The sequence below is a fragment of the Micromonospora echinaurantiaca genome, from assembly GCF_900090235.1.
Lineage (GTDB): Bacteria > Actinomycetota > Actinomycetes > Mycobacteriales > Micromonosporaceae > Micromonospora > Micromonospora echinaurantiaca.
Map to the genome: position 1 here is coordinate 281069 of NZ_LT607750.1, position 56171 is coordinate 337239.

Here is a 56171-nt window from a genome sequence, read left to right on the forward strand (position 1 = left end):
GCGGACGGCGCAGCATCCGGACGATCGTCTGGGCGACCACCTCCGGCGGGTAGACCGGCGGCGGTGGCACCAGTTCCCGCCCGCTGTGGTTGGCCGCGTGCCGGTAGAACGGGGTGTCGATGGTCGCCGGGAGCACGGTGCAGATCGAGATGTTGTCCCGGCCGGTGACCCGCAGTTCCTGGCGGACCGTGTCGGCCAGCCCGCGGATGCCGTGTTTGGTGGCGTTGTACGCCGACTGGTACGGCATCGCCACCTCGGCCAGCACCGAGGCGTTGTTGACCAGCACCCCGCCGCCGGCCGCCGTCAGGTGGGGCAGCGCGGCCCGGGTGCCGTACACGGCGCCGAGCAGGTTCACCTCCAGCACCCGGCGGAACTCCTGCACCGGGATCTCGTCGAACAGGCCCACCACGCTGACTGCGGCGTTGTTGACCCAGCCGTCGATCCGGCCGAACTCCTCCACCGCCCGGGCGGCCAACCGCTCCATCGCGGCCGGGTCGGTGACGTCGGTCGGCACGACCAGCGCCCGGCCACCCAGGTCTCGACAGTTGCGGGCCACCTCGCGCAGGGCGGTCTCGCTGCGGGCGGCCAGCACCACGGCGGTGCCTCGGCGGGCGAGGGCGTACGCGGTGGCGGTCCCGATCCCGCTGGAGGCTCCGGTGATCACCACGGTGGCGTCGGTGAGGCTGCGGGTGAGCGGCATTCCTGGCCGGTACCCCGGCTGGCCGGGGGTCATGCGGGCGACACCGGTCGGATCCTCGATGCAGGTCGGGCCGCCGGCCGCCGTACGCCCCGTGGCGCTCGCGGGTTGCCGAACCGGGCCTCGCCGGCACGCCGGTCGGGGCCTCGCCGGCACGCCGGCCGGGTTGCCCGCCGACCCGCGCGACGGCGGCTGGCCGGGCGGGCGCGAGGGCGTGCCGCCGGGCCGCAGGGGTGCCGGTGCGGGTGACGGGTGGCCCGCTGAGGCCGGGACAACACTTGCCGCCGCGCAACTACCCGCCGGCCTCTTCCCGATCTGCCAGGTTTCGGCTCCCGAGCGCTGGGTTAATGGGACCCTCTGACCGGAGGACCACCGCTGGAGAAGATCGCATGGAGGTGACCCATGCGCGTCGGCCTCGTCTGCGCGCACGCCGGCCCGTCCAGCCACCCCGACGGCCCGGCCGTCGGCACCCACCAGCACATCGCTCGGGTCGCCGCGGAACTGGCCGCACGAGGTCATGACGTCCGGGTGTACGAACGCCGGGACGACGCCGGGCTGCCGGAGACCGCCGACGTGCACGGCTACCGGGTGGAGCGGGTCCCGGTCGGGCCGGCCGCCGTGCTGCCCACCGCCGAACTGGTCCCGTACGTGGCCGAGTTCGGCCGCTGGCTGGCCGACCGCTGGTCGGGCGAGTGGACCCCGGACGTGGTGCACGGGCACTACTGGATCGGCGGGCTGGCCGCCGCGCACGCGGTACGCGAAACGGACATCCCGGTGGTGCAGACCTTCCACTCGCTCGGCGTGGAGCAGCTACGCCACCTCGGCCAGCAGTACGGCGGTCCCGGCGAGCGGATCCCGCTGGAGCGCGCGCTGACCCGGGCGGTGGACATCGCGGTCGCCCAGTGCAACGACGAGGTCGACGAGCTGACCCGGATGGGCCTGCAACGCACAGCGGTGGCGATGGTGCCGGCGGGGGTCGACACCGAGCAGTTCCACCCCGACGGGGAGGCCGCTCCGCGTGACCAGCGGGCCCGGATCCTCTCCGTCGGCGGCCTCTCGCCCGGTCACGGCCAGGACGACCTGATCCGCGCCATGCGGCTGGTCGGCGACGCCGAACTGGTGATCGCCGGCGGACCGCCGGCAGAGCAGCTGGCCAACCACGCCGAGGCCCGCCGGCTGCGCGAGCTGGCCGAACAGAACGGGGTGGCCGAGCAGGTGAAGCTGGTCGGCGCGGTGCCGCACGACCAGATGGCCACCTGGTACCGCTCGGCCGACGTGGTGGCCTGCACCCCGCACTACTCCTCCGCGGGCCGGGTGTCGCTGGAGGCGATGGCCTGCGGCGTGCCGGTGGTCGGGTACGCGATGGGCGGCATCGCCGACGCGGTGGTCGACGAGGTCACCGGCCGGCTGGTCCCGCCCGGCGACGTGCGGACGCTGGGCGTGACGCTGCGCCGGCTGCTCGCCGACAACGCCGGCCGGTTCGCGTACGGGCACGCCGCGGTGGACCGGGTGCGGTGCAGCTACACCTGGGAGCGGACGGCCGGCGCCTTGGAGCGGCTCTACGAGCGGGTGGTCCGCCGCCGCAAGCCGGTCGAAGCGGCCTGACCCGTCCAGGCGCGGCGGTTCCTAGCCCCGGTGGCGCTGCGGCTCAGCCGGCCCGGGTGGCGCCGACCAGGGTCCGCTTCCGCTCCCCGGCGACCGCGTGGTGGTGCTGCGGCTCGGCGTACCGGGTCAGCCCGATCACCGCGGCCAGGGTGACCAGGAAACCGACAGCGGCCAGCCACTCCCGGCCGGGCCAGATCTTGTCGTTGAGCAGCAGCAGGCCGATGATCGCCGCGGGCACTGCCCCGGCCGCGTCCATCGCCGCCACCGCCGCCGTGGTGGAGCCGCGCTGCATGGCCAGGCCGAGCAGCAGCTGGCCGACCACGGAGTGCGCGATCAGCAGGTAGAGCAGCGGGTTACCGAGGAACGCCTCGGCGGTCGGCGCGGACGCCAGCGGCCGGGCCGCGACCGCGGCGGCGGAGAACGCGAGCCCGGCGAGCGAGCCGAGCGCCACCGAACCGGGCGCGCCGTGCAGCCGCACCGCGAAGAAGCCGAGCACCGCGATCCCGAGGAGCGCCACCAGCAGGGCCACCGTGCCGGCCGTGCCGAGCTGCCGGGACGGCGCCGGCCGGGCGGCCAGCACCAGCGCCGTGATCCCGCCGAAGAGCAGCACCAGCAGCACCACCTCGGCTGCCGGTAGTCGCCACTTCAGCAGCAGCACGCCGAGCAGCGCGGTCACCCCGAGCCCGGCCGCCACGCTGGCCTGGACCAGGAACAGCGGCAGGTCCCGCCGGGCCAGGAAGGCGAGCACGAACCCGACCACCTGGCAGAGCAGCCCGACCAGGTAGGTGCGGTGGCCGGCCAGCCGCAGCAGCAGGCCGGGATCGAAGGTGTGGTGCACCGTGGTGCGGGCGGCGGCGACCGACTGGAGCAGGTTGGCGATGCCGTAGGCGACGATCATCGACGCGAGGAAGCACCAGCCGGAGGTGGACACCTGGCGAGGATAGAGGCTGGCCGGGGTCAGCGCGCGGTGGGCCGACCCAGCCGGGCGAGGATGTCGGCGTGCAGCGCGCCGTTGCTGGCCACCGCGCTCTGGTCGGCGTCGGTGCCGACCGTGGGGGACGGCGTGCCGTGCAGGTCGGTGACGGTGCCGCCGGCCTCGGTGACGATCGGCACCAGCGCGGCGACGTCCCACAGCGACAGCTCCGGCTCCACCATCACGTCCAGCGCGCCCTCGGCGAGCAGCATGTACCCGTAGAAGTCGCCGTACGCCCGGCTGCGCCAGCTGTCCCGCATGATCCCGAGCATCCCGTCCAGCCGCCCGTTGGCCGTCCAGCCGTCCAGGGACGAGTAGCAGAAGCTCGCGTCGGCGAGCGCGGTCACCCCGGAGACCCGGATCGGGACACCGCCGGCGGCGTCCGGTCCGGCGTACGCGCCCGCCCCGCGCGCGGCCCACCAGCGGCGGCCCAGCGCCGGGGCGGAGACCAGCCCGACCACCGGCCGGCCCCCCTCCAGCAGGGCGATCAGGGTGGCCCAGATCGGCACCCCGCGGATGTAGTTCTTGGTGCCGTCGATCGGGTCGACCACCCACTGCCGGTCGTCCGGGCCGGTGGCCGGCGCCGCGCCGTACTCCTCGCCGAGCAGCCCGTCGGTTGGGCGGTGCTCGGCGAGCAGCGTCCGGATCGCCCGCTCCGTGGCGGTGTCCGCGTCGGAGACCGGGGTCAGGTCGGGCTTCGCCTCGACCCGCAGGTCGAGCGCGCGGAACCGGGCCGTCGACACCGCGTCGGCGGCGTCCGCGAGCAGGTGGGCGAGGGCGAGGTCGTCGGCGTACCCGGTCATGTGGGCAACCTAGCCGATCCGGCGTCAGCCCCCGGCCGACGGCTCGCCGCGCGGCTCGTGCTCGCCGCGCGGGTCGCCCTCACCGGCCCGCGAGGCCAGCAGCCGGCGGTACGACGCCAGCCGGCGCGGGTCGGCCTTGCCGGCGGCCACCCAGGCGTCGAGGCCGCAGTCCGGCGCCTCGGCGGTGTGCGGGCAGTTGGCCGGGCAGTCGACGGTGCCCTCCACCAGGTCGGGGAAGCCGTGCAGCAGGCTGTCGGCGGAGACGTGCGCCAGCCCGAAGCTGCGCACCCCGGGAGTGTCGATGATCCAGCCCGGATCGCCGTCGGCGTCGCCGCCCGGCGCCGGTGGCAGCCGCAGCGCCACCGCGCTGGTCGAGGTATGCCGCCCCCGGCCGATCGCGCTGACCTCGCCGACCGCCCGGGCGGCCTCCGGCACCAGCCGGTTGACCAGCGTCGACTTGCCCACCCCGGAGTGCCCGACCATGACCGAGACCCGCCCGGCGAGCAGGCTGCGCAGGGCGTCCAGCTCGGCGTCCGGCTGGATCAGCACGTACGGCAGCTCCAGCTCGGTGTAGTAGCCGAGCACCGCCTCCGGGCCGGCCAGGTCGGCCTTGGTCAGGCAGAGCAGCGGCTCGATGTCGGCGTCGTACGCGGCCACCAGGCAACGGTCGATGAACCCGGTGCGCGGTGGCGGGTCGGCCAGCGCGCTGACGATCACCAACTGGTCGGCGTTGGCCACCACCACCCGCTCCAGCCGCCCCTCGGCGGTGGTCGCGTCGTCCTCGGCGGTGCGGCGCAGCACCGAGCGCCGCTCGGCGATCCGGACGATCCGGGCCAGCGCGCCGGCCGCCCCGGAGGTGTCCCCGACCAGGCCGACCCGGTCGCCGACCACCACCGACTTGCGGCCCAGCTCGCGGGCCCGCATCGCGGTGACCGTCGGCGCGTCCGGCCCGGCGTCGGGCAGCACGCAGGTGTAGCGGCCCCGGTCGACGGCGATGACGAAGCCGTCCACCGCGTCGGCGTGCCGGGGTCGGGTGCGGGTACGCGGGCGCGAGGACTTCCCGGGCCGGACCCGTACGTCGTCCTCGTCGTACTCCCGCCGCCTGGTCGCCAGGACCCGTCCCCTCTACCGTCAGCTCTTGCCGGTCACCATTGCTGACCATAGTGCCGGGAACTCGGGCATGGTCTTCGAGGTACACGCCACGTCGTCGAGTTCGATGCCGGGCACGGCGAGCCCGGCCACCGCGGCGGCGTGCGCCATCCGGTGGTCGGCGTAGGTGCGGAACACCCCGCCGCGCAGCGGGCGGGGGCGGATCTCCAGCCCGTCGTGGGACTCGGTGAGGTCGGCGCCGAGCGCGCTGAACTCCCGCGCCAGCGCGGCGATCCGGTCGGTCTCGTGGCCCCGGATGTGCGCCACCCCGGTGAACCGGGACGGCGAGTCGGCCAGCATGGCCAGCGCGGCCAGCGCCGGGGTCAGCTCGCTGACGTCGGAGAGGTCGGCGTCCAGGCCGTGCACGACTCCGGTGCCCCGCACGGTCAGCCCGGCGGTGGAGAGGGTCACCTCGCCCCCCATCAGCTGGAGCAGCTCGCGCAGCCGCTCCACCGGCTGGGCGCTGCTGCGCGGCCAGCCCTGCAACGTCACCTCACCGCCGGTGACCAGGGCGGCGGCGAAGAACGGCACCGCGCCGGAGAGGTCGGGCTCGATCGTCCAGCCGCGCCCGGTGAGCGGGCCCGGCTCGACCGTCCAGACGTCGGGGGTGGTGTCGTCCACCGCCGCGCCGGCGGCGCGCAGCATCTGCACGGTCATCCGCAGGTGCGGCGCGGAGGGGACCGGCGGGCCGACGTGCCGGACCACCACCCCCCGGTCGAAGCGCGGGGCGGCCAGCAGCAGCCCGGAGACCAGCTGGCTGGAGGCGGAGGCGTCGATGACCACCTCACCCCCGGCGACCCGCCCGGAGCCGAGCACGGTCAGCGGCAGGCTGCCGGTGGGCGGGGTGTCGATCCGTACGCCGAGCGAGCGCAGCGCGCCGATCAGCGGCCCGAGCGGGCGGATCCGGGCCTGCGGGTCGCCGTCGAAGGTGATCCGTCCGTCGGCCAGCCCGGCGACCGGCGGGACGAAGCGCATCACCGTGCCGGCCAGACCGACGTCGACGTGGGCCGGGCCGACCAGCCGGTGCGGCCGGACCAACCAGCGGTCGTCGTCGCTGATCGACATGTGCGCGCCCATCGCCCGCAGGCCGGCGGCCATCAGCTCGGTGTCCCGGGCGCGCAGCGGCCCGGCCAGCGTCGACGGCCCGCTGGCCAGCGCGCTGAGCACCAGGGCACGGGCGGTCATCGACTTGGAGCCGGGCAGGCGCACGCTGGCCGCGACCGGATCGGAGGCGGTCGGTGCGGTCCACGGCTGCGGCGGCCGGGTCGCGGTCAGGTTCCCCACGGTTACATTCTGCCGTGTCGGCCGGCCGGTGGCGCCGGCCGATCCGTGAGCTCCCGGTTGGCGGGACAGCCGAGCGGCCGGCGGGACAGCCGAGCGGCGGCCGGCGGGATAGCGTGTGCGACATGTGCGGGAGGTACGCGACGACCCGGAGCGCGGGCGACCTGAGCGCGCTGTTCGAGTCGTACGACGACACCGACGGCCGATTCGCTCCCGACCACAACGTGGCGCCGACCGATCCGGTCCCGCTGGTCCGGGTCACCTCCGAAGGGCACCGCGCGCTGTCCGTCGGCCGGTGGGGGTTGGTGCCGGCGTGGTCCCGGTCGCCGGCCGGCGCGGCCCGCATGATCAACGCACGGTCCGAGACCGTCGCCACCAGCCGGGCGTACGCGGGCGCGTTCGCCCGCCGCCGCTGCCTCGTCCCGGCCGACGGCTGGTACGAGTGGGTCCGCCTGGCCGGCGGTGGCAAGCAGGCCTACTACATGACCCCGCTGGACGGCTCGGTGCTCGCCTTCGCCGGCATCTGGTCGGTCTGGGAGGGCTCGGCCGGGCCGTTGCTGACCTGCAGCGTGCTGACCACCGCCGCGCTCGGCGAGCTGGCCGAGGTGCACGACCGGATGCCGCTGCTGCTGCCGCGCGAGCGGTGGGCGGGGTGGCTGATCTCGGGCGGCGAGCCGGACGCGCTGCTCAGCCCGCCGCCGCTGGACTGGCTCGGCGGGTTGGAGATCCGCCCGGTGGGCCCGGCGGTCGGCGACGTCCGCAACGACGGCCCGGAGCTGACCGCCCGGGTGCCGGTGGCGCGATCCGCCGAGCCGGAGGAATTGACGCTGTTCTGACGCCGTCGGCACATTGTCGCCGACTGATTTGCCAGTGTTGCGGGTGAATCGTCGCCCGAAAATTCCGCCAACTTTACGGCAGAGTCTTGTCCCGGCCTCTGGAAGTGCGATACAACACAGCGCCGGTGGTGGCTGTCGATCCGCACGGGGTGGACGACGGCCATCGATCTTGCCGGTCCCACGGGGGAGGTGGGTGGATGACACGGGCACGTATGCCCCGCCCGCACGAGGTGGCCGCCGCACGACGAGATCCGCGACTGCTGCGCGCGTTGCGGGAGCGGCGCCAGGACGAGGCATGGCGGACCAGAGGGACCTGCCAGAGTGTCGACCCGGAAACGTTCTTTCCGGCGCCGAACGAGCCGGCGGACGCCGCGATCGCGCTCTGCCGCAGCTGTGACGTGCAGGGCTCCTGCCTGGCCTGGGCGCTGGAGGTGGGTGACTGCCACGGGGTGTGGGGCGGCACCACCCCGCGCGAACGGCGGGCGATGCTGGTCGCGTGGCGCTCCGAGGTGCAGCCCGATCCGGACGCCGCCGACGAGGCCGGGCCGCCGGTGCGCGACCGCCTGCTCACCCTGGTGCCGCTGAGCTGATCGCCGACTGAGTCGACCGCGACCGGCCCGTGGATCACGGGCCGGTCGTTCGTCGTGGGTCGGTCCGGTGTCGGGTCCCCCCGGCCGGGCGGCGGGCGCGCCGGGACTCCACGGCCGGACCGGCGGCGCGGAGCGCAGAATGAGCCGGTGCCGACCAGCGACGACATCGCCACGCCACGGGGCCCCGCCCGGGTGGACACCGACCTGCCCACCGGGCCACCGGCCGCCCTGCTGGTGCTCGGGCACGGCGCGGGCGGCGCGGTCGACGCGCCGGACCTGCTGGCGGTCCGCGACGCCGCGGTCGGCGCCGGGCTGGTGGTGTGCCGGGTGACCCAGCCCTACCGGGTCGCCGGTCGCCGCGCGCCCGCCCCGGCCGGGCACCTCGACGAGGCGTGGACCGCGGTGCTGGCCGTGCTGCGGGACCGGCATCCCGGCGTACCGCTGCTGGTGGGTGGCCGGTCCAGCGGCGCGCGGGTGGCCTGCCGCACCGCGCGGGCGGCGGACGCCGCCGGCGTGCTGGCGCTGGCGTTCCCGCTGCACCCGCCCGGGCGGCCGGAGCGGTCCCGGGCGGCGGAGTTGGCGACCGGCCTGCCGACGCTGGTGGTCAACGGCGACCGTGACCCGTTCGGGGTGCCCGAGCCGGGGCCGGCGGTGCGCGTGGTGACCCGGCCGGGGGAGCGGCACGACCTGCGCGGCGATCCGGCCGGTACGGCCGCGGTGGTGCTCGGCTGGCTGCGCGAGCGGGGCTGGGCGGCGACCTGACCGGGCGACCCGGCGCGCCGGGCGGGCCGTTTCCGTCGGCGGAGCCGGGTCGTTGCACCGGTTGGTGCCGTTCGCCCGGTTCGGGCGGCGGCACCGGTCCTCCCAGGCCCTTCCTGGTCCCAGCGCCGGTCCCGACCGGGGCCGGGACCAGGAACGGGGGCCGGAGCCGGAATGATCGGGCCGGCGGTTCGCGTTGCACCCCCCGGACGACATTTCTGGCGAGGGGGGTGACCGGTGCCGACCGAGACACGGGCCCGGGAACGGGACGAGCGGGAAGCACGGCGGCTGCGTCAACTGCTGGACGGTCCGGACTGGCCCGCGGCGGTGCTGCCGGCCGGTTCGGCGGTGAGCACCGGCACACCCGACGGAAGTGGATCTGCCACCCCGTCGGGGCGCGTATCCTCGGCGGGAAAGCATCCGACGCGAGGGGATGTGCGGTTGACCACCGAGAAGACGGACGAGCGCAGGGCCCGCTTCGAGCGGGACGCGATGCCCTTCGTCGATCAGCTCTACGCTGCCGGGCTGCGGATGACCCGCAACCCGGCGGATGCCGAGGACCTGGTCCAGGAGACCTACCTGAAGGCGTACGCCGCCTTCCACCAGTTCGAGCAGGGCACCAACCTGAAGGCCTGGCTCTACCGGATCCTGACCAACACCTACATCAACTCCTACCGCAAGCGGCAGCGCCAGCCGATCCAGGCGCCGACCGAGGAGATCACCGACTGGCAGCTCGCCGAGGCCGAGTCGCACACCTCCAGCGGGCTGCGCTCGGCCGAGACCGAGGCGCTGGACCGGCTGCCGGACAGCGACGTCAAGGAGGCCCTCCAGCAGTTGCCGGAGGAGTTCCGCCTGGCGGTCTACCTCACCGACGTCGAGGGCTTCTCCTACAAGGAGGTCGCCGACATCATGGGCACGCCGATCGGCACGGTGATGTCGCGCCTGCACCGCGGCCGTCGTAATCTGCGCAAGCTGCTCGAGCAGTACGCGGCCGAGCGGGGCTTCAGTGCCGCGTCGTCGTCGAAGGGCTCGACCGCTGCCGCCGGCCGGGAGGTGTGACGTGAGCTGTGGGAAGCCGCACGAGACGGACTGCCGTGAGGTGCTCGAGGAGGTCTACCTCTACCTCGACCTCGAGTGCGCCGAGGAGCGGCGCACGCTGATCCGCTACCACCTCGACGAGTGTGGCCCCTGCCTGCGCGAGTACGGCATCGAGCAGGAGGTCCGGGCGCTGGTCGCCCGGTGCTGCGGCAACGAGACCGCGCCCGAGCAGTTGCGCGAGCGGCTCCGGGTCCGGATCTCCGAGCTGGTGGTCTTCGAGAGCAGCGAGTCGCGGGAACTGACCGACTGAGCGCGGCGCGACGACGAAAAACCGGTGGCCCGGGTCGAGACCGACCCGGGCCACCGGTGTCTCCGGCATCGGGCCGGTGCGGTTCGCCGCCCCGACCTTGCCGGCACGCCGCTCAGGAGTTGGGGCGCTTGCCGTGGTTGGCGTTGCTCTTCTTGCGGGCCTTCTTCTTCCGGGCCTTCTTCGCCATGGTGACCTCCTCGTGATGGTCGGATCCGCCTGCGCACGACCTCGGCGCCGGTGCACGCACCGGTCCGCCCGGCGCCAGGTCCGACCTGCTGATGCTAGTGCGGCGGGCACCCACCGCCGTCGCCCGGGGCAGCAGCGGTACGCCCCGCCGCCCGCCGCCCGCTCCGCGCCCGCCGGCGCCGCGCTCATGATTGGATACGTCGGCAGGTAACCCGCGAGAGGGAGGGCCGGAGATGGCCGAGGAGATCCGCGCCGAGATGGTGGCGAACGTCTGGAAGGTCGTCGCGTCGGCCGGGGACACCGTGTCCGAGGGGGACACCCTGGTGATCCTGGAGTCGATGAAGATGGAGATCCCGGTCGTGGCGGAGTCCGACGGCGTGGTGCGGCAGCTCGCCGTGAACGAGGGGGACGTGGTGCAGGACGGCGACCTGATCGCGGTGATCGATTGAGCGGCCTGCTGGTCCGCCGGGCCGCCCCGGCCGACTTCCCGGCGGTGGCCCGGCTGACGGTGGCCGCGTACGAGGCGGACGGGCAGCTCAAGGGCGAGCACGGCTACGCCGCGACGCTGGCCGACGTGGCGACCCGGGCGGAGCACGGCGAGGTGCTGGTCGCCGCCGACGAGGCCACCGGCGAGACGCTCGGCTCGGTGACCTTCGTGCTGCCCGGCACCCGGTACGCCGAGCTGTCCGCCCCGGGCGAGGCGGAGTTCCGGATGCTCGCCGTGGACCCGGCCGCCCAGGGGCGCGGCGTGGGGCTCGCCCTGGTCGACGCCTGCGTGGCGCGGGCGACCGAGCTGGGCTGCTCGGCCGTGGTGATCTGCGTACGCAGCGGCTTCGCCACCGCGGCTCACCGCCTCTACCAGCGGCGCGGCTTCGTCCGAACGCCCCAGCTTGACTGGTCGCCGGTGCCCGGGGTGGAACTGCTCGGCCTGCGTCTCGACCTCACCCCGGCCGACTGACCGCGCTCCCGGCGGCTTCGCTTCGAAACTGGACCGCGCCGGCGGCTGTTCCGCCGGCCGGCGGCGGCCCGGCCCAGGGCTACCGGGCGGGCCCGGCCGGCTGGCCGATGGGGGCGAGTAGCTCGTCGGCCACCTCCAGGGCGATCCGCCGCCGCTCCTCGTCGCTGATGTGCGGGGTCCGGACGGCGAACCAGCTGGTGTGCACGGCGAAGAGCGACAGCGTCGCGCGCAGCTGCGCCGACGGTGAGTCGTCGCCCCGGAAGAGCGCCTCGGCCAGCTTCATCAACCGGCCGCGCATCTGCTGCCCGGCGGAGAGGCTCTTGAGCACCGTCTGGTTCTGCTCGAAGAACCGCATCACCGAGGGTTGCTCGCTGGTGAACATGGCGTCGGCGTAGCGGGCGATCAGGGCGCGGCGGGTCTCCAGCGTGGGCGGCTGGGCCTCGGCCCAGGCGATGAGCTCGTCGATCAGCTCCAGCCGGTCCTCGACGAAGCTGGTGACGATCTCGTCCTTGCTCTTGAAGTGGTAGTAGAGCGCCGCCTTGGTCACGTCGAGCCGCTCGGCGATCTCCCGTAGCGAGGTCTTCTCGTACCCCTGCTCGGTGAAGAGCTCCAGCGCGACGGCCTTGATCCGCTCCCGCGTGCCGCCTGTGCTCTCCCTCACCCAGACACCCCAATCCGCTTGACCTGCTGCCGTACCCAACTTACCGTCCGGCTAGTAAGGTAGCTAGCCGGTCGGCAAGTAAGTGCGTCACTTCTCGGGGGGAGCTTACCCATGACTCAGGCCACCCAGGCCGTGGCACGACCCAACGTACGGGTCGTGCTCTCCGGCCTGATGATCGCCATGATGCTGGCGATGCTCGACAACATGATCGTCAGCACCGCGTTGCCGCGGATCGTGGGCGAGTTCGGCGGGCTGGACCACTTCACCTGGGTGGTTACCGCGTACGTGCTGGGCACCACCGTCTCCACCCCGATCTGGGGCAAGCTCGGTGACCTCTACGGCCGCAAGTCGGTCTTCCTCACCTCCGTGGTGATCTTCCTGGTCGGTTCGGCGCTCTGCGGCATGGCCGGCTCCGACGTGTTCGGCGGTCCGGCCGACGGCATGGTCGAGCTGATCGCCTTCCGGGCCGTCCAGGGCCTCGGTGCCGGCGGCCTGATGGTCGGCGTGATGGCGATCATCGGCGACCTGGTGCCGCCCCGGGAGCGGGGCCGCTACCAGGGCATGATCGCCGGCATCATGGCGATCGCCATGGTGGCCGGCCCGCTGGTCGGCGGCTTCATCACCGACCACCTCTCCTGGCGCTGGGCGTTCTACGTCAACCTGCCGCTGGGCGGCGTCGCGCTGCTGGTCCTCGCCACCACCATGCACCTGCCGAAGTACCGCACCGAGCACCGGATCGACTGGCTCGGCGCCGGGCTGCTGTCGGCCGGCATCACCGCGATCGTGCTCATCACCACCTGGGGCGGCAACGAGTACCAATGGACCTCGCCGCAGATCCTCGGCCTGGCCGCGCTCGCCGTGCTGGCGCTGGTGGTCTTCGGCCTGGTCGAACGGCGGGCCGCCGAGCCGATCCTGCCGCTCGGACTCTTCGCCAACCGCAACTTCGCGCTGATCTCGGTGATCGGCTTCCTGCTCGGCTTCGCGATGTTCGGGGCGATGAACTTCCTGCCGCTCTACCAGCAGACCGTGCAGGGCGCCTCGGCGACCAACTCCGGGTTGCTGCTGCTCCCGCTGATGTTCGGCATGCTGGTGGTCTCGCTGCTGGTCGGCCGGGCGATCACCCGGACCGGGCGGTACCGCAGCTACCCGATCATCGGCGGCGCGGTGATGGTCGCGGGCATGGCCCTGCTGACCCGGCTCGACGTGCACACCGGCAAGCTGGAGTCCTCGCTCTACATGGTCGTGCTCGGCGTCGGCATGGGCTTCCTCATGCAGACCTCGATGCTCATCGCGCAGAACAGCGTGGAGCAGAAGGACCTGGGCGCGGCGAGTGGCGCGGCCACCTTCTTCCGCTCGATCGGCGGCTCGTTCGGCATCTCGCTGTTCGGCGCGATCTTCGCCAACCGGCTGGCCGACTCCCCGGCCGGCGGCGCCTTCACCGGCGGCGGTGGCGAGGCCGGGGTCGGGATGGACCTGGCGCAGCTCAAGCAGCTGCCGGCGCAGGCCCGCGAACTGGTGCTCGGTGGCCTCGCCGACGCCATCTCGCACGTCTTCTGGTGGGCGGTGCTGTGCACCGTGGCGGTGCCGGTGCTGGCCTGGTTCATCAAGGAGATCCCGCTGCGCACCGCCAACGAACCCCCCGCCCCCCAGCCCACCGACGACGACCAAGCCGAAACCGCCCCAGCCAAAGCCCCCGCCGCCTAACCTGCACCTCCGTCGGGGGTCAGGGGTGGGGGCGGAGGGGGGCGGTTAGGCGGCGCCAGAGGCGGTAGAGGGGGTTGCGGGGGCGGGGGAGGCCGGTGCGGGCGGTGAGGAGGGTGGTGGCGAGGGCGGCGGTGTCCGGGGCCAGGGCCGGGGTGGCCAGGGCCAGGTGGGCCAGGGAGGTGGCGATCGGCACCGGGCGCACCCGGGCCACCGCCGCCACGTCGGCCAGCCGCTCGGCCACCACCGCGGCCACGTCCGGGCGTACCCGCGGGTCCACCCAGGCGGCGGTGACCAGGGCGAACAGCGCCGCCTCGGTGATCCAGTCCTCGACACCCCAGACCAGGTCGAGCAGCACCCGGCGCCGGGTGGACTCCGCCCACGGCTCGTCGGTGCGGTGGTGCAGCAGGCCCAGACAGGTCCACACCTGCGCGCAGCGCACCCAGAGCGAGGGGTCCTGCCCGCCCAGCACCCGGCCCAGCGCGGTGGCCGGCGGCTCGGGCGGGTGCACCAGCAGGCCGAGCAGGTCGGCCAGGTCCAGGGTGGCCAGGCCGACCGCCGCGTCGTACGCCGCCGGCGGGTGCAGCCAGGCCGGGTGGGCGAGCTGGCGGAGCCGGTCCGCCGCCGCCGCCGAGGGCGCCGGCACCGCGGGCGCGGCGGTCGTGCCGTCGTAGCGCCAGAGCTGCCGGGTGTCGGCCCGGCGCGGCTCGCGGGGGTCCGGCCCGGCCACGTCGGCCACCTCGACCCGCAGCCCGGGCGCGGCCGCCGCGACGGTACGCATGGCGCTCGGCGGCGCCGGCGTGTCCAGCCGTACGGCGGCGCCGTGGTCGCCGGCGAGGGCCAGTCGTAGCGCGTCCACCACCGCCCCGCCGGCCGGGGTGACCTGTCCCAGCCAGGGCCGGCTCCGGCAGCACTCGGCCAGGTCGGCGTGCTCGTGCGAGTCGTCCGGGTGCTCCCGCACGAAGTCGGCGAGCGCGACCAGGTGCGCCACGTCGCCGTCGCGCTGGAACCGCAGCCGGTGCGCGGTGTGCACCGCGCAGTCGAAGGTGGGATCCCGGGCCAGCGCCCGGTCGATCCAGTCCAGCGCCTCGTCGAGCCGGCCGTTGTCGGCCAGGGTGCCGGCGATGTCGGCGTACACGGCGAGGTCGTCGGGGTCGTGCTCGACCGCGCGGCCGAGCGCCGCCAGCGCCTCCCGGGTGCGCCCGGCGCTGCGGTACGCGTACCCGAGCCACACCTCGCCGATCTTCGACGGCTGTGCGCGTACCCCGCGGGCGGCCCAGCGGATCGCCAGCGCTACCTCGTCGAGGCGCCGGGCCAGCGCGGACGCCGCGCCCAGCAGCAGGGCGTGCTCGGGGTGCACGGTGACCGCGTTGCGGGCCAGGGCCAGGTACGGCGCCAGCGCCGGCCGCCCGGCGCGCGGCACCGGATCGGGTGCGACGGCGCAGACCTGCATCAGGATCCGGGCGATCCGCTCCGGGTCCAGCCGCTCAGCCAGCTCCGGCGCGGTCACCCAGGGCACCCCGGCCCAGTCCGTGCCCGGCACGTGCCCGCTGGCGGCGACCAGCAGGTCCAGCCCCTCGGCCGGCTGCCCGGCGGCGGCGAGCAGGTGGGCGCGGGCGACCACGGCGCCGACGAAGACGCGGTGACCGAGTGGGAAGAGCTCGACGCCGCCGTCCCCGCTGGCGGCGGCGAGCCGGGCCAGCAGCTCGTGCACCTCGGGCAGGGTCGGGGCCTGGGCGAGCGCGCCGGCGAGGTGGCCGGCGGCGTGTGGCAGGTCGCCGGCCTCCAGCGCCAGCCGGGCCAGGGCCAGCTCCTCCGCCACGGGCAGCGGGCGGTCGTCCTCGGACACGGCGTCCTCTCGGTCGTTTCTGCTCGGTGAGGTCGGGCAAGCCTAGGTGATGTTGGAACGAGGTGGTGATCATCTGCGCACTACTGCTCGTTAGATTGCTCAGGCCAGATCAAACGTGCAAGACTGAGCAGGAAACGCGCGGCAATCGCGCAGTGGGAGGAGTTTCCGTGACGGGTGCAGGGGCCGGGATGGCCGCCGACATCGACGAGCAGCCGGCCGGCTACGACCGGTTGCTCTCCGCCGAACACGCCGGGGCGATCGCCCGGGTCGCGGCCGTGATCGCCGAGCGCCGGCCCCGGCACGTGGTGTTCACCGCCCGGGGCACCTCCGATCACGCCGCGCTCTACGGCGCCTACCTGACCGAGATCCGGCTCGGCCTGCCGGCCGGGCTCGCCTCGCCCAGCGCGATCACTGTCTACGGCGCCCGACCCGACCTCTCCGACGCGCTGGTGGTCGGGGTCAGCCAGAGCGGCGGCTCGCCCGACCTCACCGAGGTGCTCCGCGCGGCCCGCGCCTCCGGCGCGCTCACCCTCGCCGTCACCAACGCGCCGGACTCCCCGCTGGCCGGCGCCGCCGAGCTCAGCGTGGACATCGCCGCCGGGCACGAGCGGGCGGTGGCCGCCACGAAGACCTACACCGCCGAGCTGCTCGCCCTGCTGATGCTGGTCGAGGGGATCCGCGCCGGCGACGGGGCGCTGCCCGCCGCCGAGCGGGAGGCGCTCGCCGCCCTGCCCGAGCTGGCCGCCCGCACCCTGGCCGACCCCACCCCGGCCCAGCTCGCCCCGCGCTACCGGTTCGCCGCCCAACTGGTCACCACCGGCCGGGGGTACGCCTACCCGACCGCCCGGGAGGCGGCGCTGAAGCTGATGGAGACCTCGTACCTGCCGGCGCTCGCCTTCTCCGGCGCCGACCTGCTGCACGGCCCGCTGGCGATGACCGACCCGGACGTGCCGGTGCTGGCCGTGGTCGGCTCCGGGCCGGGCGGGCGGTCGATGGGCGAGGTGCTGCCCCGGCTGGGTGAGCGCCGCGCCGACGTGGTGGTGGTCGGTTCGGCCGAGGTGGCCGGCGCGACCCGGATGGCGGTGCCCGAGGTCGACGAGCGGTACGCCCCGCTGCTGGACATCCTGCCGCTGCAACGGTTGGCGTTGGCGTTGGCGCTGGCCCGGGGCGAGGACCCGGACGCGCCCCGGGGGCTCAAGAAGGTCACCGCGACGATGTGAGTGGCGACGTGGCACGCTGGTCAGCGTGTCCACGCTGCGCGACCTCGCCGAGGAGCACACCCGCCTCCGCCCGGCCGACATCGACCACCTGCACCGGATCGCCGGGGACTGGCAGTTGCTGTCCGACCTGTCCTTCGCCGACCTGCTGCTCTGGGTGCCGGTGGACGGCGACGGGACGTACCTCTGCGTGGCCCAGGTCCGCCCGACGACCGCCCCCACCGCGTACCTGGACGACCAGGTGGGGCGGATCGTCGGCGGGCCGGAGGTGGCCCACCTGGAGGTGGCCTACCGGCAGGGCCGGATCTGGCGGGAGGGCGACCCGGTCTGGTACGGCGACGTGCCCGCCCGGCACGAGGCGATCCCGGTCCGGCTGCGTACCGCCGACGGCGAGGCCGGTGAGGTGGTGGCCGTGGTCGGCCGGGACACCAACCTCTCCACCGCGCGTACCCCCAGCCAGCTGGAGCTGAACTACCTCACCACCGCCGACGACCTGGCCCAGATGATCGCCGACGGCACCTTCCCGCCGCCCCGGCACCCGGGCGAGACCACGTCCGCGCCGCGGGTCGGCGACGGGCTGGTCCGGCTGGACGCCAACGGCAAGGTCACCTACGCCAGCCCGAACGCCCAGTCGGCGTACCGGCGCCTGGGCTACGCCTCGCACCTGGTGGGGGAGGATCTGGCGGCGCTGCACCGCCGGCTGGCCGGCGACCCGCTGGAGGGCACCGACGCGGCGAACGGCATCCTGGCCGCGCTGCGCGGCGAGGCGCCGCCCCGCCGGGAGATCGACGCCCGGGGCGCGACCATGCTCACCCGGGCGCTGCCGCTGATGCCCGCCGGGGTGCCGATCGGCGCCCTGGTGCTGGTCCGCGACATCACCGAGGTACGCCGCCGGGACCGCGCCCTGATGACCAAGGACGCCACCATCCGGGAGATCCACCACCGGGTGAAGAACAACCTCCAGACGGTCGCCGCGCTGCTGCGGTTGCAGGCCCGCCGGGTGGCGATGCCCGAGGCCCGGGTCGCCCTGGAGGAGTCGGTACGCCGGGTCGCCTCGATCGCCCTGGTGCACGAGACGCTCTCCATGTCCAGCGACGAGGCGGTCGAGTTCGACGGCATCGTGGACCGGGTGGCCAGCGCGGCGACCGAGGTGGCCGCGGCTGAGTCGACGGTCGGCATGCGGCGCCGGGGCAGCTTCGGGGTGCTGCCCGCGGAGATCGCCACCTCGCTGGTGATGGTCCTCAACGAGCTGCTGCTCAACGCCGTCGAGCACGGCTTCCCGCCGGCCGAGACGGCCGAGACGGCCGGGGCGACCGAGGTGGCCGGGGCGGCCGACGGCGCGGAGCCGCCGGGCCCGGTGGCCAGGCCGGAGGTGGTGGTCTCGGCGCACCGGTTCCGCAAGCAGTTGCACGTCTCGGTGACCGACAACGGACGCGGGCTGCCGCCCGGGTTCGACGCCGAGCAGAGCGGACGGCTGGGGCTGCAGATCGTCCGCGCGCTGGTCACCGGCGAGCTGCGCGGCTCCATCGAGTTGCGCGACGGTGCGGAGGGCGGCACCGAGGCGGTGCTGGTCGTCCCGCTGGCCCGCAGCGCCCCCCGCTCCCCGAACTGAGCCGAGTGCTGTTCCCCGGCCTGTGCCGGCTGCTGTCTCCCGGGCTGAGCCCGAGTGCTGGCCCGGGCCGGAGCCGGCCGCTGTCCGAGCTGAGCCGGCGCTGGCTCCGGGGTGGTGCGCCTTGGCCGAGAGCCGCCGCGTGCGGTCAGCGGGTGAGCAGGGCCACGGTCAGGCCGGGACGCGGCCAGACCTGCTCGACGGTGAAGCCGTCGCGCAGCGCCGCGCCCTTCGCGCCGGGCACGGCGGCCACCGGGTCCGCCCGGCGGCCGGCGACGACCAGCCAGACCCGCTCGGCACCGGCCAGGCACTGCGCCGGCCGGTCGCACTCGGCGGCCCACAGGTCGCCCCGGCGGGCCTGATCCCGGGTCACCAGCACGTCGTCGGGACGCCGGTCGCGCAGGTGGTACCGGAGGCCGAGGTCGAGGAAGAGCCAGCTCTCCCGGGGTGAGTAGACGACCGCGTCGCCGGGGCGCTGGTTCGCCGCGACCACCCCGGCCGCCGCCCGGTAGTCGACCGGGGCGCTGCGCGGCCATTCGTGGGTCCGTCGCAGCGCCGCCTGGTCGGGCAGGCCGAGCAGCCCGGCGAGCGCCACCACGGCCAGCGCCGCGGGCAGCCGCACCGGGGCCAGCGCCGCGCCGGCCAGCAGGGCGGCGAACGGCACCACGAAGACCAGGTACCGGGGCACCCACAGCGGCACCGCGAGACCGGCGGCGAAGACCAGCAGCACCGGCAGCAGCACCGCGCAGCCGGGCAGCAGGGCACGTCGGCCCCACCGAGCGGCCCCGAGCGCGGCGAGGCCGACCAGCAGGCCACCCACGACGCCGCTCTGCGCCACCCCGCCGGCCAGCGCCGGCAGGTCCTCCGGTCGGGCGGTGTCCACCCAGTCCAGCTGCCGGGACCGCTGCCCGGCGGCGACCAGCACCAGCGGGGTCAGCAGCAGCGCGGCCGGCAGCAGGGCGAGCAACCACCACAATGGACGACGCCACGTCCCGGCCGCGCCGGGACCGCCCGCGGCGCCGGGACCGCCCCTGGTGGCGGGACCGCTCGCGCTGGCGGGACCGACCGGGGCGTCAGGCCCGCCCGAGATACCGGGACCGCCCGAGATACCGGGACCGTTCGGGGCGCCGGGACCGCCCGGGGCGTCCGCCGCCGGCACACCGGCCCGGTCCGGCGTACGGCGGGCGGCGAGCACCGCCACCGCGTGCGCGGCGAGCAGGGTGAGGGCGATCAGGTGGGTGAGCCCGAGCGCGGCGACCGCGGCCGCGTACCCGGCCCAGCGCGCCCATCCGGGCCGGCGCAGCGCCTCGACCAGCAGCAGCGTGGCCAGCACCGCGAGGAACGTGGCCAGCGCGTACGGCCGGGCCTCCTGGCCGTACCGGGAGGTGCCGGGGAGCACCGCGAAGAGCAGCCCGCCGAGCAGCCCGGCTCGGGCGTCGCCGAGGCGCTGCCCGAGGAGCGCGGTGAGCCCGGCCGCCGCCGCCATGGCCAGCGCGGCGGGCAGCCGCAGCGCGGTCACCGAGTCGCCGACGACCGCCACCCAGCCGTGCATGACCAGGTAGTACGGCCCGGTCGCGGCGTCGATGGCGCCGGTCAGCCGGACCAGGTCGCCCACCGACCGGGTGGCCGCGCTCCAGGTGGCCAGCTCGTCCCGCCACAGTTGGGCGCGGCCGATCCCGGCGACGGTGACCAGCAGCGTCAGCAAGGCCGGCCACGGCCAGACCGGCAGGGATCGAGCGGTCCGCCCGCGGCCGCTGACGCCGGGCTCCGCATGGGCCACCCGGGGTCGCAACTTCTCGGACAATCTGCCCACCTGTCGAGCCTTCCACACGGCCGTCCGTCCGCGCGGGCGCGCAGGCGATCGCCCAACCTGAGGCGGTGGCGGGCACGACGGCGGGTGGACGGCACGTCGCGGCCCGCTCGCCCGTGATGTGGGATCCGGCACGCGGTCATTGGTCGGCCCGCTCGGGGTGTGGCAGCATGACCTCATGACCGCCGCTGTCGTCCGCCGCTTCGTGGCCCGCCGCCACGTCGACTACGGCCGCGTGCGCAGCGCGATCTGTCCGGCCCACTGACGACGCCCGACCCATCCGTCTCGGGCGCGCTTCCGCGCCGGCCTCCACGACAACGCCGTCCACGGCCCGTACGCCACGGGCCGGCCGTCGCGTATCGCGCTCTCCACCCGCGCAGACAACGGAGGACGCCGCGATGGCGGTCAGCAGCATCCCGGCCCGGCCCGGGGACCCGACGGCGCGACCCGCCCGGGCCCCCCGCCGGCAGCGGGGCGAGGGCCAGTGGGCGCTCGGTCACCGCGAACCGCTCAACGCCAACGAGCGGACCAAGAAGGACGACGACCCGCTGAACGTGCGGGCCCGGATCGAGAACATCTACGCCCACCAGGGCTTCGCCTCCATCGACCCGGCCGACCTGCGTGGCCGGTTCCGCTGGTGGGGCCTCTACACCCAGCGCAAGGCCGGCATCGACGGCGGGCGCACCGCCGTGCTGGAGCCGCACGAGCTGGAGGACGAGCACTTCATGCTCCGGGTCCGGGTCGACGGCGGCCAGCTCGACCTGGCCCAGCTGCGTACCGTCGCCGAGATCTCCCGGGAGTTCGCGCGGGACACCGCCGACATCACCGACCGGCAGAACATCCAGTTCCACTGGATCCGGGTCGAGGACATGCCGGAGATCTGGCGCCGGCTCGAGGCGGTCGGCCTGCAGACCACCGAGGCGTGCGGCGACTGCCCCCGGGTGGTGCTCGGCAGTCCGGTCGCCGGCGTGGCCGAGGCTGAGCTGCTCGACCCGGCCCCGGCGCTCGACGAGATCGTCCGCCGGTACGTCGGCAACCCGGACTTCTCCAACCTGCCGCGCAAGTTCAAGACCTCCATCTCCTGGCTGGTGGACACCCCGTACGAGGCGAACGACGTGGCCTTCCTCGGCGTCGAGCACCCCGACCACGGCCCCGGCTTCGACGTCTGGGTCGGCGGTGGCCTCTCCACCAACCCGATGCTGGCCAAGCGGCTCGGGGTGTGGGTCCCGCTGGCCGAGGTGCCGGACGTCTGGGCCGGCGTGGTGGGCATCTTCCGTGACTACGGCTACCGCCGGCTGCGCAACCGGGCCCGGCTGAAGTTCCTGGTCGCCGACTGGGGGGTGGAGCGGTTCCGCGAGGTGCTGGAGAAGGAGTACCTCGGCCGGGCCCTGCTCGACGGTCCCGCGCCGGAGCTGCCGGAGAAGCCGGTCGACCACATCGGGGTGCACCGGCAGCGCGACGGCCGGCACTACGTCGGGGCCGCCCCGGTGGTGGGGCGGGTCTCCGGCGGGCAACTGGCCCGGCTCGCCGACGTGATCGAGGCGCACGGCAGCGGTCGGATCCGGCTCACCCCGTACCAGAAGCTGCTGGTGCTGGACGTGCCGGCGGAGCGGACCGAGCCGCTGATCGACGCGCTGCGGGAGATCGGCCTGGAGGCCCGGCCGTCGGCCTGGCGGCGCGGCACCATGGCCTGCACCGGCCTCGAGTACTGCAAGCTCGCCATCGTCGAGACCAAGGCCCGTGGTGAGGAACTGGTGGCCCGGCTGGAGGAGCGGCTGCGCGACTTCGACGCGGACATCTCGATCCACCTCAACGGCTGCCCGAACGCCTGCGCCCGCACCCAGGTCGCCGACATCGGGCTGAAGGGCCAGCTGGTGGTCGGCCCGGACGGCCGGCAGGTGGAGGGCTTCCAGGTGCACCTCGGCGGCGGCCTCGGCATGGCCGAGGGGCAGACCGCCGGCTTCGGCCGCAAGCTGCGCGGCCTCAAGACCACCGCCGAGGAGCTTCCGCCGTACGTGGAACGGCTGGCCCGCCGCTACCTGGCCGGCCGGCGCGCGGGCGAGGCGTTCGCCCAGTGGGTGATCAGAGTCGACGAGGAGGAACTGCGATGAGCGAGCGGAGCGAGCGAATCATCAGGCTCAGCGCGAAGGTGCCTCATGACGACACGGAGCGAAGCGGGGTGCCGGCATGAGCAGCGAGTACCGAGCGGCACCCCTGTACTGCCCATACTGCGGCGAGGAGGACCTGCGGCCGAGCGAGGAGGGCCACGGCGCCTGGGAGTGCCACGGCTGCGCCCGGGTGTTCACCGTCCGGTTCAACGGCCTGCTGTCCCGGGCGGTGACCCGATGAGCCTGGTGTCCGCGGCGAACCTCGGACTGGTCGGCGTCGGCGGGCCCCGGCCGGCCGACCCGGCCCGGCGGAGCCCCGACGAGCTGCGCGCGCTGGCCGAGCGGGCCGGCCGGGAACTGGAGGGCGCGCCCGCCCAGGAGATCGCCCGGTGGGCGGCGGAGACCTTCGGCGACCGGTTCTGTGTGACCAGCTCGATGGCCGACGCCGTGCTGGCCCACCTGGTGTCCCGGGTCGCGCCCGGGGTGGACGTGGTCTTCCTCGACACCGGGCTGCACTTTCCCGAGACGCTGCGGGTCCGCGACGAGGTGGCCCGGACGCTGCCGGTGACCGTGCGGTCGATCCGCCCCCGGCTGACCGTCGGCCAGCAGGACGGCGAGTACGGCCCGCGGCTGTTCAACCGGTCCCCGGACGACTGCTGCCAGCTGCGCAAGGTGGAGCCGCTGGAGCGGGCCCTGGCCGGCTACGACGCCTGGGCCGCCGGACTGCGCCGGGACGAGTCGCCGACCCGGGCGAACACGCCGGTGGTGGCCTTCGACCCGCGGCGGGGCAAGGTCAAGGTGAACCCGATCGCGGCCTGGACCCAGGCCGACGTGGACGGCTACATCGCCCGCTGGAACATCCCGGTCAACGAGCTGTTCAAGCAGGGCTACGGCTCGATCGGCTGCTGGCCGTGCACCCGGCGCACCAAGGCGGGCGAGGACCCGCGGGCCGGCCGCTGGGCGATGTTCGAGAAGACCGAGTGCGGGCTGCACGTCTGACCGGGTCGGGCAGCGACCCCGTGGTCCTGGTCGCGCACGGCAGCCGTGATCCGCGGGCTGCCGCGGCGACCCGGGCGCTGGTCCGGGCGGTGTCGGCCGCCCGGCCCGGCACCCCGGTGCTGGCCAGCTGGCTGGACCACACCCGGCCCGGGCCGGCCGAGGTGCTCCGGTCGCTGGCGTCCGCCGGGCACCCCCGGGCGGTCCTGGTGCCGCTGCTGCTGACCGCCGCGTACCACCGGCGGGTGGACATCCCGGCGGCGGTCGCGGCGGCCCGGGAGGCCGGCCCGCCGATCGCGGTACGTGTCACCGACGTGCTCGGCCCGACCGGCGGCGCGGTGGACGGCGGCCTGCTGACGGCCCTGGACCGCAGGTTGGGCGAGGCCGGGCCCGGCCGCTACGACGCGCTGGTGCTGGCGGCGGCGGGCACCCGGGATCCGGCGGCCCGGTGCTCGGTGGGTCGGGTCGCCGCCGCGCTCGGCGACCGGCTCGGCCTGCCGAGCCGGGTCTCGTACGCCTCGGCGGCCCCGCCGGACACCGCGGCGGCGGTGGCCCGGCTGCGGGCCGGCGGCGCCCGCCGGGTGGCCGTGTCCGCGTACTTCCTGGCCCCCGGCCTGTTCCACGACGCGGTGGCGGCGGCGGCCCGGGACGCCGGGGCGGTGGCGGTGGCCGACCCGCTGACCGACGCCCCGGAACTGGCCGACCTGGTGCTGCGTCGGGTCGACGCCGGCGCGGCGGTCACCTGGCGTGACGATGCCGGCGACCACGCGGCGTGACGATGCGGTCGACCACGGGACGTGACGGCGATGCCGACCGCTCGGGCGGGGGCGTGGCGATGATCGGGGCACTGTCGAATTCGACGACCGACAATGCCCCGGACAGCAGAACGCCCCGGCGGGTCGACCCGCCGGGGCGTGAAGCTTGGTGCGTGGTTCAGGCGGAGTGAGCGCGCAGCACCCGGAGGCCACCGCGACGCTTGACGGCGCGCCGCTCCTCCTCGCTCATCCCGCCCCAGACGCCAGCGTCCTGACCGGACTCGAGCGCCCACTGCAGGCACTGGTCGGTCACGGAGCAGCGCCGGCAGACGGCCTTGGCCTGCTCGACCTGCAGGAGAGCCGGGCCGGACGTCCCGATCGGGAAGAACAGCTCCGGGTCCTCGTCGCGGCAGACAGCATGGTGACGCCAGTCCATGGCGGCAACACTCCTCATTCTGGATGGGTGGCAGATATTGCTTTGGTGCTTTTTCCTATATGCATCCGCAGCGCCGACGGTGACGGTTCGCGTCCGGCTATTCGGCACTGCGTGAGCAGGCTGCTGGCCCCGCGGACCTGCTGGAAAGGCTCAAACCTGCCGAGCATATCCAGGCAATGTCCCGGTAACTCAAGTTCGCTTGTGAATACTTTCACGAACTCTCGCGATGTCAAGGGTGCCGCTCGGAAAAACTCCGCGCGGTGAGCAAGCCCACAACCCATTTGTCCGGGTTCCCGAGCGCTCTGGTTACCCGGTGTACCACAGTCGAGGATCAATATAGTACAGTCCGCGTGACATTGCTGACATTTCCGGCACCTGCCTCCCGGTGTGGCGGCGCCGCGTCGGTGCGGTGCCGCGACCGCGTCGACCTAGGGCAGTACCCGAGACCTAGCAGATTACTCTCAGTGCCGCGGGAATGGATGTGAATCTGACTTTCTCCCGCTCGCCGAGATAGTCGCCGTCCAACTGGAACGCCTGTGGACGCTCGGCGAGCAGGGTGAACTCGGCCAGGTCGTGCATCCGGAGCACCTGTTTGCCGCGCGGATCGGGGTGCCGGGAGAAGAACTGCGTCACCGTGCGTGTGGTGCTGGCGACCCGCAGCCGCCGCAGGGCCAGCACGTCCAGCCCCAGGTCGAAGGACGCCTCCGGGTTGGGGTTGATCTCCCGGTCGCCGAGGTAGGTCCAGGGTGCGGTGTTCTGGATGATGACCGTGGCCAACTCGCTCTCGGCCGGCTCGCCGGGGCGCTCCAGGCTGATCGCCGGGTGCCGCCGGTCCGAGGCGAGGAAGTACTGGCTCACCGTGGACCGCAGGTAGAGCCCGGGCGTGGAGACCCGGCCCCGGCGGCGGGCCCGCTCCACCCGGTGGATCACGGCGGCATCGATGCCGAAGCCGGCACAGAAGGTGAAGTAGCGGTCGTCGGCCCGGCCCAGCCCGATCGTGCGGTGCCGGCCCAGCCGGAGCCCCTCCAGGATCATGCTGGTGCCCTCCGGCCACTCCCGGGGCAGCCCCAGCGCCCGGGCGAAGACGTTGGTCGACCCGCCCGGCACGGTGGCCAGCGCCGGCAGCCGCTCGGCCGGCGTGGCGGCGCCGGCCACGGTCGGCGGGTTCGCCGTCATCAGGCCGTTCACCACCTCGTTGACGGTGCCGTCGCCACCGAGGGTGACCACCACGTTGACGCCCTCCTCGGCCGCCTCGCGGGCGAGCGCGGTCGCGTGCCCCCGCCGCCGGGTGTACCGCACGGAGAGGTCGACTTCGCTGCGCAGCGCCCGGACCAGCACGTCCCGGCTGCGCTCGCTGGTGGTGGTGGCCTTCGGATTGACCACCAGGACGGCCCGCATGGGCGGCACTGTACCCCGGAGTAGCACAGGTATCGTGGCGCGCGTGACGCTCGACTCCGACCCGATTCCCGTCACGCTCCGCTGGGCGGTCCGGCTGCTGCGGGGCGAGGCGGTCGCGGTGGGCCTGCTCGCCGGGTGGCTGATCTGGGCCGACCTCACCGCCGCCAGCACCGACCGGCTGTCGGCCTGGCTGGTGACCGCGTTCGCCATCGGCGCCGCCGCCGCGCTCTGGGCCCTGGGCGGCGGGCTGGAGCGGCGCCGGGCCGGCGCGCGGGCGCCGGCGATCGTGCTTCAGCTGATGCTGCTGCCGATCGGGTGGTTCATGGTCCAGGGCGGGATGGGTTGGCTCGGCGTGCCGCTGATGGCCCTCGGGGTCGGGGTGAGCTGGCTGCTGGTGAGCCCGGCGACCAGCCGGGCGCTCGGCTTCGGGGCGCCCGAGGGCGGTCAGTAACCCGAGGCGCGGCGGGTCAGCAGCGAGATGGTGGCCCGGCCACCGGCGACGTTCGCCGTCGCCGAGGTGGTCAGCGCGGTGAGCACCTTCCAGGCGAAGGAGGACTCGGCGGGCAGCCCGGCGCCGCGGACGGTGGGCACGGTCACCTCGACGGTGAGCGCGTCCTCGGTCACCGCGAACCGGCAGTCGAGTTCGGCGTCCCGGGTGGCGATGGCGAGCAGCATGGCGCAGGCCTCGTCGACCGCGATGCGCAGGTCCTCGATCTCGTCGAGGGCGAACTGCAGCCGCGCCGCCAGACCCGCCGTGGCGGTGCGCAGCACGCCGAGGTAGCCGCCGTCGGCGGGCACGGTGAGGTGCACGACGTCGTCGTCGGTGGTCGGCTGGCCGGTCAGTTGAGTCACCACTCATCCCCCCGGTCGGGGACTCTACCCGCTCAGCGGGCGGGCCGTGTGGGGGCGGTCACCTGGGCCGCGAGACCGGCCAGGGCGGCGCCGTCGAGCCGGTAGGGGATCCACTCGGTCAGTTGCTCGGCGCCGATGGCGGCGTAGAAGCCGGCGGCCGGGTTCCAGTCGAGCATCGACCACTCCAGCCGGTGGTAGCCGCGCCGTACGCAGATGTCGGCGAGGGTGGCCAGCAGCAGCTTGCCGGCTCCGGTGCCCCGCGCGGCCGGCCGGACGTACAGGTCCTCCAGGTGGATGCCGTGCACCCCGGCCCAGGTGGAGAAGTTCAGGAACCAGAGCGCGAAGCCGACCGGGGAGTCCCGGTCGTCCACCGCCACGTGCCCGTAGAGCGCCGGGGCCGGGCCGAACAGCGCGGCGTGCAGCTGCTCCGCGGTGAGATGGCACTGCTCGGGTGCGCGCTCGTACTCGGCCAGCTCGTGCACCATGGCGACGACGGCCGGCACGTCCGCTGGACGCGCCGGCCGGATCGTCGGCGGAACCGCGAGGGTCACGCCTTCTTGGTCTCCCAGAAGATCTTGGCGATCTCGTCGATCTTCTGCAGCAGCTGGTCGGCGGTGGCCGGGTCGAGGCTGCCCTTCACGCCGCCCGAGCCGGCGAGCTTGGTGGCCTCGTTGAACAGCTGGTGCAGCTGGGGGTACTTCTCGAAGTGGTTCGCCTTGAAGTAGTCGGTCCAGAGCACCCACAGGTGGTGCTTGACCAGCTCGGCGCGCTGCTCCTTGATGATGACGGCCCGCGTGCGGAACTCCGGGTCGGTGTTCGCCTGGTACTTCTCGCAGATCATTTTGACCGACTCGGCCTCGATCCGGGCCTGCGCCGGGTCGTACACGCCGCAGGGCAGGTCGCAGTGGGCGCTGGCGGTCACGCGGGGCACAAGGATGCGTGGAAGTCGCATCGGGATCCTCCATGGGAAGTTTGCGATGATCCAAGCCGACATTACTCCTGGCGGGGCTCCCCCAAGCCGGTGGAGGTGAAACCGATGACCGCCGACCGTCCGGCGGCCGCGCGCCGGCTGCCCTGGCCGTTGACGGCGGTGCTGGTCAGCGGCCCGTCCATGGCGCCGACCCTGCGTCACGGGGACGCCGTGCTGGTCCGCCGGGGCGGCCGGCCGGTCCGCCCCGGCGACGTCGTGGTCGCGGTCTTCCGCAGTCGCCCTGACCTGCTGGTCGTCAAGCGGGCGGTACGCGCCCAGGACGGCGGCTGGTGGCTGTACGGGGACAACGAGTTCGTCGCCGACGACTCCCGGGCGTACGGGGTGGCCGACGTGCACGGCCGGGTGGTGGCCCGCTACTGGCCCCGGCCCGGACGGGTGCGTCGGCGCCCGTTATGACCCTGCTCACATCGGTGGGGCTCCGACGACACTATGCTCGGAAGTGCCCGGGTGACCCCCCGCACCGCGCGCCACCGCTCGTCGCCTCACCACGCGTACCGACCGGCTGGTCCAGCTGCTCGACAGATCCTGGAGTCACCATGTCACCGTCCACCGTGGACCCTGCTGATCCCGTCTTCCGACTGCACCGTGGCGGCAAGATGGCCGTCGCCTCGACGGTCCCGCTGACCAGCCGGGAGGACCTCTCCCTCGCGTACACCCCCGGGGTGGCCCGGGTGTGCGAGGCGATCGCCGCCGACGAGACCCTGGTCGACGACTACACCTGGGTGTCGCACACCGTCGCCGTCGTCACCGACGGCTCGGCCGTACTCGGGCTCGGCAACATCGGCCCGCGCGCCGCGCTGCCGGTGATGGAGGGCAAGGCGGTGCTGTTCAAGCAGTTCGCCGGCGTGGACGCGGTACCGGTCTGCCTGGACACCCAGGACGTCGACGAGATCGTGGCGGTGGTGCGGGCGCTGGCGCCGTCGTTCGGCGGGATCAACCTGGAGGACATCAGCGCCCCGCGCTGCTTCGAGGTGGAGCGCCGGCTGGACGAGGCCCTGGACATCCCGGTCTTCCACGACGACCAGCACGGCACCGCGATCGTCGTGCTGGCCGCGCTGCGCAACGCCGCCACGCTGCTCAACCGCAAGCTGGGCGACCTGCGGGTGGCGGTCAGCGGCGCCGGCGCGGCCGGCGTGGCGGTGACGAAGATGCTGCTGGCCGGGGGAGTGGACCCGGCCCGGGTGGTGGTCTGCGACTCGAAGGGGATCATCGGCCGGCACCGCACCGGGCTCACCGACACCAAGGCCGAACTGGCCGCCGTCACCAACCCCGACGGCCGGCAGGGCGACATCACCGAGGCGCTGCGCGACGCGGACGTGCTGATCGGCGTCTCCGGCGGCCGGATCTCCGAGGCCGCGGTGGCCGGGATGGCCCCCGGCGGGATCGTCTTCGCGCTGGCCAACCCGGACCCGGAGGTGCACCCCGAGGTGGCCGCCCGGCACGTCGCGGTGGTGGCCACCGGGCGCAGCGACTACCCCAACCAGATCAACAACGTGCTGGCCTTCCCCGGCGTGTTCCGGGGCGCGCTGGACGCCCGGGTCACCCGGATCACCGAGGGCATGAAGGTCGCCGCCGCCGACGCCATCGCGCAGGTGGTGGCCGAGACGCTCACCCCGGAGGCGATCGTGCCGTCCCCGCTCGACCCGCGGGTCGCCCCCGCGGTGGCCGAGGCGGTGGCCGAGGCGGCCCGCCGCGACGGCGTCGCCCGGGCCTGACCCGGGCCGAGGGCCCGTGCTGTCGCACGTCGCACAGCGCGGGGCCCTTACTCCGGCCCGTCCCGCTTGTTACCGTGCCGATCATGCGTGCCGCCTTCGCCTCCCGCTTCGACGACGCCGACCCGCTCGCCGCGCTCACCGTCGGCGAGCGGCCCGAGCCGACCCACCCGGACGACGACTGGGTCACCGTGCAGGTTCGGGCCAGTTCGCTGAACCACCACGACCTGTGGTCGCTGCGCGGGGTGGGGCTCACCGGCGACCAGTTGCCGATGATCCTCGGCTGCGACGCCGTCGGCGTCGACCCGGACGGCAACGAGGTGGTCGTCTACCCCGTGGTCGCCACCCCGGGTGACCCGCGCGGCGTCTCCATCCTCTCCGAGCACTTCCCGGGCACGCTCGCCGAGCGGGTGGCCGTACCCCGGTCGAACCTGGTGCCGCTGCCGGCCGGACTGGCCGCCACCGACGCGGCCTGCCTGCCGACCGCGTGGCTCACCGCCTGGCGGATGCTCACCACCAAGGGCCGGGTCGGCGACGCCGACGCGGTGCTGGTGCAGGGCGCCGGGGGCGGCGTCGCCACGGCCGCCGTCGCGCTCGCCGCGGCGATGGGCAAGCGGGTCTACGCGACCAGCCGGGACGCCGCCAAGCGGGAGCGGATCGCCGAGCTGGGCGCGACCGCCGTCGAGCCGGGCGCCCGGCTGCCCGAGCGGGTCGACGTGGTGATCGAGACCGTTGGCGCGGCCACCTTCGACCACTCGCTGAAGTCCGCCGCGCCGATGGCCCGGATCGTCGTCTCCGGCGCCACCGCCGGGCACGAGCCCAAGGTCAACCTGCGCCGGGTCTTCGCCATGCAGCTGGAGATCCTGGGCACTTCGATGGGCACCCCGGACGAACTGGCGGACCTGCTCGCCTTCTGCGCCGAGCACCAGGTGCGGCCGGTGGTGGACAGCGTGGTGCCGTTCAGCCGGGTCGAGGAGGCGTTCGCCCGCCTGCACTCCGGCGAGGTCTTCGGCAAGGTGGTCGTCGACCACACCGCCTGAGCCGGGGCCGCCCGGGGCGGTCAGAGGCGGTTGTCGAGGACGGCGATGTCGCCCCGCGCGGCGTCGGTGGGGATGCGCCGCTTGGCGGCCTCGTCGCCGTAGAGGGTCCAGCGCAGGAACTCGACGGTGGTGTCCGAGACCACCCGCAGCGCGGCTCCGTCGCTGAGCAGCGCCCGCCCGTGGTCGCCGTTCGGCAGGCTCAGCATCGCCTTCGGCCAGGGCACCTTGTCGTACGCCTCCTTGCCGGCGGCGTACTGGACCACCTCGTCGGCCTCGCCGTGCACGAACAGCTGCGGCGCGGCGGCGCCGGCGAACGCGGTGCCCACCCCGAGCGCGGTGCCGGCGAACACCACCCCGGCGTCGAGCCGTTCGTCCCGGCCGGCGGTGAACAGGCCGATGGTGGTCACCCCGCCGGCCGAGTGCCCGGCCGCCGCAACCCGGTCGCCGGCCAGCCGGCCCCGCAGCGGATCACCGGCCTTGCCGTCGAGGGCGAGCACCTGGGTCAGCGCGTACGACACGTCGGCGGGCTGGTTGAGCACGTCCAGCACGTTGGTGTCGGTGCCCCGGGAGGTGTGCGGGAAGGTCGGCGCGGCCACCACGAAGCCGGCCGCCGCCCACCGGGTGAGCAGCGTCTCGTAGTCGGCCGGGCGCCCGCCCAGGCCGTGGCTGAACATCACCACGGGGAACCGGCCGTCGGCGGCCCCCGCGGACCGTTCGGGCTCACCGCCGGCCTTCCCGGCCGCCGGGTACCAGACGGTCACCGGCAGCGGGCGGTCGCCGTCGCGGTTCAGCTTCAGCTGGCGTACGCCCACCGCGAAGGCCCGCTCCGGCGCGGTGCCGGCGGGTACCCGTGGTGCCGGAGTGGTCGCCGCCGGGGCCTGGGTGGGGACGGCCTGCGGGCGGGCCGGCCCGGTGTCTCCGGAGCAGCCGACCAGACCGGCGGTGAGCAGGGCGCAGGCGAGCAGGGCAGGGGTGCGGCGACGCGGCATGGCTCCGATTGTGCCCTGCCCGTCCGGGTGGCCCGCCGGAGATCGACGCACCGTGCCCACCCCGCCACCCGCGCTACGCCCCGGGCGAGGTCGCCTCGGGTCGGTGCTCCGGCGGGGCGGCGCCGAGGCGGGCCAGGTCGGCGGCGTCCTTGGCGCGGCGGGGGCGGCCGGGCATCCAGACCGGGTACATCCGCTTGAACTCGACCTGCGCCGCCACCGCGATGACCGGGACGGTCAGCGGGCCGATCCGCCCGGGCGGGCCGGCCAGCATCCCGGCCGGCAGCGGGGTGCCGGCCCACGGGCCGCCGCCGACCGTGACCCGCCCGTCGGCGTCCCGCGCCAGGTACGCGAAGCTCACCTCCACGTCGTCGCGGAACAGGTCCAGCTGGACGTCGACCGGCAGCCGCGGGTCGGGGCGCCAGCCGCGCCCGAGCAGCAGGGCGGCCAGCCGGTCGGCATCGGCACGCCAGCAGTACCAGTCGACGTCCACGTGCGGCCGGGTCACCTCGCCGAGGTGGAAGTCCACCGCCCAGCCGCCGCGCAGCCACACCTCGATACCGGCGTCGGCGGCCACCTCGACCACCTCGACGATGCTGGCCAACTGCCGCCCCGCGAGCCCTTCCACGACCACCCGCCGACCGTAACCGCGGCTCCACCTTCCCGCACCGCCGTTTCCGGCCGTCGCCCGCGCTGGTGGTTGCTCCTGTCCCGGCGGTCGCTCGGGTCTGGCCGCTGGTGCCCGACCGCTCGTGTCTGGCCGGTGGTGCGCGGGAGCCGGCGCTGGTGCCCGGCCGTCGCCGGCGGTCGCGACGGACGGGCGTGCCGGCGAGGGCGTGGCGGTCGGGCGTGTCGCGGCGGCGCGTCATAGTGTCCGGCGGGCGTGATACCCGAGAGTCATTTTGATGACTCTCAGGTATCAGTCGTTTCTGTCCGCCCGGCCCTGGCGCCCGCCATGCCGGACGGTCTGCCCGCCGCCCCGGCACCACGCGCACCCCCCCGGCGGCGCAGGGCTGCGAATGTGCCTCGGTGGTGCGGGGCCACCATGTGCCCGGAGGAGCCCGGTGGGGCGGTTCGGCCGCCACCCGTAGAGCGGCGGGGTCAGGGGGCGGGGCGGGTCTCGTAGCGGGTGAGGGCGGGGGCGTTGGCGCCGGCGGGGAGGCGGCGGGCGGCGTCCGGGTCGCCGTAGAGGTGCCAGCGGAGGAAGTCGGTGGTGGTGGCGAGGACCTGGGCGAAGCCCGGCCGGCCCGGGGTCAGGTACTCGCCGTGGCCCTGCCCGAGCACGCTCAGGAAGGCGGCCGGGCCGCCGGCGCGCCGGTAGGCCGCCCGGCCGACCGCCAGCGGCACCACCGGGTCGGCGGTGCCGTGCACGAAGAGCACCGGTGCGGCCGGCGCGGCGAAGCTCCCGGCCATCCCGCCGCCGGCGATCACGATGCCCGCCCGTAGCCGGGAGGACCGCCCCGAGGTGAACATGCCGGCGGTGGTGAACCCGCCCGCCGAGTGGCCGGCCGCGGCGAACCGGGCGACGTCCAGGTGACCGGCGAGCGGATCACCGGGCCGGGTGTCGAGGCGGACCAGGTGCCGGATCACCCGCCACCCGTCGGCCGGCTGGTGCCGCACGTCGGCCCGGTCGAACCGGCGCGTGCCGCGGCGGGTGTGCGGGTACGCCGGTGCGGCCACCACGAAGCCGGCGGCGGCCCACCGGGTGGTCACCCCGGCGTGCAGGTGCGGCAGGCTGTCCAGCCCGTGGCTGTAGAGCACCACCGGGAACCGACCCGCGGCCACCGCGTTCCCGTCCGCCGGATACCAGAGGGTGACCGGCAGCGGGCGCGCGGAGGCCGCGTCGACGGTGAGCGTACGCACGCCGACGGCGTACGTCCCGGCGGGCGCCCGGCGGGCCGGTTCCGGCGTACCGGGCGCGGCGGTGGCCGTCCCGCAACCGGCCAGCAGCGCCGTCAGCAGCGCGGCGACCAGCCGCTTGACCCCCACGATTCCACGGTAGGTGCCGGAGCGCCCGCGCGGCCCCGCCGTCCGGACCGGCTCCGTACACCACCCGGTCGCCAGTCGGTCCCCCGGCCGGCCCGACCTGACCCGGGCCGGCGCGCGCGGGGCGGTGCGCCGGGACCGGCTTGGCTAGGGTCACCGGCATGGCTGAGAACTACACCGACCCGAGCGGCAACACCGAGGCGTTCCGCGCCTTCGCCAACACCCCGGAGGCCGAGGCGCCGGCCGCCGCGTCCCGGACGCCGCTGCTGGTCGGCGCGGCGGTGGTCGCGGTCGTGCTGGTCGTCCTGGTCGCCTGGCTCGCCCTGGGCTGACCGCCCGCCACCGTCCGCGCCGAGCGACGACAGCCCACGCGGGGCCCGACCGGCCGCCTGCCTGCCCGGCGGCGGGTGGTCAGCGCGCGGTGGCGGCCAGGTCGCGGGCGGTGCGGGCGATCTCGCGCTCCTCGTCGGTGCCGATCACGCAGACGGCCACCTCGGCGCCCGGCGGCGAGATGACCCGGTCGCCGCTGCCGGCGTTGCGCTCCGGGTCGACGACGATGCCGAGCCGTTCCAGGCCGGCCAGCGCCGCCGCGCGGACCGGGGCGGCGTGCTCGCCCACCCCGGCGGTGAAGGTGATCGCGTCCACCCGGCCGAGCAGGGCGTAGTACGCGCCGACGTACCCGGTGATCCGGCGGCAGTAGACGTCGAAGGCGAGCGCGGCGGCGGGATCGCCGTCCGCCCGCCGCTGGAGCACCTCGCGCATGTCGTTGGCGCCGGTCAGGCCGAGCAGCCCGCTGCGGTGGTTGAGCAGGTCGTCGATCTCGTCCACGGAGAGTCCGCCCTCGCGGCGCAAATGGAAGATCACCGCCGGGTCCAGGTCGCCGCTGCGGGTGCCCATCACCAGCCCCTGCAACGGTGACATCCCCATCGAGGTGGCCAGGCTGCGCCCGCCGGCCACCGCGCAGGCGCTGGCCCCGTTGCCCAGGTGCAAAGTGATCGTGTTCAGCTCGTGGTACGGGCGGTCCAGCAGCTCGGCGGTGCGCCGGGAGACGTACGCGTGGGAGGTGCCGTGGAAGCCGTACCGCCGGATGCCGTACCGCTGCGCGGTGTCCCGGTCGATCGCGTAGACCTCGGCGGCCTCCGGCATGGTGTGGTGGAACGCGGTGTCGAAGACGCCGACCTGCGGGACGTCCGGCAGGGCCGCCCGGGCGACCTCGATGCCGGCCAGGTTCGCCGGGTTGTGCAGCGGGGCGAGCGGGACCAGGTCGCGGATGGCGGCCAGCACCGCGTCGTCGATCAGCACCGGCTCGGCGAACCGCCGGCCACCGTGCACCACCCGGTGCCCGACAGCGACCAGCCCGGCCAGGTCGAGCCGGCCGAGGATGTCGCGGACGGCCGTCTCGTGGTCGGCCGGCCCGCCGCCGGGCTCGCCGATCCGCTCCACGGTGCCCTTGTCGCGTATCTCGTCACCGTCGTAGAGCCGGTACTTGACCGACGACGACCCGCAGTTGAGGACGAGGACGCGGCTCATGCCGGCACCACCGTGCTGAGCCTGATGTTCCGCTCTACTCATGCGACCTCCGCGCTGGCCTGGATGGCGGTGATCGCCACCGTGTTGACGATGTCCGGCACGGTCGCGCCGCGGGACAGGTCGTTGACCGGCCGGCGCAGGCCCTGCATCACCGGCCCGACGGCCACCGCACCGGCCGAGCGCTGCACCGCCTTGTATGTGTTGTTGCCGGTGTTCAGGTCGGGGAAGATGAAGACCGTCGCCCGGCCGGCGACCTCGCTGCCGGGCAGCTTTGTCGCCGCCACCGCTGGGTCGATCGCCGCGTCGTACTGGATGGGCCCCTCCACCAGCAGGTCCGGGCGGCTCTCGCGGACCAGTTTGGTGGCCGCCGCGACCTTCTCCACGTCCTCGCCCGCGCCCGAGGTGCCGGTGGAGTAGGAGAGCATGGCGACCCGGGGCTCGATGCCGAACCGGGCGGCGGTGTCGGCCGACGAGATTGCGATGTCGGCGAGCTGGCCGGCGTCCGGGTCGCGGTTGACCGCGCAGTCGCCGTAGACCAGCACCCGGTCGGCGAGCAGCATGAAGAAGACGCTGGACGCGACCGAGACGCCCGGCACGGTGCGGATGATCTCGAACGCCGGGCGGATGGTGGCGGCGGTGGTGTGCGTCGCACCGGAGACCATGCCGTCGGCGTGCCCGGTCTGCACCATCAGCGTGCCGAAGTAGTTCGGCTGGGCCACGATGTCGTGCGCCAGCTCGGCGGTGACGCCGCGGTGGGCGCGCAGCTTCGCGTACTCGACGGCGAACTCGTCGCGCCACTCGCTGGTCACCGGGTCGACCACCCGCGCCCCGCCGATGTCGATGCCCAGCTCCCGGGTACGCCGGGCGATGTCGTCGGGGCGGCCGAGCAGGGTCAGGTCGGCGACGTTGCGGCGCAGCAGGATTTCCGCGGCGCGCAGGATGCGTTCCTCCGCCCCCTCCGGCAGCACCACGTGCCGGCGCTGGGTCCGGGCCCGGTCGATCAGGTCGTACTCGAACATCAGCGGGGTGACCCGGGCGGACCGGCTGACCCGCAGCCGACGGGACAGGTCGTCGGTGTCCACGCAGCGTTCGAAGGCGCCGAGCGCGGCCTCCACCTTGCGCGGGTTGCCGGCGCTCAGCCGGCCCTCGATCCGGCTGGACGCGGCCACCGTGTCGTAGCTGTCGCTGGTCACCGAGAGCACGGCGAGCCCGGTGTTCAGCCCCTCGAACAGCCGCATCGCCCGCGGGTCGGGCTGCTCGCCGAGGGTGAGCACCAGTCCGGCCACCGACACCTGCCCGGCCACGTGCGCGGCGCTGGCGGCCACCAGCAGGTCGTCCCGGTCCCCGGGGGTGATCACCAGGGCGCCGTCGGTGAGGTGGTCCAGCAGGGTCGGCACGTGCGCCGCGCCCACCACGTAGTCGAGCACGTCCCGGCCGAGCGCGGCGTCGTCCCCGGCGAGCAGGGTGGCGCCGAGCGCCGCCGCCACCTCGGCCACCGTCGGCGCCGACACGCTCGGCACCTCCGGGATGGCGTACGCCGGAACCGGCAGCTCGGGCAGGGGCATCGGCTCGGGCACCCGGTTGGCGATCACCGCCAGCACGGTGGCGCCCAGGTCCGCCAGGTCGTGGTACGCCCCGCGCACCGCGGCCGCGATGGCCGCCGGTTCCTGCCCGAAGCCGTCCACCACCGGCACCACGACGCTCCCGAACTCGGTCGCCAGCCGGGCGTTGAAGGCCAGCTCGCGGGGGCCGGCGCCGTCACCGCCGTCGGCGAAGTCGCTGCCCACCACGACCACCGCCGGGCACCGCCGTTCCACCGCCCGGTAGCGCTCGACGATCCGGGAGATCAGCTCCTCCCGCCGCCCGTCGGCGACCAGGGTGGTCGCCTCGGCGTACGTGGTGCCGGAGAGGTCGGCCAGCGGCGGCTCGATCCGGTAGCGCTCGCTGAGCAGGGCGAGGATCGGATCGGGGCCGGTGCCGCCGACCAACGGCCGGAACGCGCCGATCCGCTCGACCTGCCGGGACAACAGCTCCGCCAGGCCGAGGGCGATGGTCGACTTGCCCCCGCCGGAACCCACGCTGGTCAGGTACACACTCCGGGCCACACACTCACCCTAGAAGATCTTCGGGCGGCCGGCCGGGGTCCCGACGGCCCAACTTCGCCGGGCGGTCGCCTCTTGCGCTCCCGTCCCCGGCCGGCCGTCCGGCGGGGCCAGCCGCGGTGCCGGCGGGGCGAGGACGTCAGCCGTGGTGGTGGTGGGTCGGCAGCGTGCGGGGCACCGACGCCTCGGTGCCGGGCCGCACGATCACGAACTGGCCCATCATGCCCTTGTCCTCGTGCCGGAGGATGTGGCAGTGGTACATGTACGGCGTCTTCGGGTCGGTGAAGTGGCCGAACTGGACGGCGAGCCGCACCGTCGACTTGCCGGGAACGAACACCGTGTCCTTCGGCCCCCGCAGGTACGCCGGCGGCTGCTGCCCGTCGATGTCCAGGACCTCGAACGCCACCTCGTGGATGTGGAAGTTGTGGGCGTAGACGGTGTTCTCGACGTGCCAGATCTCCGTCGCCCCCGCCGGCACCACCTCGTCGATCCGGGCCATGTCCATCTCCCGCCCGTTGATCTCGTCGCTGCCGCTGAGCCGGAACCTGCGCTCCCGGGCGTCGGCGGGCACCTCGATGCGCGGCGTCGCGGCCAGCCGCCCCGGCACCGGAGGACGCGGGGTGAGCCGGTCCGCCGCGACGAACTTCAGCAGGTCGTAGTCACCTTCGTCGATGCCGTTGTCGCCGGCGACGCTGCGCAGCACGACCTGGTCGCGCGGGGCGAATTCGACCAGGATCTCCAGCCGCTCGCCCGGGCTCAGCTGCACGCGCTCGACCGGCACCGGTGCCGCCAGCAGCCCGGCGTCGGTGCCGATGACGTGGAATCGCCGCCGGTCGGCGAACTCGACGTGGTACATCCGGGCGCTGGAGCCGTTGAGGATGCGGAGCCGGACCAGCGTCGTGGTGACCTCGAAGAAGGGGTCGTGGACGCCGTTGACCAGGATCTGGTCGCCGATGAGCCCCCACGTCGGCTTGGGGTCCTCCAGCAGCACGCCGTTCGGGTCGAGGATCTTGTCCTGCAGGACGAGCGGGACGTCGTCCACGCCGTACGTCGACGGTAGCCCCAGCGCGGCCGTCGCCGGGTCGTCGAGGAGGAACAGCCCGGCCAGGCCGCGGTAGACGTGCGCGGCGGTGGTGCCGTGCGGGTGCGGGTGGTACCAGGAGGTGGCGGCCGGCTGGTCGATCGTCCAGCGGGGCGTCCAGGTGCCACCCGGCTCGATCATCTGGTGCGGGCCGCCGTCCATCGCGGCGGGCAGCCGCATGCCGTGCCAGTGCACGGTGCTCGGCTCACCGAGCTTGTTGTGCACCCGCATCGCGACGCGGTCGCCCCGCTTCGCCCGCACCGTCGGGCCGAGGAAGGGGCCGTTGAACCCCCACGTCGCGGTCGGCCTGCCGGGGAGCAACTCCGTCCGCCCCGCCTGCATGGTCAACGAGAACTGCCTCGTGCCGTCCTTCGTCACGACCGGTTCGAGCAGCGGCGGCACCCGCAGCCGGTTGGCGAAGGTCAGGGTGCCGGAGTTGCCCTTCGAAGCCGAGCCGGGGCTGCCACAGCCGGCGAGGGCGGCCAGGCCGGCGAACACAAGAAGATCACGACGCTTCACGAGGAAGATCGTTCCGCACTGGACAGAGCGCGTCATCCGGGTTGTACCCGGACCGCCCCCGGACGGACGGTCCCTGATGCCCGGCGCCGGCGGACGGGTTACTCGTCGTCGGGGTCGTCGAGGCGGGCCAGGTAGGTGGCGAGGCGTTCGATCGGGGTCTCGAACTCGGGGTTGAGGTCGACGAAGTCGCGCAGGCGCTCGCCGAGCCACTCCATGCTGACCTGCTCGTCGCCCCGGCGTTCGACGAGTTCCTCGATGCCGCGGTCGGTGAAGTACATGCTTCGTCCTCGTGATGTCGTCCGGCGGGCGGCCGGTGGTGTGCGGGGGGCCGACGCGAGGCGGGGCAGAGCCGTCGTGGTGACGGGCTCTGCCCCGGTGCTCGGCGGTGCGGTCAGGTCACGGGCGGGGCAGCGCCGCCTCGAGCAGGGCGTTCTGCTCCACCTCGTGCATCTTGGCGGAGCCGACGGCCGGCGCGGCGGCGGCCGGGCGGGAGATCCGGCGCAGCCGGACGTCCGCCAGGTGCTCCAGCAGGTTGAGCGCGACGAACGACCAGGCGCCCTGGTTGGCCGGCTCCTCCTGCACCCAGGCGAAGTCCTCCGCGTTCGGGTACTCCGCCAGGGCGGCGCGGATCTCCTCCACCGGCATCGGGTAGAGCTGCTCCAGCCGGATGATCGCGGTGTCGGTGATGCCGCGCTCCTGCCGGGCCTGGAGCAGGTCGTAGTAGACCTTGCCCGAGCAGAGCAGCACCCGCTTCACGCCCTGCGGCGCCGGGGCGGCCGAGTCCCGCAGCACCGGCTGGAAGGTGCCGGTGGTGAAGTCCTCGACCGGGGAGACGCAGAGCTTGTGTCGCAGCAGCGACTTCGGCGTGAACACCACCAGCGGCTTGCGCTTCGGCGAGAGGGCCTGGCGGCGCAGCAGGTGGAAGTAGTTCGCCGGGGTGGTCGGGATGGCCACCCGCATGTTGTCCTCGGCGCACATCTGCAGGAACCGCTCCGGCCGGCCGGAGGTGTGGTCGGGGCCCTGGCCCTCGTGGCCGTGCGGCAGCAGCAGGGTGACCGCGGAGCGCTGGCCCCACTTCACCTCGCCCGAGGAGATGAACTCGTCGATCACCGACTGGGCGCCGTTGACGAAGTCGCCGAACTGGGCCTCCCAGCAGACCAGCGCGTTGATGTTCTCCACCGAGTAGCCGTACTCGAAGCCCATCGCGGCGTACTCGCTGAGCAGCGAGTCGTGCACGAAGAACCGGGAGCGCTCGCCGTCGCCGGTCAGCGACTGCAGCGGGAGGTGGTCCTGGCCGGTCCGCGCGTCCACGATCGAGGCGTGCCGCTGGACGAAGGTGCCCCGGCGGGAGTCCTGCCCGGCGAGCCGGACGGTGACCCCGTCGTGCAGCAGCGCGCCGAACGCGATGATCTCGCCGAAGCCCCAGTCGATGTTGCCCTCGACGGACATCTTGGCCCGCCGGTCGAGCAGCTGCTGGATCCGCTTGTGCGGGGTGAAGCCCTCCGGCAGGTTGACGTGCGCCTCGCCGATCGCCTTGACCACGGCGGCGTCGGTCGCGGTGTCCACCTGCGGCTCCGGCTCCTCCTCGCGCTTGGGGCGGCTGAGCTGGCGCGGCGTGGTGGCCGCGTCGCGGGTGGCCTTGAAGACCCGCTCCAGCTGCGCCTGGTAGTCGCGCAGCAGCTCCTCCGCGTCCTCGACGGTGATGTCGCCGCGGCCGATCAGCTCCTCGGTGTAGAGCTTGCGGACCGAGCGCTTCGAGTCGATGATCTTGTACATCTGCGGGTTGGACATCGACGGGTCGTCGCCCTCGTTGTGCCCGCGCCGCCGGTAGCAGACCATGTCGATCACGACGTCCTTGTTGAACGCCTGGCGGTACTCGAAGGCCAGCCGGGCCACCCGGACCACGGCCTCCGGGTCGTCGCCGTTGACGTGGAAGATCGGCGCCTGGATCATCCGGGCCACGTCGGTGCTGTAGAGGCTGGAGCGGGAGTACTCCGGCGCGGTGGTGAAGCCGACCTGGTTGTTGACCACCACGTGCACGGTGCCGCCGGTGCGGTAGCCGCGCAGCTGGGACAGGTTGAGCGTCTCGGCCACCACGCCCTGGCCGGCGAAGGCGGCGTCGCCGTGCACCGCCAGCGGCAGCACGGTGTAGCCCTCCAGCTTGAGGTCTATCCGGTCCTGCTTGGCCCGGACGATGCCCTCCAGCACCGGGTCGACGGCCTCCAGGTGTGACGGGTTCGCCACCACCGAGACCTTGACCGCGTGCTCGCCGTCCGGCGTGGTGAACTTGCCGTTCTGACCGAGGTGGTACTTCACGTCGCCCGAGCCCTGGGTGGAGCGCGGGTCCAGGTGTCCCTCGAACTCGGAGAAAATCTTCTCGTACGGCTTGCCGACGATGTTGGCGAGCACGTTGAGCCGGCCGCGGTGGGCCATGCCGATGACGACCTCGTCCAGCCCGCCCTCGGCGGACGCCTCCAGCACCTCGCCGAGCAGCGGGATCAGCGACTCGCCGCCCTCCAGCGAGAAGCGCTTCTGGCCGACGTACTTGGTCTGCAGGAAGGTCTCGAACGCCTCGGCGGCGTTGAGCCGGTTGAGCACGTGCTTCTGCTCGTCCGGGGACGGCTTCTCGTACTTGCGCTCGACCCGCTCCTGGATCCAGCGCCGCTCCTCCGGGTCCTGGATGTGCATGTACTCGATGCCGACCCGGCGGCAGTACGAATCACGGAGCACGCCGAGGATCTCGCGCAGCTTCATCCGCTGCTTGCCGGCGAAGCCGTTGACCGGGAAGGTCCGGTCCAGGTCCCACAGGGTCAGCCCGTGCTGGAGCACGTCCAGGTCCGGGTGCTTGCGGATCTTGAACTCGAGCGGGTCGGTGTCGGCCATCAGGTGACCGCGCACCCGGTAGGCGTGGATCAGCTCGTGCACCCGGGCGGTCTTGTTGATCTGGCCCTCGCTGTCGACCGCGACGTCGCGCATCCAGCGCACCGGCTCGTACGGGATGCGCAGCGAGGTGAAGATCTGGTCGTAGAAGCCGTGCTCACCCAGGATCAGCTCGTGCATGACCTTGAGGAACTCGCCGGACTGCGCGCCCTGGATGATCCGGTGGTCGTAGGTGCTGGTCAGCGTGATGACCTTGCTGACCGCCAGTTCGGCGAGGGTGGCCTCGCTCATGCCCTGGTACGGCGCCGGGTACTCCATCGCGCCGACGCCGATGATCGCGCTCTGCCCCTGCATGAGCCGCGGCATCGAGTGCACGGTGCCGATGCCGCCCGGGTTGGTCAGCGAGATCGTGGTGCCGGCGTAGTCCTCCATGGTCAGCTCGTTGCGGCGGGCCCGCCGGACCACGTCCTCGTACGCCTGCCAGAACTGCCGGAAGTCCATCTGCTCGCAGGCCTTGATGGACGGCACCACCAGGTTGCGGCTGCCGTCCGGCTTGACCAGGTCGATGGCGATACCGAGGTTGACGTGCTCCGGGCGGACCATCGCCGGCTTGCCGTCGACCTCGGCGAAGGAGTTGTTCATCTCCGGGTGCTGCGCCAGCGCCCGGACCAGCGCGTAGCCGATCAGGTGGGTGAAGCTGACCTTGCCCCCACGCCCGCGGGTGAGGTGGTTGTTGATCACGATGCGGTTGTCGACCAGGAGCTTGGCCGGCACGGCGCGCACACTGGTGGCGGTCGGCACGGTCAGCGAGGCGTCCATGTTCTGCACGATCCGGGCCGCGACGCCCCGCAGCGGGGTGGTCTGCGGGCCGGTGGCGGTCGGCTGGGCCGCCTTGGCCGGCGCCGGCTTGGGCTGGGCCGGCTTCGCCGGGGCGGTCTTGGCCGCGGCCGGCTTCGCGGCCCGCTTGGCGGCGGGCTTCGGCTCCGCCGGCTTCGCCGCGGCCGGCGGCTGGGCGACCTTGGCCGTCGCCTCGGGCTGGCCGTCCGGCTCCGGGCGGACGGCGGGCGCGGTCGGCTGGCCCTCACGCGGCGTGGCGGCGCCCGGCCCGGGTCGGTAGTCGGCGAAGAAGTCGTGCCAGGCCGAGTCGACGCTCTTGGGGTCCGCGAGGTACCGCTGGTACATCTCCTCGACGATCCACTCGTTCGGGCCGAAACCCGCCAGTGGGTTCTCCTGCGAAGTCTGCTGGGTCGACACGGCCGGTAATCGCCTCTTTCACGCGGGTTTGTGTGTCACGCGGTGCCCGGCGACGCCCCCACCCAGGGGGGCCCGCACGAGACGGCTCCCAGGCTACGCCGTACGGATGCCGCAGGCATTTCCGCCTCCGCTGCGTGGTCCGTTTCACAGAAGATGCCAGAAGTTCGGTAAACGCTGCGTGTTCCGACAACTGCTGGTAAGGCGTGGGGTGTCGGAGAAGCCCACTTTCCGCGCCGCCGGTGCGGTGGTCACGGTGATGCCCACCCCGACCCGAAGCGGGGGTGGCGCCGGCCGGCACCACCCCCGCTCGAACCGCTCGGGTCAGGAGATGTCCCGCCGCCGGGTCATCAGGACGCCGAAGGCCCCGGTGACCACCGCGTAGCCGATCAGCACCAGGGCGCCGACCCACCACGCGGGGGTGAACTCCGACTGGCCCTCGGAGATCATCACGGTGGACGCCACCGCGGGCCAGATCACCTGCCACTTCACCACCGCCGGGTTGTCCAGCGCGTTCGACAGCAGCAGGAACAGCAGCCCGATCACCTGGGTGCCGACCAGGTAGAGCACGGCCGCGGTGATCACCGCACCGAGCTGGTTGGTGATCAGCGTGCCGATGCCGACGCCGAGGATCGTCCAGATCGCGTACGCCAGCAGGTTGAACAGCAGGGCCCGCTGCACCGCCCACTCGCCGAGCTGGATGCCCTGGTCCTGAGCGGTCAGGAAGATCGCGCCGGCGGCCAGGTCGATCACCGTGGTGGCCAGCCAGAACAGGAAGCCCAGCAGGCTGGCCGCGACGAGCTTGCTGGCGATCACCGAGGTGCGCCGCGGGGTGGCCAGGAAGGTGGTGGTCGCCGTCTGGTGGAAGAACTCGTTGGTGACCATCAGGATGCCGATCAGCATCACGAACATCAGGCCCAGGTACTGGCCGGAGGTGTAGATGTTCGCCGCCTGGGCGGCGACGGTGGACTGGTCGGGGCTGAAGCCCAGGGTCTCGCCGTTGCCGTCGAACACCTCGGTGGCGGCCCAGGCGTTGAAGGCGAAGGCCATCGCGATGGCCAGGAACGCCCCGATCGCCAGCCACCACCAGGTGCTGGTGGTACGGATCTTGAGCAGCTCGGATCGGACGAGGTTCATCGGATGTCCGCCTTTCCGGCCGTCAGCTCCAGGAACACCCGTTCCAGGTCGGGTCGTTCCGTGGTGAGTTCGTGCAGCTCCACGCCGGCGGCCAGGGCGACCCGGCCGACCGTCGGGGCGTCCACCGCCCCGACCAGCAGGGTGCCCTGCTCGTCGACGTCGACCGTGGCCGACTCCGCCTTCAACGCCGCGGTCAGCGCCTCGGCCTGCGGGGTGCGGACCCGCACCCGGGCGCCCTGCGCCATCGAGCCGATCACCTGGTCGACCGGGCCCTGCCGGACCAGCTGGCCGGCGGCGATGATCACCACGTCGTCGGCGAGCAGCTGCATCTCCGACAGCAGGTGGCTGGAGACCAGCACGGTCCGGCCCTGCTGGGCCAGGCCCTTGAGGAACCCGCGCATCCAGCGGATGCCCTCCGGGTCCAGACCGTTGGCCGGCTCGTCGAGGATCAGCACCCGTGGGTCGCCGAGCATCGCGGCGGCGATGCCCAGGCGCTGCTTCATGCCCAGCGAGTAGCCCTTGAACTTGCGCTTCGCCGCCGGGGTCAGCCCGACCAGGGCCAGCGCCTCGTCGGCCCGCTGCTTCGGCAGCCCGGCCGCCGCGCAGATCACCCGGAGGTGGTTGATGCCGGTCCGCCCCTTGTGCGCGCTGGACGCCTCGAGCACCGCGCCGACGTGCCGCAGCGGGTCGGTGAGGTCGGCGTACCGCCGGCCGCCGATGGTCGCCACGCCGGCGGTGGGGGTGACCAGGTTCAGCAGCATGCGCAGGGTGGTGGTCTTGCCGGCCCCGTTCGGGCCGAGGAAGCCGGTCACCCGCCCCGGCTCGACGGTGAACGACAGGTCGTTGACCGCCCTCACGTTCTTGTACTGCTTCGTCAGGCCGGACACCACGATCTGACCGTCGGTGGGGCTTCGCTGCCCGTCAGTCATTACTCTCCCTCCGTGCGATGGCGTCGGGGTACGCCGTTGCACAGCGTGACGGCCCGGCGCAACAAGGTCAATCAGGCGCGGTCCGTAGTTTCCTCTCCACCCGGGGCAGGAGGGGGGTCATCCTCGGGACGGACCTCAGCCGGTCGGCAGCGCCACCCAGGTGGCGCGGGCGGTGCCGAGCAGGTCACCGGTCGGTCCGTACAGGCTGGTGTGCACGAGCGCCTTGCGGCCCTCGCCGCCGACGGCCGCGCCGGTCACCACGCACTCGTCGCCGGGCGCCGGCAGCGCGCGTACCGTCGCGGCGATCCGGCCCAGCACGTACGGGCGGCCGGGCGCGATCACCGACCAGCCGCCGGGACAGTCCAGGGCGGCCCAGACGGTCGGCGCCTCGACCTCCGCCGGCGCCCGGAACGGGGCGGCGGTCCGGCCGTCCGGCAGCCGACCCGGGAAGATCCGCAGCCCGTCCGCCCGCCGCGGCCCGCAGACGTAGCAGCCGGGGAAGGGGTGGTCGACCAGACCGGGGTACGCGGCCGCGGCGGCCCGGGCGGTCGCCAGGTCCACCGGCGGCACCATCGTCTCGATCTGGCCGGTCTCGCGGACCTCGGCGACGAGGTTCCCCTCCGGGTCATGGACGTCGCCGTCAGCGAGGGTCAGCGGGGTCTCCAGCGGCGGCGGCCGGCGCAGCGTCACCTCGACCACCCCCGGCCCGCCGTACGCGGCCGCGAAGAGCCCGGCGCTCCAGCCGCCGTTGCCCGAGCCGGGCGGCCCGTTGAAGCGCGACTCGATGATCATGAGACACCTCCGGACGGTCGCGGCTCCGGCGTCGTCGCCGGGCGCTCCGGCAGCCTCGCACGCCGGGGTGCGCGCGGCGTCGCACCCCCTGCCGTCCCGACGACCCGGCCGCCGCCGCTCGGGTCGGGCCGCTGCGTCGTCGCCCGGCGGAGTCCTGGCTGGGCATCGCCACCCGTCCCGGCGGCGCCACGGGTCGCCGGCCGGCGTTCACCGGATCGACACTCCTGGTCACCGCGACCGGCACCCGGGCCGCCTACACAATCCCCATGGCTGTCCTGCCCGCCGCTGGCGCACCCCTGACGACCAGCGGATACACCCTGCTGATCGCCGACGACCCGACCCGGGTCGCGGCCGCGCAACGCCTCCGGCACGAGGTGTTCGCCACCGAACTCGGGGCCACCGTCCCGGGCGCCGCCGGCCTGGACGCCGACGACCTCGACCCGTACTGCGACCACCTGATCGTGCTCGAGGAGCGCACCGGCGAGGTGGTCGGCACGTACCGGCTGCTGCCGCCCGGCCGGACCGCCCGCCGGTACGCCGAGAGCGAGTTCGACCTCACCCCGCTCGCCCCGCTCCGGGACGTCCTGGTCGAGACCGGCCGCTCCTGCGTGCACCCGGACCACCGCTCCGGCGCGGTGATCAACCTGATGTGGGCCGGCATCACCCGCTACCTGCACCTGCGCGGCTCCCGCTGGCTCGGCGGCTGCGCCTCGGTGCCGGTCGCGGACGGCGGGCTCGCCGCCGCCGAGGTCTGGGCCCGGGCGCGGGCCCGGCACCTGGCCCCGCCGTCGCTGCGGGTCCGGCCGTTGCGGCCCTGGTTCGCCGAACCGGCCGCCCGGACGCCGGCCCCGGATCCCGGCCCGGTCGGCGCGAGCCGGATGCCGCCGCTGCTGCGCGGGTACCTGCGGCTGGGCGCGTGGATCTGCGGCGAGCCGGCGTACGACCCGGACTTCGGCGTCGCCGACTTCTACGTGCTGTTCTCGCTGGACCGGATGAACCCGCGCTACCTGCGGCACTTCCTGGCCGGGGCGGACCGGCCGGCGGGGGCGGACCGGTGAGCCGGCGCGACCTGTGGCGGCCGGCCTCCGGCTGCGGCCCGCACTGTCTGCCGCCGCCCGGCGGCACGCCGGGCGTGCCGGCCGCCCGCCGGGCCGCGCGGCTGGTCGCCCTGCTCGGCATGCTGGTGCTCGGCGCGGGCCTGGCGGTGGTGCTGCCGCTGCTGCCCGCGGCGGAGCGGCGGGCGGCGCTGGGCGGTTGGGCCCGGGTCACCGCCCGGGCGCTCGGGGTGCGCCTGGTGGTCCGGGGCCGGCTGCCCCGGCGACGCGCGCTGCTGGTCGCCAACCACGTGTCCTGGCTGGACGTGCTGGCCGTGCTCGCCGTCGCGCCGGCCCGGCTGGTGGCCAAGCGCGAGGTCCGCGGCTGGCCCCTGCTGGGGTGGCTGGCCCGGGCCGCCGGCACCCTCTTCGTGGACCGCGCCCGCCCCCGCGACCTGCCGACCACGGTGGGCCGGGTGGCGGACGCGCTGCGCGCGGGCCGGGCCGTGGCGGTGTTCCCGGAGGGCACCACCTGGTGCGGCGCGGCGACGGGCTGCCGGCCGGCCGGCGGGTTCCGGCCGGCGGTGTTCCAGGCGGCCGTCGACGCCGGCGCCCCGGTGGTGCCGCTGCGGATCGGCTACCGGGACGCGCTGACCGGGGACGCGACCACGGCGCCGGCCTTCCTCGGCGCCGAGAACCTGTGGCGGTCGCTGCGCCGGGTGCTGGCCAGTCGGGACCTGGTGCTCACGGTGGCCGTGACGACCGCGCTGCACCCTGCGCCGGGGGCGGACCGGCGAATGCTGGCCCGGGCCGCCGAGTCGGCCGTACACCTCTGCTCGGCTGCCGCCCAGCCGGCGGCGCGGCGGGCGCCGGCGGCGTGGGAGGTCGACCTGGCCGCCTGATCGGCCGCGCGGGGGTGGCGACCTGGCCCTCCGCGACCTCCTTGTCATGTCGCGATGTATCGCGTTACTCTCCTCGGCGTCGGGCGCGCCGCGTCGCGCTCGCCGAGGGGAGGACCCATGACCGAGTGGACCGTCGACAGCCCGCAACGGCTCACCCTGGACGGGCCGGTCACCCGGCTCGACGTCCGCCTGGTCAGCGGCCGGCTCAACGTGGTGGCCACCGACGGCCCGCCGCGGGTGGACGTCACCCGGGTCGGCCGCCGGCCGGTCCGCGTCGAGCACCGGGACGGCCGGTTGTCCGTCCGGCAGCCGCGCGGCAACCGGTGGCGGGACATGCTGTTCTGGGCCGGACCGCTGGCCCGGCTGCCCCGGGTCGACGTCTCCGTCGCGATCCCCGCCGACGTGCTCGCCGACCTGCACCTCACCGAGGGCTCCCTGGTCGCCTCCGGGCTGCGCCGGCAGACAAGGGCCGACGTGACCGCCGGCCAGATCACCCTGATGGGGCTGCGCGGGCAGACCGCCGCGAAGATCACTTCGGGCCCGGTGGAGGCGCTCGGGGTGACCGGCGACCTCGACGTGGAGACCGTCTCCGGCGAGGTCATCCTCGCCGACAGCGCTCCCGGCCAGGTCCGCGCGCAGACCGTCTCCGGCGCCATCACCTGCGACTTCGACAACCCCCGGCGCAGCGACATCCGGCTGAGCACGGTCTCCGGCAGCATCACCGTCCGGGTCCGCGAGGACAGCGACCTCGCCGTCCGGCTGCACACCTCGTCCGGGCGGATCACCAGCGGTTTCCCGGCCGTACGTGGCAACGCGGCGCTGGGCGCGGTGGTCGACAGCGAGGGGGTGCTCGGCGCCGGCGGAGGTAAGCTCTGGGCGTCCGCCACGTCCGGCAGCATCGCGCTGCTCGCCCGCCCGGTGGACGACGACGAGGAGGAGCTGCCGTGACCGCCGTGTTCAGTCACGGGCGGCTCCGGCTCTACCTGCTCAAGCTCCTCGACGACGGCCCCAAGCACGGATACGAGCTGATCCGCCTGCTGGAGGAACGCTTCCTCGGCCTGTACGCGCCCAGCGCCGGCACCATCTACCCCCGGTTGCAGCGGCTGGAGGCCGACGGGCTGGTCAGCCACACCGCGGCCGGCGGCCGAAAGGTCTACGAGATCACCGGCGCCGGACGGGCCGAGCTGAGCCAGCGGGCCGGGGAACTGGCCGCCCTGGAATCGGACATCGCCGCCTCGGTGGCTGATCTCTCCACCCTGGCCGGGGAGATCCGCAGCGAGGTACGCGGCTCGGTGCGCGACCTCAAGCGGGAACTGCGCGAGGCGACCCGGCAGACCCGGCGCAACCGGTGGATCCCGCCCGCTCCCGCGCCCGTCACCGCACCCCCGCCGCCCGGGCCGGAGCAGGCCGCGCAGGCCGAGTTCGACCAGCGGCTGACCGCGTTCGCCGGCGAGGTGTCCGCGCTGGTCCGGTCCCGCCGGCTCAGCGAATCCCAGCTGCGTACGGCGATCCGGCTGCTCGACGGGGCCCTGGACGGGCTGCGCCGGCTGCTGCGCTGACCGCCGCCCGGGCCGGCCGACGGCCCGCCGACGCGGGCTCCAGCATCCGGCCGGCCGGCTCACAGGTTTTTTCCAGCCACCACGCAGGCCGGACGCAGCGATGGCGCGGATGATGGGCACATGCCCGCTACCCAGACCGAGGCACGCCTGCTCGTCGTCGAGGACGACCCCAACATCCTCGAACTGCTCTCCGCGAGCCTGCGGTTCGCGGGCTTCGACGTGGCGACCGCGACCAGCGGCAGTTCCGCGCTGAGCGCCGCCAAGGACCACCGGCCCGACCTGGTGGTGCTCGACGTGATGCTGCCCGACCTGGACGGCTTCGAGGTGATCCGGATGCTGCGCGAGGGGGGCACCCGTACCCCGGTGGTCTTCCTGACCGCCCGGGACGCCACCGACGACAAGATCCGCGGGCTGACCCTGGGCGGCGACGACTACGTCACCAAGCCGTTCAGCCTGGAGGAGCTGACCGCCCGGATCCGGGCGGTGCTGCGGCGCACCAGCACCGGCGAGCAGGCCCCGTCCCGGCTCACCTTCGCCGACCTGGAACTGGACGAGGAGACCCACGAGGTGCACCGGGCCGGCCAGCGGGTGCAGCTGTCGCCGACCGAGTTCAAGCTGCTGCGCTACCTGATGCTGAACGCCAACCGGGTGCTGTCCAAGGCGCAGATCCTCGACCACGTGTGGAACTACGACTTCCGTGGCGACGACAACATCGTCGAGTCCTACATCTCCTACCTGCGGCGCAAGGTCGACAACGTCGAGCCCCGGCTGATCCACACCCTCCGGGGCGTCGGGTACGTGCTGCGCAAGCCGGCGGCGTGAACCCGGTCCAACAGGCGAAGGAGCGGGTGCGGAGCATCCCGCTGCGGGTCAAGCTGGTCACCGCGGTGCTGGCCCTGGTGACCGCCGCCCTCCTGGTGATCAGCGTGGCGACCGCGTACTTCCTGCACAGCTACATGGTGGGTCGGATCGACGGTCAGCTCAACGCGTTGCTCGACCGGGGCATCGCGCCTGACCGGGCCACGGCACAGACCCTGCCGACGGACTACCTGCTGGCTCAGGCCAACCGGAGCACCGGAACGGGCCGGGTGGTGCGGGACGGGTCGCTGTCGGAGGAAGACCTGCCCAGCCGCCTTGATGACATCCGCTGGTACGAGGAGCACGCCGACCAGGGTGCTTTCACCGCCGAGGCCGCGGACAAGCGGATCCGCTGGCGGGTGATGATCCGCCAGGTGAGCGACAGCGAGTTCAAGGTCGTCGGACAGAACCTCGCCGACGTCGACGTCGCCGTCCGGCAACTGCTCTGGATCGATGTGCTGGTCGGCGGGGCGGTGCTGATCCTGCTCGCCTCGATCGGCGCGGGCATCGTCCGGACCAGCCTGAAACCGCTGGTGGAGATCGAACAGACGGCCGCGGCCATAGCCGGCGGCGACCTGACCCGGCGGGTGCCCGACCCGGAGGAGGGGCAGGATTGCCCGACCTCGGAGCTGGGCCGGCTCTCCCGGGCGCTGAACGCGATGCTCACCCAGATCGAGGCGGCCTTCACCGCCCGGGCGGCCTCGGAGACGGCGGCCCGCTCGGCCGAGGCGAGCGCCCGGGACGCCGCGGTCGCCGCCCAGGCGTCCGAGGCGCGCGCCCGCCGCTCGGAGGAGCGGATGCGGCAGTTCGTCGCGGACGCCTCGCACGAGCTGCGTACCCCGCTGACCACCATCCGCGGCTTCGCCGAGCTGTACCGGCAGGGCGCGGCCCGCGCCCCGGAGCAGACCGCCGACCTGCTGCGCCGGATCGAGGACGAGGCGGCCCGGATGGGCCTGCTGGTGGAGGACCTGCTGCTGCTCGCCCGGCTGGACCGGGAGCGGCCGCTCTCCCTCGCCCCGGTCGAGCTTCCGGTGCTGGCCAGCGACGCGGTGGAGGCCGCCCGGGTGATGGCTCCGGAGCGCCGGGTCGAGCTGGAGATCGAGCCGGGTTCCGGGCCGCTGGTGGTCTACGGCGACGACGGCCGGCTCCGGCAGATCATCGGCAACCTGATGACGAACGCATTGACGCACACCCCACCGGACGCGTCGGTGACCCTCCGGCTGCGGGCCGAGCCGGGCAACCTGGCAGTGGTGGAGGTCGCCGACACCGGCCCCGGCCTCGCCCCGGAACAGGCGGAACGCGTCTTCGAGCGGTTCTACCGGGTGGATGCGGCCCGGACCCGGCGGGCCGGTGGCAACACCGGCGCCGGCCTCGGCCTGGCCATCGTCGCCGCGCTGGTGAGCGCCCACCACGGCACCGTCGAGGTGGCCGAGACCCCGGGTGGGGGAGCCACCTTCCGGGTCCGGCTGCCGCTGGTGCCGGACGTGGACATCGACGGCGAGTGATTCTCAGCCAACCTTCAGGCCGGTTCCAGGCTGGTCGCAGAGCACCGGGGCAAGGTAGAGACATGACCGAGTACGAGTCCGACCCGCAGCGCCGGCCGGCCCCCACCGACGCCGAGCCGTCGCACCCCACCGCCGAGCTGCCGCACGTCGAGCGCGCGCAGTCCGACTCCCCGACCACCGAGGCCGGCCCGGCCGCCGCGGCCACCGAGCCCACCCTTCGGTCGGTCGAGGCCGCCGAGCCGGCGTCCGCCGGGGGCCCGACGCCGGCCGCCGAGCCCACCGTCGGTCTCCCCGCCGCCCGGTCCGCCGAGCAGCCCACCGCCGGTCTGCCCACCGCCGGACCTGCCGAGCAGTCCACCGCCGGCCTGCCCGCCGTCGGGCCCGCCGAGCGGCCCACCGCCGACGGCACGGCACCCGCCCCGGCCCGGCTTCCGGAGCAGGCCGCGGGGACCGACGAGCCCACCGTCCCGGTCGCGGCGGTCGCGGCCCAGCCGACCTCGGCCGCGCCCGCCGCCGCCCCGTACCACCCGACCTCCGGCCAGCCGGGCCACCTCCCGGCCGGCGGCCACCCGTACCCGGCCGGCGGGTCCGGCCACCCGGCCGCCGGCGGCTACCCGGGCGGCCCCTGGTACTCCGGGCAGCACTCCGGCTGGACCGGCGGGGGCCAGCCGGGCGCCCCCGGACCGGTCTTCCCGCAGCAGCACCCGGGTCAGCCGACCCCGCCCTGGGCGCCGGCGCACTCCGCGCCGCGACCCGGCCGGATCGCCAAGTTCGCCGGTGCGGGCGTCGCGGTGCTGGCGCTGATGCTCGGCTCCGGGGTCGCCGGCGGCGCGCTGGCGCTCGCCGTCGACGGCGACTCGGGCGGGATCACCCGCACCTACTCGGCCGCGCCCGTGATCAACGGCGCGGACCTGCCGCGGATCGCCGCCTCGGTGCAGGACAGCGTCGTGTCGATCACCACCGACAGCGGTGAGGGATCGGGTGTGATCCTCACCGACGACGGTTACGTGCTGACCAACAACCACGTGGTCGCCGCGGCCGGCGGGAACAGCGTCCGGGTGGTCTTCGCCGACGGCAAGAGCGCCCAGGCGCGGATCGTCGGCACCGACCCGAAGACCGACCTGGCCGTGGTGAAGGCCTCCGGGGTCAGCGGCCTGCAGCCGGCCACCCTCGGCGACAGCGACGCCATGCAGGTCGGTGACCAGGTGCTCGCGCTGGGCAGCCCGCTGGGCCTGCAGGGCTCGGTGACCGCCGGCATCCTCAGCGCGCGGGACCGCACCATCCAGGCCGGCAGCGGTGAGCAGCGGCAGAACCCGAGCCAGGGGGCCAGCTCGATCTCCGGGCTGCTGCAGACCGACGCGCCGATCAACCCGGGCAACTCCGGCGGCGCGCTGGTCAACACCCGCGGCGAGGTGATCGGCATCAACACCGCGATCGCCACCGCCGGGCAGGGCAGCGGCAACATCGGGGTGGGCTTTGCCATCCCGAGCAACAAGGCCAAGGACGTGGCCGGCAAGCTCCAGCGCGGCGAGAAGGTCAGTCACCCGTCGCTGGGCGTGAGCGTCAACGCCGCCCCGGACGGCGGGGCGCTGGTCGCCGCCGTCACCCCGGGCAGCGCCGCCGAGAAGGCCGGCCTGCGCCAGGGCGACGTGATCACCCGGTTCGGCGACAAGGTGATCAACGACTCCAACGACCTGGTCGGCGCCGTGCAGGCCGGCAAGGTCGGCGACCGGGTCGAGGTGACCTACCAGCGAAACGGATCCGAGTCGACGGCAACCGTGACGCTCGCCGAAGCGTCCTAATCCGTACCGAGCCTGCCTCCTCCCATGGGCGGCGGGTGACGGGGCCAAGGGGGTTGGCTCCGTCACCCGCCGCCCGCTCCTTTCTCCGGCGGTTCACCCGGTCCGGGTGAACCGCCGTCACCCGCCGCGCCGGCACCGTCGGCAGGAGACCCGGCAGGCGTACGGGAGGGTGCGATGACCACGGCAGCGACCGTCCGGACCGACGCGCAGATCCAGCGGGACGTGCTCGAGGAACTGGCCTGGGACGTCCGGGTGCAACCGAACGACATCGGCGTCACGGTGCGGGACGGCGTGGTGACGTTGACCGGCTGGGTGGACAGCACCGCGGCGAAGTGGGCGGCCGAGCGCTGCGCGCAGCGGGTCCGCGGCGTGCGGGTGGTCGCCGACGACGTGGAGGTCCGGTTGCCCGGTTCGGCCGAGCGGACCGACGAGGACATCGCCATCGCGGTCAGCCGGGCCCTGGAGTGGGACAGCTTCGTCCCGGCCGAACGGTTGGACGTGACGGTGGCCAACGGCTGGGTGATGCTCCGCGGGACGGTGGAGTTCGGCTGGCAGCGGCGTATCGCCGAGCACGAGATCCGCCGGCTGCGCGCTGTCCGCGGGGTGACCAACCTGGTCGACGTCCGGCCGGCCACCCGACCGGACGCGGAGCGCACCCGGCGGGACATCCAGCGGGCGCTGGCGCGGGGTATCGGCACCGAGCGGGTCACCGTGACGCTGGACGGCGACACCGTCGTGCTGGCGGGCGTGGTCCGCTCCTGGTGGGAACGGGACCAGGCGGAACGGACGGCCTGGTCGGCCGAGGGGGTGGCGGCGGTACGGGACCACCTGCTGGTCGGTGGATGAGCGCCCCCGGATGTCCGGTTTAGCGGGATCACCACCGGGAATGCGCCACCGATCCGGTTGACCGGGCCGGTCGAGGCGGTGCCGACCGGGGGACGGCCCGCGCATCGAGGGGACGGACGGGGGAGGATTCGTGGCCCTGAACCACCTGTCGGCCGACCGATCGCGGGAGCGGCCCCTGCGGATCGCGATGGTGGTCCCGCCGTGGCTGTCGGTGCCCCCGCCCGGGTACGGCGGGCTGGAACAGGTGGTCGCGGTGTTGGTGGACGCGCTGGCCGCGCGCGGCCACGCGGTGACCCTGTTCGGTGCGGGTCGGGAGCACCGGGCCGCCGCCGACATCGTCTCCACGGTGCCCGACCTGCAGTTCGACCGGCTCGGCGAGGCGCTGCCCGAGCTGGCCCACCTGGCCCGGGTCAACCAACTGGTGACCGCCGCCGACTTCGACGTCATCCACGACCACACCACCATCGGCCCGCTGGTCGCCGGCCGGCGGGCGGTCCCCACGGTGGCGACCGTGCACGGCAACCCGGTGGGCGAGTACGGGACCGTGCTCAGCGACACCGACCGGGGCGTCGGACTGGTGGCCATCTCGCACGCCCAGCGGCGGCTGAACCCCCGCCTGCCCTGGGTGGGCACCGTGCACAACGCGATGGACGTGCGCGGCGTGCCGAGCAAACGCGCGCCCAGCGACGGGCCGGTGCTCTGGCTGGCCCGGTTCAGCCCCGACAAGGGGCCGGACGCGGCGATCCGCGCCTGCCGCGCGGCCGGCCTGCCGCTGGTGCTGGCCGGCAAGTGCAACGAGCCGCCCGAACGCCGCTACTACCAGGAGGTCGTCCGTCCGATGCTCGGCGAGGACGTGACGGTGGTGCTCGACGCCGACCGGGACGCCGCGCTGCGGCTGCTGGTGGACGCCCGCTGCCTGATCATGCCGATCCAGTGGGAGGAGCCGTTCGGCATGGTGATGGTGGAGGCGATGGCGACCGGCACGCCGGTGGTGGCGTTGAACCGCGGCGCGGTGCCCGAGCTGATCCGGCCGGGGGTGACCGGGCTGATCTGCGACCGGGAGGAGCAACTGGCCGACGCGGTGCGGGAGGCGAGCCGCCTCGACCCGGCCGACTGCGTGGCGCACGTCGCGGAGCACTTCTCCACCGAACGGATCGCGATCGGCTACGAGGAGGTCTACCGGCGGTTCATCGCCGCCAGGATGCCGCACACCGGCATCCGCGAGCCGGTCCGGGCCGGCCCGGGCTGAGCGCGACAGGCCGGGTGCGGCGGGCCGGCCGCGCAGGCCGTGCGGCGGGCTGGGCGTGCCGGCCGTGCGGCGGGCCGGCTCTGGCGGCGGGCGCAGTGTCAGCGGGCCGGGTGCGGCGGGCTGGCTGCGGCGGCGGGCGCCCTCGTGTCCGGCGGGCGACGCTCAGACGCGTGCGGCGGCCAGGTCCGCGATCGCCGAGTCGAGCCGGCGGGCGTACCCGGGGGTGATGCCGCCCTCGCGTACCCGGGTGGCCACCTTCTCCCGCAACCGGGTCACCGGCCCGGTCAGGTCGGCCGGCCCGGAGCCCACCGCGGCGGTCAGGTTCCGCAGCTCGTTGCGCAGGTCCAGGCCGACGTCGGCGCGGATCTCACCGCCGTCGAGCCCCGCGCCGATCAGCCCGTCGAGCCGGTTGGCGACGGTCAGCAGGCTGGCCGGCCCGGGTAGCGCGCGGGTCGGTTCGGGACGCCCCGGGGAGGCCGGTGCCGACGTGCCAGCTGGCGCCGCGTCCGGTACGGCGGGTGAGGGCTGCCCGGTCGGCGCCGTGGTGGGCAGCGCCGCCGGCGGCGGGTCGCCGTCCGGCCAGAGCGCCGGCACGGCCAGCCCCACCGCGGCCAGCAGCACCACCGCCGTGACCAGGACGGGCCGCGGCACGCGGCGGACCGCACCGGTCGCAGCGGCCTCCGAGCCGCCCACTGGTCGGTCGACCCGGTCCGGCATGGCCGACCCGGCCACCGGACCCGGCCCGGCGGCGCCCGACCCGGCGGTGCCCGGCTCGGCGGTGCCTGGCTCGGCGTCACGCGGCCCGGCCGTGCCTGGCCCGGTGTCACCCGGCCCGGACGTGCCTGGTCCAGCACCAGCCGGCGCGGGGCGTGGCCCGGTCTGTGCGGAGGTCGGGGCCGCCGG

Annotated in this window: 53 protein-coding genes and 2 pseudogenes (2 of these 55 running past the window's edge); 29 read left to right on the forward strand and 26 right to left on the reverse strand. The window is 74.4% G+C overall.

Annotated elements, in window-relative coordinates; all coding sequences use genetic code 11:
• Positions 1-700, reverse strand: partial view of an SDR family oxidoreductase gene (locus GA0070609_RS01315; RefSeq protein WP_088992090.1) — the 5' portion only. The gene continues 299 nt to the left of window position 1, outside the view; 700 of the gene's 999 nt are visible here — the first part of the coding sequence; its start codon is at positions 698-700; the stop codon falls past the left edge of the window.
• 399 nt (positions 701-1099) lie between these two features.
• Here GA0070609_RS01315 and GA0070609_RS01320 point away from each other — a divergent pair, with 399 nt between their 5' ends.
• Complete coding sequence (locus tag GA0070609_RS01320; protein WP_088992091.1) at positions 1100-2302, forward strand: glycosyltransferase; 1203 nt, start codon at positions 1100-1102, stop codon at positions 2300-2302.
• Here the strand turns inward: GA0070609_RS01320 and GA0070609_RS01325 are convergent.
• From GA0070609_RS01325 to aroA, 4 genes and pseudogenes are all read right to left on the reverse strand, one after another.
• A pseudogene (locus tag GA0070609_RS01325) lies at positions 2257-3200 on the reverse strand (hypothetical protein). The gene GA0070609_RS01320 and the pseudogene GA0070609_RS01325 sit on opposite strands and share 46 nt — an antisense overlap.
• A 59-nt stretch (positions 3201-3259) precedes the next feature.
• Positions 3260-4078: a histidinol-phosphatase gene (gene hisN, locus GA0070609_RS01330; protein WP_088992093.1), complete on the reverse strand. Its 819-nt coding sequence runs from the start codon at positions 4076-4078 to the stop codon at positions 3260-3262.
• Between the two features lie 24 nt (positions 4079-4102).
• Positions 4103-5089 (reverse strand): ribosome small subunit-dependent GTPase A, encoded by a 987-nt coding sequence (gene rsgA, locus GA0070609_RS01335; protein ID WP_231928490.1) that lies wholly within the window; start codon positions 5087-5089, stop codon positions 4103-4105.
• 120 nt (positions 5090-5209) lie between these two features.
• Positions 5210-6511: a 3-phosphoshikimate 1-carboxyvinyltransferase gene (gene aroA / locus GA0070609_RS01340; RefSeq protein ID WP_088992095.1), complete on the reverse strand. Its 1302-nt coding sequence runs from the start codon at positions 6509-6511 to the stop codon at positions 5210-5212.
• 122 nt (positions 6512-6633) lie between these two features.
• Here aroA and GA0070609_RS01345 point away from each other — a divergent pair, with 122 nt between their 5' ends.
• The 5 genes and pseudogenes from GA0070609_RS01345 (at position 6634) to rsrA (ending at position 10041) form a co-directional block, all read left to right on the forward strand.
• Positions 6634-7344 (forward strand): SOS response-associated peptidase, encoded by a 711-nt coding sequence (locus GA0070609_RS01345; RefSeq protein WP_088992096.1) that lies wholly within the window; start codon positions 6634-6636, stop codon positions 7342-7344.
• A 197-nt stretch (positions 7345-7541) separates the two neighbouring features.
• Positions 7542-7934, forward strand: coding sequence for a WhiB family transcriptional regulator (locus GA0070609_RS01350; RefSeq protein ID WP_088992097.1), 393 nt, complete (start codon positions 7542-7544; stop codon positions 7932-7934).
• Positions 7935-8081: 147 nt separating this feature from the next.
• Positions 8082-8718, forward strand: a pseudogene (locus tag GA0070609_RS01355) (alpha/beta hydrolase family protein); the annotation flags it as partial.
• 212 nt (positions 8719-8930) lie between these two features.
• Positions 8931-9752 carry a sigma-70 family RNA polymerase sigma factor gene (locus tag GA0070609_RS01360; RefSeq protein WP_088992099.1) on the forward strand — a complete coding sequence of 274 codons (822 nt, stop codon included), beginning with the start codon at positions 8931-8933 and terminating at the stop codon, positions 9750-9752.
• 1 nt (position 9753) lies between these two features.
• A complete protein-coding gene (gene rsrA, locus GA0070609_RS01365) occupies positions 9754-10041 on the forward strand; it encodes a mycothiol system anti-sigma-R factor (protein ID WP_088992100.1) in 288 nt (95 codons plus the stop codon).
• A 112-nt stretch (positions 10042-10153) separates the two neighbouring features.
• Here rsrA and GA0070609_RS35130 read toward each other — a convergent pair whose 3' ends face one another.
• Positions 10154-10228 carry a 50S ribosomal protein bL37 gene (locus GA0070609_RS35130; RefSeq protein WP_373292824.1) on the reverse strand — a complete coding sequence of 25 codons (75 nt, stop codon included), beginning with the start codon at positions 10226-10228 and terminating at the stop codon, positions 10154-10156.
• 232 nt (positions 10229-10460) lie between these two features.
• Here GA0070609_RS35130 and GA0070609_RS01370 point away from each other — a divergent pair, with 232 nt between their 5' ends.
• Positions 10461-10676 carry a biotin/lipoyl-binding carrier protein gene (locus tag GA0070609_RS01370; RefSeq protein WP_088992101.1) on the forward strand — a complete coding sequence of 72 codons (216 nt, stop codon included), beginning with the start codon at positions 10461-10463 and terminating at the stop codon, positions 10674-10676.
• Entirely contained in the window at positions 10673-11185 is a 513-nt protein-coding gene (locus tag GA0070609_RS01375) for a GNAT family N-acetyltransferase (protein WP_088992102.1), read from the forward strand. Before GA0070609_RS01370 ends, GA0070609_RS01375 begins: the two co-directional genes overlap by 4 nt.
• Before the next feature lie 79 nt (positions 11186-11264).
• Here the strand turns inward: GA0070609_RS01375 and GA0070609_RS01380 are convergent, their stop codons facing one another.
• The gene (locus tag GA0070609_RS01380) at positions 11265-11846 is read right to left on the reverse strand and encodes a TetR/AcrR family transcriptional regulator (protein WP_088992103.1); all 582 of its coding nucleotides are present in this window, start codon (positions 11844-11846) and stop codon (positions 11265-11267) included.
• Positions 11847-11957: 111 nt separating this feature from the next.
• On the opposite strand from GA0070609_RS01380, the gene GA0070609_RS01385 reads away from it, so the two are divergent.
• The gene (locus GA0070609_RS01385; RefSeq protein WP_088992104.1) at positions 11958-13550 is read left to right on the forward strand and encodes an MDR family MFS transporter; all 1593 of its coding nucleotides are present in this window, start codon (positions 11958-11960) and stop codon (positions 13548-13550) included.
• 19 nt (positions 13551-13569) lie between these two features.
• Here the strand turns inward: GA0070609_RS01385 and GA0070609_RS01390 are convergent, their stop codons facing one another.
• Entirely contained in the window at positions 13570-15396 is a 1827-nt protein-coding gene (locus GA0070609_RS01390; RefSeq protein ID WP_088992105.1) for a tetratricopeptide repeat protein, read from the reverse strand.
• A gap of 188 nt (positions 15397-15584) precedes the next feature.
• Between GA0070609_RS01390 and GA0070609_RS01395 the strand changes: the two genes are divergently transcribed.
• A complete protein-coding gene (locus GA0070609_RS01395; protein ID WP_088992106.1) occupies positions 15585-16616 on the forward strand; it encodes an SIS domain-containing protein in 1032 nt (343 codons plus the stop codon).
• Between the two features lie 25 nt (positions 16617-16641).
• Positions 16642-18225, forward strand: coding sequence for a PAS domain-containing sensor histidine kinase (locus tag GA0070609_RS01400; RefSeq protein WP_088992107.1), 1584 nt, complete (start codon positions 16642-16644; stop codon positions 18223-18225).
• Between the two features lie 145 nt (positions 18226-18370).
• On the opposite strand, the gene GA0070609_RS01405 is transcribed toward GA0070609_RS01400, so the two are convergent.
• Positions 18371-20002, reverse strand: coding sequence for a glycosyltransferase family 39 protein (locus GA0070609_RS01405; protein WP_231928827.1), 1632 nt, complete (start codon positions 20000-20002; stop codon positions 18371-18373).
• 428 nt (positions 20003-20430) lie between these two features.
• On the opposite strand from GA0070609_RS01405, the gene GA0070609_RS01410 reads away from it, so the two are divergent.
• The 4 genes from GA0070609_RS01410 to GA0070609_RS01420 all read left to right on the forward strand — a co-directional run bounded on the left by GA0070609_RS01410 (position 20431) and on the right by GA0070609_RS01420 (position 23912).
• Positions 20431-22143: a nitrite/sulfite reductase gene (locus tag GA0070609_RS01410; RefSeq protein WP_088992109.1), complete on the forward strand. Its 1713-nt coding sequence runs from the start codon at positions 20431-20433 to the stop codon at positions 22141-22143.
• A gap of 76 nt (positions 22144-22219) precedes the next feature.
• Positions 22220-22381, forward strand: a complete 162-nt coding sequence (locus GA0070609_RS33475) for a hypothetical protein (protein WP_172899268.1) — start codon at positions 22220-22222, stop codon at positions 22379-22381.
• Entirely contained in the window at positions 22378-23139 is a 762-nt protein-coding gene (locus GA0070609_RS01415) for a phosphoadenylyl-sulfate reductase (RefSeq protein ID WP_088992110.1), read from the forward strand. The genes GA0070609_RS33475 and GA0070609_RS01415 overlap by 4 nt, the downstream gene beginning before the upstream one ends.
• A complete protein-coding gene (locus GA0070609_RS01420) occupies positions 23121-23912 on the forward strand; it encodes a sirohydrochlorin chelatase (RefSeq protein ID WP_088992111.1) in 792 nt (263 codons plus the stop codon). The genes GA0070609_RS01415 and GA0070609_RS01420 overlap by 19 nt, the downstream gene beginning before the upstream one ends.
• Before the next feature lie 157 nt (positions 23913-24069).
• On the opposite strand, the gene GA0070609_RS01425 is transcribed toward GA0070609_RS01420, so the two are convergent.
• A complete protein-coding gene (locus tag GA0070609_RS01425) occupies positions 24070-24327 on the reverse strand; it encodes a WhiB family transcriptional regulator (protein WP_007072794.1) in 258 nt (85 codons plus the stop codon).
• Positions 24328-24774: 447 nt separating this feature from the next.
• Positions 24775-25725 (reverse strand): diacylglycerol/lipid kinase family protein, encoded by a 951-nt coding sequence (locus GA0070609_RS01430; protein ID WP_088992112.1) that lies wholly within the window; start codon positions 25723-25725, stop codon positions 24775-24777.
• On the opposite strand from GA0070609_RS01430, the gene GA0070609_RS01435 reads away from it, so the two are divergent.
• The gene (locus GA0070609_RS01435; protein WP_408630624.1) at positions 25724-26176 is read left to right on the forward strand and encodes a hypothetical protein; all 453 of its coding nucleotides are present in this window, start codon (positions 25724-25726) and stop codon (positions 26174-26176) included. The genes GA0070609_RS01430 and GA0070609_RS01435 overlap by 2 nt on opposite strands.
• Here GA0070609_RS01435 and GA0070609_RS01440 read toward each other — a convergent pair.
• The 3 genes from GA0070609_RS01440 to sodN all read right to left on the reverse strand — a co-directional run bounded on the left by GA0070609_RS01440 (position 26170) and on the right by sodN (position 27529).
• Positions 26170-26577: an ATP-binding protein gene (locus GA0070609_RS01440; protein ID WP_088992114.1), complete on the reverse strand. Its 408-nt coding sequence runs from the start codon at positions 26575-26577 to the stop codon at positions 26170-26172. The genes GA0070609_RS01435 and GA0070609_RS01440 overlap by 7 nt on opposite strands.
• Positions 26578-26609: 32 nt before the next feature.
• A complete protein-coding gene (locus GA0070609_RS01445; RefSeq protein ID WP_088997417.1) occupies positions 26610-27062 on the reverse strand; it encodes a GNAT family N-acetyltransferase in 453 nt (150 codons plus the stop codon).
• 62 nt (positions 27063-27124) lie between these two features.
• Positions 27125-27529: a superoxide dismutase, Ni gene (gene sodN / locus GA0070609_RS01450; protein ID WP_088992115.1), complete on the reverse strand. Its 405-nt coding sequence runs from the start codon at positions 27527-27529 to the stop codon at positions 27125-27127.
• Between the two features lie 69 nt (positions 27530-27598).
• Between sodN and GA0070609_RS01455 the strand changes: the two genes are divergently transcribed.
• The 3 genes from GA0070609_RS01455 to GA0070609_RS01465 all read left to right on the forward strand — a co-directional run bounded on the left by GA0070609_RS01455 (position 27599) and on the right by GA0070609_RS01465 (position 30320).
• Positions 27599-27964, forward strand: a complete 366-nt coding sequence (locus GA0070609_RS01455; RefSeq protein WP_408630625.1) for a S26 family signal peptidase — start codon at positions 27599-27601, stop codon at positions 27962-27964.
• Between the two features lie 140 nt (positions 27965-28104).
• The gene (locus GA0070609_RS01460; RefSeq protein ID WP_088992117.1) at positions 28105-29283 is read left to right on the forward strand and encodes an NAD(P)-dependent malic enzyme; all 1179 of its coding nucleotides are present in this window, start codon (positions 28105-28107) and stop codon (positions 29281-29283) included.
• A gap of 74 nt (positions 29284-29357) precedes the next feature.
• On the forward strand, positions 29358-30320 hold the full coding sequence (locus tag GA0070609_RS01465) for a zinc-binding dehydrogenase (protein ID WP_172899269.1): 963 nt from the start codon (positions 29358-29360) through the stop codon (positions 30318-30320).
• A gap of 20 nt (positions 30321-30340) precedes the next feature.
• Here the strand turns inward: GA0070609_RS01465 and GA0070609_RS01470 are convergent, their stop codons facing one another.
• The 3 genes from GA0070609_RS01470 to GA0070609_RS01480 form a co-directional block, all read right to left on the reverse strand.
• On the reverse strand, positions 30341-31309 hold the full coding sequence (locus GA0070609_RS01470; RefSeq protein ID WP_088992119.1) for an alpha/beta hydrolase family protein: 969 nt from the start codon (positions 31307-31309) through the stop codon (positions 30341-30343).
• A gap of 73 nt (positions 31310-31382) precedes the next feature.
• Entirely contained in the window at positions 31383-31940 is a 558-nt protein-coding gene (locus GA0070609_RS01475) for a nucleotidyltransferase domain-containing protein (protein ID WP_231928491.1), read from the reverse strand.
• 467 nt (positions 31941-32407) lie between these two features.
• On the reverse strand, positions 32408-33295 hold the full coding sequence (locus GA0070609_RS01480) for an alpha/beta hydrolase family protein (RefSeq protein WP_088992120.1): 888 nt from the start codon (positions 33293-33295) through the stop codon (positions 32408-32410).
• 158 nt (positions 33296-33453) lie between these two features.
• On the opposite strand from GA0070609_RS01480, the gene GA0070609_RS33480 reads away from it, so the two are divergent.
• On the forward strand, positions 33454-33624 hold the full coding sequence (locus GA0070609_RS33480) for a hypothetical protein (protein WP_172899270.1): 171 nt from the start codon (positions 33454-33456) through the stop codon (positions 33622-33624).
• Positions 33625-33703: 79 nt separating this feature from the next.
• Here GA0070609_RS33480 and GA0070609_RS01485 read toward each other — a convergent pair whose 3' ends face one another.
• The 8 genes from GA0070609_RS01485 to GA0070609_RS01520 form a co-directional block, all read right to left on the reverse strand.
• A complete protein-coding gene (locus GA0070609_RS01485) occupies positions 33704-34822 on the reverse strand; it encodes an acetate/propionate family kinase (RefSeq protein WP_088992121.1) in 1119 nt (372 codons plus the stop codon).
• A gap of 38 nt (positions 34823-34860) precedes the next feature.
• Positions 34861-36927, reverse strand: coding sequence for a phosphate acetyltransferase (gene pta, locus GA0070609_RS01490; protein ID WP_088992122.1), 2067 nt, complete (start codon positions 36925-36927; stop codon positions 34861-34863).
• A 136-nt stretch (positions 36928-37063) separates the two neighbouring features.
• Positions 37064-38524 carry a multicopper oxidase family protein gene (locus tag GA0070609_RS01495; RefSeq protein WP_231928492.1) on the reverse strand — a complete coding sequence of 487 codons (1461 nt, stop codon included), beginning with the start codon at positions 38522-38524 and terminating at the stop codon, positions 37064-37066.
• A gap of 98 nt (positions 38525-38622) precedes the next feature.
• Positions 38623-38802 carry a DUF6104 family protein gene (locus tag GA0070609_RS01500; RefSeq protein WP_088992124.1) on the reverse strand — a complete coding sequence of 60 codons (180 nt, stop codon included), beginning with the start codon at positions 38800-38802 and terminating at the stop codon, positions 38623-38625.
• A 118-nt stretch (positions 38803-38920) separates the two neighbouring features.
• Complete coding sequence (locus tag GA0070609_RS01505; protein WP_088992125.1) at positions 38921-42658, reverse strand: multifunctional oxoglutarate decarboxylase/oxoglutarate dehydrogenase thiamine pyrophosphate-binding subunit/dihydrolipoyllysine-residue succinyltransferase subunit; 3738 nt, start codon at positions 42656-42658, stop codon at positions 38921-38923.
• Positions 42659-42979: 321 nt separating this feature from the next.
• On the reverse strand, positions 42980-43792 hold the full coding sequence (locus GA0070609_RS01510) for an ABC transporter permease (RefSeq protein ID WP_088992126.1): 813 nt from the start codon (positions 43790-43792) through the stop codon (positions 42980-42982).
• On the reverse strand, positions 43789-44721 hold the full coding sequence (locus GA0070609_RS01515; RefSeq protein WP_088992127.1) for an ABC transporter ATP-binding protein: 933 nt from the start codon (positions 44719-44721) through the stop codon (positions 43789-43791). The genes GA0070609_RS01510 and GA0070609_RS01515 overlap by 4 nt, the downstream gene beginning before the upstream one ends.
• Positions 44722-44856: 135 nt before the next feature.
• Complete coding sequence (locus GA0070609_RS01520; RefSeq protein WP_088992128.1) at positions 44857-45513, reverse strand: hypothetical protein; 657 nt, start codon at positions 45511-45513, stop codon at positions 44857-44859.
• 266 nt (positions 45514-45779) lie between these two features.
• Between GA0070609_RS01520 and GA0070609_RS01525 the strand changes: the two genes are divergently transcribed.
• From GA0070609_RS01525 to GA0070609_RS01565, 9 genes are all read left to right on the forward strand, one after another.
• A complete protein-coding gene (locus GA0070609_RS01525; RefSeq protein ID WP_088992129.1) occupies positions 45780-46571 on the forward strand; it encodes a GNAT family N-acetyltransferase in 792 nt (263 codons plus the stop codon).
• A complete protein-coding gene (locus GA0070609_RS01530; RefSeq protein WP_088992130.1) occupies positions 46568-47449 on the forward strand; it encodes a lysophospholipid acyltransferase family protein in 882 nt (293 codons plus the stop codon). The genes GA0070609_RS01525 and GA0070609_RS01530 overlap by 4 nt, the downstream gene beginning before the upstream one ends.
• Positions 47450-47566: 117 nt before the next feature.
• Complete coding sequence (locus GA0070609_RS01535) at positions 47567-48397, forward strand: DUF4097 family beta strand repeat-containing protein (protein WP_088992131.1); 831 nt, start codon at positions 47567-47569, stop codon at positions 48395-48397.
• Positions 48394-49008 carry a PadR family transcriptional regulator gene (locus tag GA0070609_RS01540; protein WP_088992132.1) on the forward strand — a complete coding sequence of 205 codons (615 nt, stop codon included), beginning with the start codon at positions 48394-48396 and terminating at the stop codon, positions 49006-49008. Before GA0070609_RS01535 ends, GA0070609_RS01540 begins: the two co-directional genes overlap by 4 nt.
• Before the next feature lie 120 nt (positions 49009-49128).
• Positions 49129-49830, forward strand: a complete 702-nt coding sequence (locus GA0070609_RS01545; protein ID WP_088992133.1) for a response regulator transcription factor — start codon at positions 49129-49131, stop codon at positions 49828-49830.
• The gene (locus GA0070609_RS01550) at positions 49827-51371 is read left to right on the forward strand and encodes a sensor histidine kinase (protein ID WP_088992134.1); all 1545 of its coding nucleotides are present in this window, start codon (positions 49827-49829) and stop codon (positions 51369-51371) included. The genes GA0070609_RS01545 and GA0070609_RS01550 overlap by 4 nt, the downstream gene beginning before the upstream one ends.
• Before the next feature lie 62 nt (positions 51372-51433).
• Positions 51434-53173 carry a trypsin-like peptidase domain-containing protein gene (locus tag GA0070609_RS01555; protein WP_088992135.1) on the forward strand — a complete coding sequence of 580 codons (1740 nt, stop codon included), beginning with the start codon at positions 51434-51436 and terminating at the stop codon, positions 53171-53173.
• A gap of 174 nt (positions 53174-53347) precedes the next feature.
• Entirely contained in the window at positions 53348-54019 is a 672-nt protein-coding gene (locus GA0070609_RS01560; protein WP_088992136.1) for a BON domain-containing protein, read from the forward strand.
• Between the two features lie 187 nt (positions 54020-54206).
• Positions 54207-55268 (forward strand): glycosyltransferase family 4 protein, encoded by a 1062-nt coding sequence (locus tag GA0070609_RS01565; protein WP_088997419.1) that lies wholly within the window; start codon positions 54207-54209, stop codon positions 55266-55268.
• Between the two features lie 162 nt (positions 55269-55430).
• Here GA0070609_RS01565 and GA0070609_RS01570 read toward each other — a convergent pair whose 3' ends face one another.
• Positions 55431-56171 carry the end of a serine/threonine-protein kinase gene (locus GA0070609_RS01570; protein ID WP_088992137.1) on the reverse strand. Its footprint extends 906 nt past the window's final position, so only the last 741 of its 1647 coding nucleotides appear in the window; its start codon lies beyond the right edge, outside the window; it ends in the stop codon at positions 55431-55433.

Excerpts from the sequence above, each read along its gene's own strand:
- GA0070609_RS01485 (WP_088992121.1), bottom strand. The coding sequence starts at position 34,822 with ATGAGCCGCGTCCTCGTCCTCAACTGCGGGTCGTCGTCGGTCAAGTAC.
- GA0070609_RS33475 (WP_172899268.1), top strand. The coding sequence starts at position 22,220 with ATGAGCAGCGAGTACCGAGCGGCACCCCTGTACTGCCCATACTGCGGC.
- GA0070609_RS33480 (WP_172899270.1), top strand. The coding sequence starts at position 33,454 with ATGGCTGAGAACTACACCGACCCGAGCGGCAACACCGAGGCGTTCCGC.
- GA0070609_RS01370 (WP_088992101.1), top strand. The coding sequence starts at position 10,461 with ATGGCCGAGGAGATCCGCGCCGAGATGGTGGCGAACGTCTGGAAGGTC.
- GA0070609_RS01410 (WP_088992109.1), top strand. The coding sequence starts at position 20,431 with ATGGCGGTCAGCAGCATCCCGGCCCGGCCCGGGGACCCGACGGCGCGA.
- GA0070609_RS01350 (WP_088992097.1), top strand. The coding sequence starts at position 7,542 with ATGACACGGGCACGTATGCCCCGCCCGCACGAGGTGGCCGCCGCACGA.
- GA0070609_RS01555 (WP_088992135.1), top strand. The coding sequence starts at position 51,434 with ATGACCGAGTACGAGTCCGACCCGCAGCGCCGGCCGGCCCCCACCGAC.
- GA0070609_RS01500 (WP_088992124.1), bottom strand. The coding sequence starts at position 38,802 with ATGTACTTCACCGACCGCGGCATCGAGGAACTCGTCGAACGCCGGGGC.
- GA0070609_RS01470 (WP_088992119.1), bottom strand. The coding sequence starts at position 31,309 with ATGCCGCGTCGCCGCACCCCTGCCCTGCTCGCCTGCGCCCTGCTCACC.
- GA0070609_RS01520 (WP_088992128.1), bottom strand. The coding sequence starts at position 45,513 with ATGATCATCGAGTCGCGCTTCAACGGGCCGCCCGGCTCGGGCAACGGC.
- GA0070609_RS01460 (WP_088992117.1), top strand. The coding sequence starts at position 28,105 with ATGTCACCGTCCACCGTGGACCCTGCTGATCCCGTCTTCCGACTGCAC.
- hisN (WP_088992093.1), bottom strand. The coding sequence starts at position 4,078 with ATGACCGGGTACGCCGACGACCTCGCCCTCGCCCACCTGCTCGCGGAC.
- GA0070609_RS01345 (WP_088992096.1), top strand. The coding sequence starts at position 6,634 with ATGTGCGGGAGGTACGCGACGACCCGGAGCGCGGGCGACCTGAGCGCG.
- GA0070609_RS01320 (WP_088992091.1), top strand. The coding sequence starts at position 1,100 with ATGCGCGTCGGCCTCGTCTGCGCGCACGCCGGCCCGTCCAGCCACCCC.
- sodN (WP_088992115.1), bottom strand. The coding sequence starts at position 27,529 with ATGCGACTTCCACGCATCCTTGTGCCCCGCGTGACCGCCAGCGCCCAC.
- GA0070609_RS01425 (WP_007072794.1), bottom strand. The coding sequence starts at position 24,327 with ATGGACTGGCGTCACCATGCTGTCTGCCGCGACGAGGACCCGGAGCTG.
- GA0070609_RS01415 (WP_088992110.1), top strand. The coding sequence starts at position 22,378 with ATGAGCCTGGTGTCCGCGGCGAACCTCGGACTGGTCGGCGTCGGCGGG.
- GA0070609_RS01385 (WP_088992104.1), top strand. The coding sequence starts at position 11,958 with ATGACTCAGGCCACCCAGGCCGTGGCACGACCCAACGTACGGGTCGTG.
- GA0070609_RS01565 (WP_088997419.1), top strand. The coding sequence starts at position 54,207 with ATGGTGGTCCCGCCGTGGCTGTCGGTGCCCCCGCCCGGGTACGGCGGG.
- GA0070609_RS01515 (WP_088992127.1), bottom strand. The coding sequence starts at position 44,721 with ATGACTGACGGGCAGCGAAGCCCCACCGACGGTCAGATCGTGGTGTCC.
- GA0070609_RS01525 (WP_088992129.1), top strand. The coding sequence starts at position 45,780 with ATGGCTGTCCTGCCCGCCGCTGGCGCACCCCTGACGACCAGCGGATAC.
- GA0070609_RS01445 (WP_088997417.1), bottom strand. The coding sequence starts at position 27,062 with ATGGTGCACGAGCTGGCCGAGTACGAGCGCGCACCCGAGCAGTGCCAT.
- GA0070609_RS01535 (WP_088992131.1), top strand. The coding sequence starts at position 47,567 with ATGACCGAGTGGACCGTCGACAGCCCGCAACGGCTCACCCTGGACGGG.
- GA0070609_RS01545 (WP_088992133.1), top strand. The coding sequence starts at position 49,129 with ATGCCCGCTACCCAGACCGAGGCACGCCTGCTCGTCGTCGAGGACGAC.
- GA0070609_RS01560 (WP_088992136.1), top strand. The coding sequence starts at position 53,348 with ATGACCACGGCAGCGACCGTCCGGACCGACGCGCAGATCCAGCGGGAC.
- GA0070609_RS01510 (WP_088992126.1), bottom strand. The coding sequence starts at position 43,792 with ATGAACCTCGTCCGATCCGAGCTGCTCAAGATCCGTACCACCAGCACC.
- GA0070609_RS01435 (WP_408630624.1), top strand. The coding sequence starts at position 25,724 with ATGGGCGGCACTGTACCCCGGAGTAGCACAGGTATCGTGGCGCGCGTG.
- GA0070609_RS01395 (WP_088992106.1), top strand. The coding sequence starts at position 15,585 with ATGGCCGCCGACATCGACGAGCAGCCGGCCGGCTACGACCGGTTGCTC.
- GA0070609_RS01430 (WP_088992112.1), bottom strand. The coding sequence starts at position 25,725 with ATGCGGGCCGTCCTGGTGGTCAATCCGAAGGCCACCACCACCAGCGAG.